A 57,671-nucleotide genomic window follows, 5' to 3' on the forward strand; every position below is an offset into this window, starting at 1 on the left:
ATTGCGGGGCGCTCCAGTTTGTACGTCGCTAAGCGGGCGCTCTGCGCTTTTCTTACTTATAAGTTTTTTATGGATTCTAATTCATTAAAATAATGGTTTGCTTTCCCTTTCAAAAAACTTTCAAAATTTAACGGTTATTATAGATTTTTTTTATGGACAAAATATATATATGTGTGTAATAATGTTCAATGTTGCGTGTTGTCGAAAATTGACTCATTATCTGCTGAAATTGAAAACTTCTTTACAGCGTGAGGCTTTTCAGAAATTTATGAATAAATCGTGAACACCTATTGCAATATTCAAAAATTTATGGTAGTATGAAGTAGCCACCTAAAGAGGTGAAACGGATGGAAAATGTAAATTTATTGCTTAAGGAGTTCATCGAATATTTGCAGCTGGAAAAAAATTACTCACAACTCACGATCGACAGTTATGAACATGAATTGAAAACTTTTTTCATGTTCATGGATGAACAAGCTATTCCAAGCATTAATGAGGTTACCCATCAAGATGCACGTTTATATTTAACCAAATTATTTGAGCAACGATTTGCAAAGAAAACGATTTCTCGAAAAATTTCAAGCATCCGTTCCTTCTTTAAGTTTTTAATGAGAGAATCTAAAGTAGACACGAATCCTTTTGCTCAAGTTTCCTTACCAAAATTGGAAAAAAAGCTTCCTGACTTCTTTTACGAAGAAGAACTTGAAGTTCTTTTTCAATCCGTTGACTGCTCAACACCAGCTGGTCAAAGGGACAAAGCTCTGCTGGAAATCATATATGCTACAGGTATACGCGTAAGTGAATGTGCGGGGATTAAGCTTAGTGATTTAGACCAACATTTATCGATTCTTCTTGTAAAAGGAAAAGGAAATAAAGAGCGCTATGTACCGTATGGAAAATTTGCCAATCAAGCAATTCACGAATATATTGAATATGGTCGTAAAAAACTGATGGGTAAACAAAACCATCCGTATCTTTTTGTGAACCAAAAGGGTACTCCCCTTACAGCAAGAGGTATTCGATATATTTTTGATGAAATGATCAAACAATCAGGAATGAATAAACATATTCATCCACATATGATCAGACATTCTTTTGCAACCCATTTATTGAACCGTGGCGCGGATTTACGAACGGTTCAAGAATTGCTCGGCCATTCTTCCATATCGTCTACTCAGACATATACACATCTTACAAAAGAGCATTTAAAAAAAACTTATCTTGCACATCATCCGCGTGCTTGAGTAAAAGGAGGCATGGGAGTGGAACAATTTCACGCAACAACTATTTTCGCCATTCATCATAATGGCAAGGGTGCAATGGCTGGTGATGGTCAGGTAACTTTAGGGAACTCCGTTGTAATGAAACATACAGCTAGAAAAGTGCGGAGACTTTATGGCGGCAAAGTATTGGCAGGTTTTGCCGGCTCAGTCGCTGATGCATTCACTCTTTTTGAAATGTTTGAAGGAAAATTAGAAGAATTTAACGGGAACTTGCAAAGAGCCGCAGTGGAATTGGCGAAACTTTGGAGGAGTGACCGGGTATTACGAAAGTTGGAAGCAATGCTCATTGTCATGGATAAAAAAGAAATGCTACTTATATCGGGCACAGGTGAAGTGATTGAACCTGATGATGATATTCTAGCAATTGGGTCCGGTGGAAATTATGCATTGGCTGCTGGAAGAGCGCTAAAACAATTTGCCGGTGAAAGTCTGTCAGCTAAAGAAATTGCAAAAGCGTCCTTAGAGATCGCTGCAAACATTTGTGTTTTTACAAATGGAAACATTATTGTTGAAGAGATTTAACGACGGGGTTCATTTAAGGAGTGAAACAAAATGGTTGAAATGAAAAAGTCTATTGAATTAACTCCGCGGCAAATAGTCGAGAGGTTAGATCAATTTATCGTTGGTCAAACGGCGGCAAAAAGAGCTGTAGCCATTGCACTACGTAATCGATACCGAAGAAGTTTATTGCCTGACAAAATTCGTGATGAGATTATTCCAAAAAATATTTTAATGATTGGTCCGACCGGTGTTGGTAAAACGGAAATAGCAAGAAGAATTGCCAAATTGGTAAAAGCGCCGTTCGTAAAGGTTGAAGCGACTAAGTTTACAGAAGTAGGCTATGTTGGACGTGATGTCGAATCCATGGTTCGTGACCTAGTGGAAACGAGCGTACGGTTAGTGAAACAAGAAATGATGCTACAAGTAAAAGAAAAAGCAGAAGAAAATGCAAATAATCGTCTTGTCGACATTCTCGTTCCATCCGGCAAAAAAGAAACGAATTTTAAAAACCCGTTTGAAATGTTGTTTGGTAATAGCAGTCAACCGAATCAAGAGGAACAGTTGAAAAATGATTCAGATGAATTAAACAGAGCTGAAAAGAGAAGATTGATCCGGGAAAAACTTGCGAATGGTGAATTAGAAGAGGAAATTGTTACCATCGAAATCGAAGAACAACAACCTTCCATGTTTGATATGTTTCAGGGGACCGGCATTGAACAGATGGGTATGAATATGCAGGATGCTCTAACTAGCCTGTTACCTAAAAAGAAAAAGAAAAGAAAACTGCCGGTAAAAGACGCACGAAAAATATTAATTAATGAGGAAGCAAACAAACTTATTGATATGGATGAGGTTATCCAAGAAGCAATTTTCCGTGCTGAACAAACCGGTATCATCTTCATTGATGAAATTGATAAAATTACCAGCAAAAGTTCAAATAATTCAGCTGACGTTTCCAGGGAAGGTGTACAGCGGGATATTTTACCAATTGTTGAAGGTTCAACCGTTGTAACGAAATATGGTCCGGTAAAAACGGATCACATATTATTTATTGCAGCAGGTGCGTTCCATACGGCAAAACCATCGGACTTGATCCCTGAGTTACAGGGAAGATTTCCAATCCGTGTTGAGCTCAATAAATTACTAATTGAAGATTTCATTCGGATTCTTGTTGAGCCGAATAATGCCATTATCAAACAATATGTTGCATTATTGGAAACAGAAGGTATAAAAATAGAATTTTCTGACGATGCTATTCATAGAATTGCTGAAGTTGCATTTGAAGTAAATCAACAAACAGATAATATTGGAGCAAGAAGATTACATACAATCATGGAAAAATTACTTGAGGATCTCTCATTTGAGGCTCCTGAGATTTCGCTGGAGAAAATTGTAATAAATGCCCAATATGTTGACGAAAAACTTGAAGTTATCGTAAAAGATAAGGATTTAAGTCGATTTATTCTCTAGCAGTGCTTCAACACCTGCAATTTAGCAATGTCGAAATAATATTCAAAGCAAAATTCAAATTATTAGGAGGAAGAATAATGGAACTATTATCAAGAACAAGAAAGATTAATGCAATGTTACAAAGCGCAGGAGCAAAACCAGTTAACTTTAAGGAAATGTCGGAAACCTTATGTGAAGTTATTGATGCAAATGTGTTTATCGTAAGCAGAAGAGGAAAATTATTAGGATATGCCATTACCGAGCAAATTGAAAACGATCGAATGAAACAAATGTTAGAAGATCGTCAATTCCCGGAAGAATATACAAAGAGTTTATTCAATGTTATTGAAACAACAGCAAACATAGATGTAAACAGTGAATACACTGCATTTCCAGTCGAAAATAAAGAACTATTTAATACAGGTTTAACGACTATTGTACCAATTAACGGCGGTGGCGAGAGATTGGGAACATTGATTCTTTCCCGTTTAGGTCGTGAATTTAATAATGATGATCTGCTTTTAGCTGAATATGGTGCTACTGTTGTCGGTATGGAAATTTTACGTGAAAAATCGGAAGAAATTGAAGAAGAAGCACGTAGTAAAGCAGTTGTGCAAATGGCAATCAGTTCACTTTCTTATAGTGAATTAGAAGCAATTGAACATATTTTTGAAGAATTAAACGGAAAAGAAGGTCTACTTGTCGCATCGAAAATTGCCGACCGAGTAGGAATTACCCGTTCAGTCATCGTCAATGCATTGAGAAAATTAGAAAGTGCCGGTGTCATCGAATCTCGTTCTTTAGGTATGAAAGGTACGTTTATTAAAGTATTGAACGATAAGTTTTTAGAAGAACTTGAAAAAGTTAGATCATAATAAATAAATGAATGTATGAAAGAGTGCGGCCATGCCTAGTTCTTTTTTCACAGGACAATTATGCTCCTAGTGGATGAGAGCAGGAAGATGGTCGCACTTTTTCTTTTTGAAATTTTTGTCACAATAGAAGGAAAATTACTATGATATGTCGAATAATAAAAAACAATGTCATTTTTTTAGTAATAATGGCATGATTTTTTTGTTCACATAGGAAAAATAGGGAGAATTACCTATGAATATATTGGGACCTCTTATAGACATTATCTACATTACGATTTAAAATAGATGAAGAATGCGAAATTTGTCGTATATATGTGTTTTATGTCAATTTGATGACAAGGAGTAGACTGGGATGAAAATATTTTCTGATACAATTTCTATTTTGGGTCAAGCACTGGATTACTCAACAACAAAACAAAAAGTTATTTCGCAAAATATTGCCAATGTTGACACGCCAAATTATAAGGCACAAGAGGCATTACCATTTAAAACAGTATTAAAAAATGAGTTAAAAAATACAAAACACTTATCTGCACAAATAACAAACAATAAACATATACCCTTCTCACCTTCAGAAAATGGAACTGTAACAATTGTAAAAAATAATATCCAATATAATGAAAGCGGCAATAGTGTCGATGTCGATCAAGAAATGACAAAATTGGCGGAAAACCAAATTTATTACAATGCGTTAATCGATAGAATAAGCGGGAAGTTTCAAACGCTCCAATCGGTTATTAAGGGAGGCAAATAAAATTGTTTTCAGGTCTGAACATTACTTCCAGTGCATTGACAGCACAAAGATTACGGATGGATGTAATATCGTCAAATATTGCCAATATTGACTCTACCCGTGCAGAATACGTAAATGGCAATTGGGTTCCTTATCGCCGGAAAATGGTTGTTCTGGAACCAAAGGGTGAACAATTTTCAACTTTATTAAATAAGGCGATGAATAAAGATACGGTAACCTCGGGTGTAAAAGTTTCAAGAATTGTAGAAGACGAAACACCTTATAAACTTGTTTTTAACCCTGAACATCCTGATGCAAATGAAAATGGTTATGTACAGATGCCAAATGTGGATCCTTTAAAGGAAATGGTTGATTTAATTAGTGCAACAAGATCTTACGAAGCGAATGTTACCGTCTTTAATGCTTCAAAATCTATGTTAGTCAAAGCATTGGACATTGGAAAATAGAATATGGTGAATGAATGATAGATACATAGTTTTCGATAGTAAAATCTAATATAGGAGGTGTTACTGTTGGCAATCAACCCGATTTCTTTGAATGTCGGTGCTGTTTCGGAGGCGAATCAATCGGCAGTTACTCCGTATAAAGCACAAAAAACATTCTCGAGTTTTTTAAAGGATGCCATTAATCAAGTAAATGATGCTCAAATACAGTCTGACAACTTAACAAAGAAAATGGCTTTAGGAGAAAACGTAGAATTGCATGATGTTATGATTGCTTCCCAAAAGGCTTCCATTACATTACAAGCAACAATGGAAGTACGTAATAAAGTAGTTGAAGCTTACCAAGAAATTATGAGAATGCAAGTCTAAAAAGCAAAAGATATTTGAGGTACTTTAATTAAAAATCACTGTTCGGAGAGAGATAGATGAAAGAAACGTTGCAAAACACAATAGAGAAAATAAAAAATAATTGGCAGGGGAAAACAAAACGTCATAAGTTCCTTTTGATCGGTTCAATTATTTTATTTATTATAATTGTTTCTGTTCTTGTTTTTTTTACTACGAGAACAACGATGGTTCCTTTATACAGTAATCTCACTCCAGCAGAAACAGGGAGCATAAAAGAGGCGCTAGATGCAAAAGGGATTCGATCTGAAATTACAGATGGCGGTACGACAATAAACGTACCTAAAGAATCTGTTAACACATTACTTGTGGAACTGGCGGCAGAAGGAATTCCTAAAACAGGCAGTATCGATTACTCATTTTTTAGTGAAAACGCCGGGCTTGGCATGACAGATAATGAGTTTGATGTCATGAAATTGGATGCTATGCAAACCGAGCTGGCCAACTTGATTAAAAGCATTGACGGAATTAAAGATGCAAATGTCATGATTACCCTTCCGGAAAATGGCATCTTCGTCAAGGACCAAAATGAAGAAGCTTCCGCATCAATTGTGTTAACAACAGAATCCGGATACGATTTTTCGGAAGGACAAATTAAAGCATTGTATACACTTGTATCAAAATCAGTACCAAACCTTCCTACTGATAATATCGTCATCATGGATCAAAATTTTGAGTACTATGACTTAGAAAATGCAAAAAATTCTTCAAATGGAACAGATTTACAAAATCAATTTGCTGTTAAAAAAGAAATAGAACGTGATATACAACGGCAGGTTCAGAGCATGCTGGGTACGTTGATGGGTCAAAATAAAGTAGCTGTATCGGTGACGGCCGATATCGACTTTACACAAGAGAGCCGTGAAGAAAACCTAGTCGAACCTGTTGATGAAGAAAATATGGAAGGAATTGCTGTCAGCGCTCAACGAATCAGTGAAACATACACAGGTGAAAATGCTGCAAACGGTGGCGTTCCACAAGCAGAAGATACCGGAGATACTTTGACCGGTTATACGGAAGGAACAACAGGTAATGGGGATTACGAAAAAACGGAAGAAACGATCAATTATGAAGTGAATAAAATCCGTAAAGAAATTGTTGAAAGTCCTTTTAAAATTCGCGACTTGGGAATCCAAGTGATTGTTGAACCGCCAAATGCCAAAAATCCCGATTCTGTTTCGACGGAGGTAGAGCAAGCAATTCAGGATATGTTAAGCACAATTGTCCGCACCTCAATTGATAAATCCGATAATAACGGTAATTTGACCGATGCGGATATTGAAAATAAAATTTCTGTCACTTTCCAACCGTTATTAGGAAAAGCGACGAATCCAAGTCAAACAGCAAAAAATAGTTTTCCTGTTTTGGGTTATATCATCATCGGTATTCTGGCACTTGTGATTATTGTTTTACTCATTTTGTTTTTACGTAAACGACGGGAAGAACTAGAGGTTGAAGAAGAAGTTATTGAAACAAAACAAGAACCGCTATATGTTCCGGATTTAAATGAACCGAAAGAAACAGAAGAAATGATTAGAAAGAACCAAATTGAAAAGATGGCAAAAGAAAAACCAGATGAATTTGCCAAACTAATACGTACATGGCTTTCTCAAGAGTAAGGAGGTGATTTTTTGGCTGAAAAAAAAGAATTGACCGGAAAACAAAAAGCCGCTATCCTTCTCATCTCGCTTGGTCCCGACGTATCAGCATCTGTTTATAAATATTTAACAGAGGAAGAAATTGAAAAATTAACATTGGAAATTTCCACGATAAAAAATGTTACAGCTGATAAGAAAGAAGAAGTTATTGAGGAATTCCATAATCTTGCCTTAGCTCAAGATTATATTTCCCAAGGCGGGATCGGCTATGCAAAAATGATACTAGAGAAAGCTTTAGGAAGTGAGCAGGCAACAGCCATACTCAATCGTTTGACTTCAGCATTACAAGTGAGACCGTTTGATTTTGCCAGAAAAGCGGATCCAAATCAAATATTAAATTTTATTCAAAATGAGCACCCGCAAACGATCGCATTAATCCTTTCCTATTTAGACGCTAACCAGGCAGCAACCATTTTATCCAATTTACCTGAGGAAATGCAGGCGGATGTTGCTAGGAGAATAGCTTTAATGGACAGCACATCACCGGAAGTAATTTATGAGGTAGAACAAATATTGGAACAAAAACTTTCCGCAACATTTACGCATGATTATACGCAAACCGGTGGTATAGAGGCGATTGTGGAAGTATTAAACGGTGTCGATCGGGCGACAGAGAGAACAATACTCGAAGGTTTGGAAAAGAAAGATCCTGAGCTGGCAGAAGAAATTAAGAAACGGATGTTTGTCTTTGAAGATATTGTCACTCTTGATAATCGTGCTATTCAAATGATTATTCGAGATTGCGAAAATGAAGACTTACTGCTTGCACTAAAAGTCGCCAGTGATGAAGTGAAAGAAATCATCTTTCGAAATATGTCAACACGGATGCGTGATACATTTAAAGAAGAACTTGAGATTATGGGGCCTGTCCGTTTACGTGATGTTGAGGAGGCGCAAGGAAGGATCGTTTCGATCATTCGTGGACTGGAAGAGGCAGGAGAAATCGTTATTGTTCGTGGGGGAGGAGATGATATCATTGTCTAACGTTATTAAAAGAACCTATACAGATGAAATGGAAGAAAAAATAACGATCCGTTTATTGACAATGAATCGTTCAAGACAACCACATGAAGAAACAGACGGATCCATTCAATCTCTTCAAAATAATGAACAAATCGAAAAGGCTACTAAAGAAGCAAATTTAATTGTTGAACGTGCAAATCAAGAAGCAGATCAAATTCGCCGGCAAATAGAAAAAGAAAAGCGGTTATTTGCCGAGGAAAAAGAGAAAATTTACCAACAAGCGCATCATGAAGGTTATTCAAAAGGAATTCAACTTGGTCAAGAAAAAGGTTATCGTGAAGTGGAAGAACTTATTCAATTTGCTAAGTCCATTGTTGATGAGGCAAAGATTGAATACCAAAATTGTGTCGGTAAATCCGAACAAACAATCTTGACTTTAAGTCTTAAAGTTGCTGAAAAAATTCTTTGCTCAAGTTTACATGAAAATGAAGAAAGGTTTTTACCGTTAGTAAAAAAGGCAATTGATGAAGTGAAAAATTATAAAGAGATTCAAATTTATGTAAATCCGAGCCGTTATGCCTTACTTGTCAACAAAAGAGATGAACTTTTGCCTCATTTTCATGATGGACAACTATATATTTATCCTGACGAAAATTTATCAGAAACGAGCTGTATAATTGAAACGGATGGATTACGGATGGATGTCGGTCTTGATACCCAACTCCGGGAAATAAAAAAGAAATTGTTTGAACTATTCATTGGTGATGAAGAATGAAAGCAATCGATTTAGTACATCATCTTGCAACCATTGATACTTACAAACGATACGGCCGGGTTAAACAAGTTGTGGGAATCATGATTGAATCAAAAGGACCCACTTGTTCGATTGGCGATATTTGTTACATTTATCCGAAAAGCGGCTCAGGGAAGAAAAAAATATTAGGAGAGGTCGTCGGATTTAAAGACGAAAATGTCTATATTATGCCTTTTACAACGGTAAGTGATATTGCTCCGGGCTGGTTGGTAGAAAGTACGGAAAAACCTTTGGATATTAAAGTAGGGGATGCATTGATAGGGAATGTACTTGATTCCATGGGAAAACCGTTGGATGGTTCGCTCCTCCCTGATAATTTACGTAGCTGGCCAACTGAACGAAAACCTCCCAATCCGCTTCATCGGCCGCCAATTACGAAACCGTTAGAAGTTGGTGTTCGTTCCATTGACGGCTTATTAACGATTGGAAAAGGGCAACGAATCGGTATTTTTGCAGGTAGTGGTGTTGGGAAAAGTACATTGCTGGGGATGATTGCCCGAAATACAAAAGCAGACTTAAATGTAATAGCATTAATCGGTGAACGAGGTAGGGAAGTTCGAGAATTTATTGAACATGATCTCGGTCCAGAAGGGTTAAAACGTTCGATTGTAGTGGCAGCGACAAGTGATCAACCTGCCTTGATGAGAATTAAAGGTGCGTATACTGCAACGGCAATAGCAGAATATTATCGCGACAAAGGTTTAGATGTGATGCTGATGATGGATTCCGTCACCCGGATTGCGATGGCACAAAGAGAAGTAGGACTGGCAACCGGTGAACCTCCGGCAACGAAAGGATACACACCCTCTGTCTTTTCCATGTTGCCCATTTTACTGGAACGGACCGGTACTAATGCAAATGGATCCATTACGGCGATTTACACCGTACTCGTTGATGGTGATGATTTTAATGAACCAATTGCGGATACTGTTCGTGGGATATTGGACGGACATATTGTATTAGACAGAAATTTAGCTAATAAAGGGCAATACCCTGCCATCAATATCTTGAAAAGTATCAGTAGATTAATGAACTCTTTAGTTACTAGAGAGCATGTTGATGCCGCCAACCGTTTTAGAGATTTATTAAATACGTATGAACAATCGGAGGATTTAATCAACATAGGTGCTTATAAAAAGGGCTCTTCAAAGGAAATCGATAAAGCCATTGAGTATTATCCAAAAATCATTTCATATTTAAAACAACGAACGGATGAAAAAATTTCAATGGAAGAAAGTATTACTTTATTAAATAAACTTTTCGCAGGTGATTATCAGTGAAATTCACATTTAAACTGGAAAAACTTTTAGACTTGCGTGAAAAAGAAAAAGAAGAGCAGGTATTTATGTATGAAAAAGCCATCCGTAAGTTTGAAGATGTCGCAGAAAAACTTTATCAATTATTGAAGAAAAAGGAAGATATTGAAGAACAGCAATTAAAAAAAATTGAATCCGGGGTCAGTATCCAGGAAATTCGTTTAGGACAACATTATTTATTAAATTTACAAAAAGAAATTGACAGCTACCAACAATTAGTCTTTCATGCCCGCAAACATATGCAGGAAGAGGAACAACGCCTGATTGAAAAAAATATTGAAGTTAAAAAAATGGAAAAGATGAAAAGCAAAGAATACGAAAAATTTCTCCATTTTCTGGATGTGGAAGATCGTAAAGTAATGGACGAAATTTCTATGCAAATCGTGGCGAGGGAGAAGTAATGTCACAATGAGAGAGGAAAATAAAACAATGGAAGAAAACAAATCGGGAATTTTAAAGAAGCTATTTTATTTTGTCATCATCCCTTTTTTGCTCATTCTAACCATTGTTCTCATTATATCCACAGTTTCGGGATTGAATATTTTTCAGGAAGCAGCAAAAATACCTGTCATTGGAAGTTTGTTTTCCAGTAAGGATATGGCAACCACTTCAATAGAAGAATATGATCAGCAAATCAATAAACTTCAGGCCCAATTAAAAAATCAGGAAAAAAAAGTTGAAGATTTGCAGTCGGAATTAGAAAAGAAAGACCAAGAAATAGCAACTTTACAAGAAGAGAAGAAAAATTTTGAAACGAACCAAAATAACCAAGCAGAGCCGGGAAATGAAAATGCAAATGGACAAAATGAAACAGATACGCAATGGAATGAAGTTATCAAAACATATGAAAAGATGAAACCACAAAGTGCCGCAAATATTTTGGCACAAATGGATGAAACAACAGCGCTTAATATTATGACCGATTTAAAAGAGGATACATTGGCACGGATTCTGGAAAAAATGCCGGTAGAAAAGGCCGCCAATTTCACCGCTAAATTAGCTAATCAATAAAACTATGTAAACTTGAAAGGAGGTGAAAACATGATCAGTGTCTCGGGCAATTCGCAAGTTTTATTAACAAATCCGCAACAAAATCATGACCCGCTAGTTAGCCAAGAGGGACAAGTCGGCAGTTTTGAACAGTTACTGGCTTTGTTTGCAAATCATTTACTTGAGGAAAATGCCAACCAAGGAAAGAATGTTAACCAAGGACAGAATATAAACCAAGGAGAACTAGCTTTACTTGAAGGATTAGGCCATCCGGAAGCAAGTAAAGATGATTCGTTAAATTTGGAAAAGCTATTGGAACTTACTGGTATTGACGCAGGTGATTTATTAACTTCCATCCAGAATATTCTCGGTTTTTTACTTAAAGAAACGAAGGATAATGGAACAGAAGACGAACAGATTCAAGAACAAATTCAACAACTTTTGGAAGAGGTAAATAAAGATCAAGGAAATCTTCAAGGTTTCGTTAATCTTTTGCAATTCCTGAACCAATTTGATTTTACTCAAGTGGTTCACTTAGATCAAAGTCAAAGTTTCACAAATGTGGTTAAGACCGCGGCTGTTCTCTATCAACTCATGAATGATAATAAACATCCCGGCAACCTGCTTACACAAGAACAGGAAAAGATAATAAAAACCTTTTATCAAACTTTACAAGCAGATATGAAAAAATCGGCTGTATTGCAAGAAGCTTTTGCTAAGTTGGTTACAGATAAGAAGGTTGAAGATCTTTCGGTGTTTAGAAGTAAACAGCCCTATTTAACGATTCGGAACGTTGATATGAAAAGTTCCGGAGATGCACCATCATCGCATATGGTCAATAACAATGAAGTGATTGATGTCAGTGAACTGCCAAAATTTGGATCAGATGAAACCGGTCAAAATCAACAATTATCAGGAAAGCCAATAGAAGCGGGAACTGTCCAAACTCCTAACACAAGTGGATCGCTTCAATTATTGGAAGGGAACAAGCCGGTCACGATGGAACGTTTTATAAAAGATTTTGAAACACTTTTAGCCAAAAGTAAATTTTACCAAAACGGTCAAGTACAAAAGTTGACTATCCAGTTAAAGCCAGAACATTTAGGCACATTAAAAATTGAACTCATTCAACAGCATAATGAACTTGTTGCAAAGATTATTTCGTCAACGACAAGTGCTAGAGAGTTATTAGAGTCGCAATCTCAAGCATTAAAACAAGCACTCGTGCAGCAAAATATCCCAATTAATCGGATTGATTTTCTTGATGATATTCAGCAGGAAAGATTTAATCATCAACAGCCTAACCAAAATAATGATCAACGTGGATATCAACAACATGAAGAAAAAAAAGATGAACAAAATAATGAAGATTTCATGGAAACTTTTAAGGCAACACTATTAAATTATGAAATTTAGGTGATTTCATGACGAATACTATAGATTCAAGTTATTATTTATCAAATGCCAAACAGAGTTCTACAAATAATAATACATTGGGAAAAGATGCATTTTTAAAGTTATTGGTAACCCAATTGCAAAACCAGGACCCGTTAAATCCAATGCAAGACCGTGAATTTATTGCCCAGATGGCAACCTTTTCCCAGCTCGAACAAATGATAACAATGAATCAGTCGATGGAAGAGTTAATTTCCGTTCAAAAGGAACAGCAAATGCTTTCTTACCAATCTTTACTTGGAATGGAAGTAAAATGGGACAAAATCACTTATCGTAACGATGATAAAGCTGAACCAATTACCGAAAGCGGGACAGGAATCATTACTTCAATCAAATTTACCGGTGATGGTGTGAAATTGTATTTGAAAGACGGTACAGAATTAGCACCTAGTAATATTTCAGGGGTGTCGGTTCAAGAAAAGGGGAATCAACTTGCCAATGCAAGCAATCTCATAGGAAAAAAGGTTTCTTGGGAAGAAAAAGGTGAACTGCAATATGCCATCGTTCAAGCAGTAAGTCAAAAAGACAGGCAAATTTTTTATCAAGTAAATGATCAAACAGGAACGAAATTGACAATCGACCAAATTCTTTCAATCATGGTTGCTTAGGCGATCTTGAAAAATGATTCTCTGGAAATTAATCTGGAGTCAGGGGTTGATGAAATGCAAATAAGAAATACATTTATTCCACCAATTGGTATCCAAAAATTGAATACAGAAAACAAAAGTAGAACGACAAATACGAATTTTGCCGACCATTTGCAAGAGGCGATAAAAAATGATACCAATTTAACCATTAGCAAACATGCGAAAACACGCATCGAACAAAGAAATATAGAAATTAGCTCGGAAGATTGGAAGAAAATTAGTGAAAAAGTAACCGAGGCGAAACAAATGGGTGTCAATGAATCATTAGTTCTTTTAGACCATGCGGCTTTAATTGTCAGTGCAAAAAATCAAACGGTTATTACTGCAATGGACCGTAGTGAGACCAACTCACAAATTTTCACTAATATCAATGGAACCATTATTATATAGACCGGCCGGACCTTCAAAAGGAAAGCCGAGCCTTGCTGATTGACTGAAGCAGGCAATTTGAAAATTGAAGGGAGAATGTATTTATGCTTAGATCAATGTACTCAGGAATATCCGGTATGAAAAACATGCAAATCAAATTGGACGTAATCGGAAATAATATTGCGAATGTAAACACTTTTGGATTCAAAAAAGGTCGGATTACTTTCAAAGATGCAATGTATCAAACAATCGGTTCAGCTTCCGGGGGAACTGCTACCCGAGGGGGAATTAACGCAAAACAAGTTGGTTTAGGTTCCGAAATTGCTTCGATTGATACGATTCATACGGAAAGCAGTATGCAAAACACAAGTCGTCCACTAGATTTGGCGATTACCAATGGAGATGGCTATTTTGTCGTCAATGATGGCGGACAAGATTACTTTACCCGTGCAGGAAACTTTTATATCGATGAAACCGGCTTATTAGTAAATTCGGACGGCTTCAGAGTACAAGGGTTTAATCCTGAGACAAATGCAAGAGGAGATATTACAATCCCAAAACAAATTGATGAAGGAGGTAACTCCGTTGGGCTGCAAAGTATCAGCATTTCCCAAACCGGTGAAATTATTGCCCAGTATGAAAATGGAACAGTAAATACAATTAGTAATATCGCATTAGCAAGATTCAGCAATGCGGAAGGTCTCGACAAAGCCGGAGGAAACTTATATCAAAGTTCACCGAATTCCGGTGATCCTCAATTTGGAATTGGCGGTGGCTCATACGGTACAGTTGTTTCCGGTAAACTGGAAATGTCTAACGTTGATCTTTCCGAGGAGTTTACAGAAATGATTGTTGCCCAACGTGGTTTTCAAGCCAATTCCCGGATCATTACGACTTCAGATGAAATTCTTCAAGAACTGGTTAACTTAAAACGTTAACCAATAATTGAACGAAGCTGATTATATAATCTGGGAGGAATGCCGGGGAAAATCATGGTCTCCGGTCCCCTCCTTGATAACTATAAACAGATTTTATTTTAGAAAAGTTTGGTGATTGTTTTGATAAAGTTAACAAGGTTAAATGGGAATACCTTTTATTTAAATGCTTTCTTAATTGAAACGGTCGAATCGTTTCCTGATACAACGGTCCTTTTGACAAATGGAAAAAGGTATGTTGTAAGAGAAGATGTCGAGACGCTCGTTTCTTTAACAAAACAATTTTATCGGGATATCCGGATGATTACAATAGATCAACGGAAGGAGGAAACCGGTCTTGAAAAAAACAGTTAGACTGCTCCTGATATTTATGTCGGTTGTAATCATTGCTCTTGCTGTTGGTCTTTACTATTTTTTTATGAAAGGAACTGAGGCTGCGGGTGGCAAGCCGACAGCAGATGAAATAGTAGAGAATTCAGTAGAAATCCCTGAAATTACAACAAATTTGTTAAACGGTGATTATATTCGTATCTCTTTTACGATTCAAACGGATGGTAAAAAAGCGAAAGAAGAATTAGAAAAGCGAAACTTTCAAGTGGAAAATGTGATAATAAAAAAATTATCCGGTTTAGAAGCGAAAGATTTGGAAGGGACGGAAGGGAAAGTAAAATTGGAAAAGGACTTAAAAGAAAGTTTGAGTGAATTTATGGAGGAAGGTAAAATCATCCAAGTTTACATTACCTCGACAATCATCCAATGAATCTATTAATATCCTATAGCAAAATTTATAACTTCATTGAAAAATATCTGATGGCTGGAGGTGACAAACTTGCCATCCGGTGAGATACTTTCCCAAAGTGAAATCGATGCGTTACTTTCTGCTTTATCTACTGGTGAAGTAAATGCAGAAGAAATCAAAAAAGAAGAAGAAGAAAAAAAGATTCGTACTTACGATTTCAAACGGGCGCTCCGTTTTTCAAAAGAACAAATTCGCAGTTTAACGAGAATTCATGATAATTTAGCCCGACTTTTAACCACTCATTTCTCGGCAAAACTGCGGACGTATGTTCATGTTGAAGTCGCAAGTGCCGATCAAATTCCATACGAAGAGTTTGTTCGGTCCATTCCGAAAATGACCGTTTTATATTTATATGAAGTTCCTCCACTAGAGGGAAGATTATTGATAGAGATTAATCCAAATATTGCTTATGCCATGCTTGACCGGATTTTAGGCGGAATGGGAACAAGTATAAATAAAATTGACCAATTAACTGATATTGAAACGAAAATTATGACGAATTTATTTGAAAATGCTTTTGAACAATTACAGGAGGCATGGAGTACTGTTACACATATTAATCCTGTCTTACAAAGCTTTGAAGTAAATCCGCAATTTTTACAAATGGTTTCTCCTAATGAGACGGTTGTTGTCATTTCTTTAAATACAGTAATTGGAGAAACGAGCGGGATGATTAATATTTGTATTCCTCATATTGTGTTGGAACCAATTATCTCAAAATTATCGGTTTCTTATTGGATGCAAACAGAAAAAAAACAAGCAGAGCCGGAAAAACTTCTTGTCCTAAAAAGACATTTAAAACATACTCAATTACCGGTTATTGCTGAATTAGGTCAGTCGGAAATAACGATTGAGGAATTTTTAAATTTAACGGAAGGTGACTGTATTGAATTGAATAGAAAAATAGACCAACCGATAATCATAAAGGTGGAAGGAAAGCCGAAATTTTTAGCACAGCCTGGAAAACTAAATAATAAATTGGCTGTCCAAATACTTGAAGAATTGAAGGAGGGAGATGAGAATGATGAATGATGGAATGCTCTCCCAGGAAGAAATCGATGCTTTATTAAATGGAACAAAAGATACAGAAGAAGATACCCAATCACATTCGTCAGATGAAGAGGAAATTTTATCTCCCGTGGAAAAAGATGCCTTAGGGGAGATCGGTAATATATCATTCGGGAGTTCTGCAACAGCCCTTTCAACCTTGTTAAATCAAAAGGTGGAAATCACAACTCCTCATGTTTCCGTAATAAGGAAAAATCAGTTGGTTGAAGAATTTCCAAAACCTTATGTTGCCATTGCCGTCAACTACACAACCGGATTCCTTGGTTCAAATTTGTTGGTGATTAATCAATATGATGCCAGTGTCATCGCAGACTTAATGTTAGGCGGAACCGGACGGGATGTTGATTCGGAAATTGGTGAATTGCAACTGAGTGCCGTTCAAGAAGCGATGAACCAAATGATGGGAAGTGCAGCAACGAGCATGTCGACCATTTTTCATAAACGGGTCGAAATTTCACCGCCAATTGTTGATTTATTAAATATCCCGGAAGGAAAAGGAACAGACAGTTTACCACCGGATGACTACATGGTTAAAGTTTCTTTTCGCTTAATCGTTGGGGATTTAATCAATTCTTCTATTATGCAACTATTACCGCTTCCTTTTGCAAAAAGCTTGGTATCTGATTTAATGCATGTTTCAGCCAAAGAAGCATCAGCAACAGTAATGGTTGATGACGTTACGGATTTAGAGCAAAAAGAAGAAATGTCTCAGCAGGTACCTAATCCGATGTACGGAAATACAGGGGGAGAAACTCCATTGCATTCTTACCAAGAGGAGTCACACTTGCAAAGGGACCCGGTAACATTTGGACATGCCGGACATTTGGAAACGGACGAGCGGAAAAAACATGTACAACCGGCAGTGTTTTCCGATTTTTCGCCAGTTCATACAACCGAAGAAGAAAGCAGAAATTTACAAATGTTGTTTGATATTCCTTTACAAGTGACTGTTGAATTGGGAAGAACAACAAAAGTAGTGAAAGAGATACTGGAATTGTCATCAGGTTCAATAATTGAATTGGATAAATTAGCCGGGGAGCCGGTAGATATATTTGTTAACGGTAAATTAATTGCCAAAGGTGAAGTAGTAGTCATTGAGGAAAATTTTGGTGTTCGGATCACTGATATTATTAGCCAATCCGACAGAATCAAAAACATGAAATAGTATCAGGGGAGGATTCTTATGTCTAAGAGAATACTGATTGTTGATGATGCAGCATTTATGAGAATGATGATTAAAGATATTTTGGTAAAAAACGGTTATGAAGTTGTAGGTGAAGCTAGCGATGGAGCACAAGCCGTTGAGAAATTTAAAGAACTTAATCCGGATCTTGTGACAATGGATATTACGATGCCTGAGGTGGATGGAATTGCTGCATTAAAACAAATTCGCGCAATTGATCCAAATGCAAAAGTCATTATGTGCTCAGCAATGGGGCAACAAGCTATGGTGATTGATGCCATTCAAGCCGGTGCAAAAGATTTCATCGTAAAACCTTTCCAAGCAGACCGTGTCTTGGAAGCTATTAAAAAGACATTATCTTAAATTGGAAAATAAAACCGTTATTCTCGATTCCAATAATGGTTATTTGAATATTTCATTGTTTCATTTTCTGAAAGTAGGTGGCAGCTCGAAAATTATGAATCGGATGAAAAGCGCCCTTTTAATCATTTTAATTATGACTTCATCCCTCTTCAATGTGGATGAAATGACTGTTCATGCAGAAAAAAATGTCGATGGTAGTGTCTATGAATATTTTCAGCAGCAGGATGAAGGAGCAGATCAAGAAAAGACCGAGAATAAATCGCTGCCCCCAAAAAATGAAACAGCTGAAGCTCCTTCGCAAAAAGTTGGTGTAACGGCATGGGATATCGTGAAGACCATTTTTATGTTGGTCATTGTTATTGGCATGTTATTTGGATTGTTGAAATGGCTGCAAAAGAAAAACAATGTATCCCCTTCTGTACAAACAATGAAAAATTTAGGCGGAACCAATTTAGGCGGGAATCGGTCTGTTCAAATGATTAAAGTGGGGAATTCAATTTTGGTGGTTGGTATCGGTGAAAATGTAGAGCTTTTAAAGGAGATTAATGATGAACAAGAAGTAAACATGATTATTGACCAATTTCATAACCGTATGGAGCAAATGGTCAAGCCCCAAGACATGATTTCAAAATTGACAGCTCATTTAAAGACAAAAAAAGAAAATGCCGAGGAAAATCAATCATTTAAAAAAGAATTGGAAAATCAATTGCATGGTATCGCCGAAAAGAGAAGGAAAGCATATGAAGAGAATGTGGAGAAAGGGTTTAAAGATAAATGAATGAGTTTATGTCTTTATTTAATAATAGTGACCCGGAAACAGTATCAACATCAGTAAAGCTGTTACTTCTCTTAACGGTTCTAACAATTGCACCAAGCATTTTAATCATGCTGACTTCTTTTACGAGAATTGTTATTGTACTATCATTTGTCAGAACGGGTCTCGGTACGCAACAAACTCCACCAAACCAAGTGATTATCGGGTTAAGTTTATTTATGACATTTTTTATTATGGCTCCGACGTTCAGTCAAGTAAATGATGAAGCACTAAAGCCTTTATTTAATAATGAAATCAATTTAGAAGAAGCCTATAGTAAAGCGGTAGTACCATTTAAAGAATTTATGAGTAAATATACGAGACAGGAAGATCTTGCGTTATTTTTAGAATATACCGGAGCGGAACCTCCCGAGTCGGTTGAGGACATACCGTTATCGGCATTGGTTCCGGCATTTACCATCAGTGAATTAAAAACTGCATTCCAGATTGGTTTTATGATCTTTATTCCATTTCTCGTCATTGATATGGTGGTTGCAAGTGTCCTTATGTCGATGGGGATGATGATGTTACCGCCGGTTATGATTTCACTGCCTTTTAAAATATTATTATTTGTTTTGGTAGATGGTTGGCATTTGGTTGTTAAATCATTGTTGCAAACTTTTTAAGTAGGTGAACATAGTTGACTAGTGAATCAGTAATTACATTGGCAGAACAAGGAATTTATACAATTTTAATTGTTTCGGGGCCGCTTCTCCTTATTGCATTGGTTGTCGGTTTAATTATTAGTATTTTCCAAGCGACCACGCAAATACAAGAACAAACATTAGCATTTGTTCCTAAAATCTTGGCGGTATTATTGGGAATGATTGTATTTGGACCTTGGATGGTCAGTCACATGGTTCAATATGCGGAAAATATCTTTTCAAATTTAACTAGATTTGTAGGTTGATTCAATGGAAGTGTTGCTTACTTCTATCCCTGTTTTTTTATTAGTCTTTATCCGAGTATTATCATTTTTTCTCGTTATACCGATTTTTTCATATCGAACCATCCCTGCTCGAGTGAAAATTGGTCTGGCTCTTTATCTTGCTTATGTTATCGTCTTTACAATTGATACCGATCCGATTGAGTTCGATATGCTATATATTCTTTTAGTTATAAAGGAAGCAATTGCCGGTATTGCACTGGGACTTATTGGTTACATTATTTTATCAGCTGTCCAAATTGCAGGTGGGTTTATCGACTTTCAAATGGGTTTTGCCATTGCCAATGTGATTGATCCGCAAACCGGGGCTCAAAGTCCGATTTTAGGACAATATCTATATATTTTTGCATTCCTATTCTTATTATCGGTTAACGGTCATCATTTATTAATAGATGGAATATATCAAAGTTATCAATTTATCCCGATTGATCAACCATTTTTACATTTTGGCGATGAAAACACAGTCAAATTGATTGGAAAAGTTTTCTCAGCGATGTTTATCATCGGTTTTCAAATGTCGGTTCCTGTTGTAGCCAGTCTGTTCTTGATTGATGTCGCTTTAGGTATCGTAGCGAGAACTGTTCCGCAAATGAATATTTTTGTCGTTGGCTTTCCTGTAAAAATTTTAGCAGGCATTATCATTCTTTTCATTGTTATGGGGACAATGATTTTTTCAGTCAAAAGTCTATTTGAACTATTGCTTTATTCATTGCGAGACTTGATGTCACTGCTTGGCGGCTAGCAAATAACTAATAGGAAACGGGCACAGTTTTTCACTTGTGTTTGGTCTGCTTGTTTTCATCAAAGGAAGATATCGAATGTTAAAAGTGGATTTGCAATTTTTTGCGGAAGAAAAAACGGAAAAAGCGACCCCGAAAAAGCGTCAAGATGTACGAAAAAAGGGTCAGACCGCGAAAAGTCAAGATGTCAATACAGCTATTATTTTACTGGCAGTCTTTTTTGTTCTTTTATTTACAGGTTCAAATATGCTGGAAGGTTTGAATCGCATTTTTTATCAAACATTTGAAGAATATGTGTTTCAAGAAGTGACAACGAATACGATTGAAACAATAACGCTGGATTTGTTTCAGGAAGTTTTCATGCTGGTGGGACCGGTTATGTTGGCGGGATTTATAGCCGCATTACTGGCCAATTATATTCAAGTCGGGTTTATTAGTACAACAGAACCTTTGAAAATGAAGTTGGAAAAAATCGATCCGATCAAAGGATTTAAAAGAATTTTTTCATTACGGGCTTTGGTTGAATTATTGAAATCAATTTTAAAAGTAGTCGTCATCGGTGCAATTGCTTTTGCTTTTTTATGGACACATTTGAAGGAAATTCTTGGCCTTATTTTTAAATCGGCAGGAGCAAGTTTATCAATTGTCGGTTCCATTACGGTAAAAATGGGTTTGTTTGCAACAGGGGGCCTGTTATTTTTGGCATTGCTAGATTATATGTATCAAAAATATGATTTCGAAAAAAGTATCCGTATGTCAAAACAAGATATTAAAGAAGAGTTTAAGAATACAGAAGGGGATCCGTTAATTAAGTCAAAAAGAAGACAGCGGCAAAGAGAAATTGCCTTTCATCGAATGATGCAGGAAATTCCGACCGCCGATGTCGTCATCACGAATCCTACCCACTATGCTGTTGCACTGAAATATGATGAGAATAAAATGGATGCACCTTTTGTTGTTGCCAAAGGTGTGGACTATTTGGCGCAAAAAATAAAATATGTTGCCAAAGAAAATGGGGTCGTCATGATTGAAAACCGGCCATTAGCCAGAAGTCTTTATCACCAAACTGAAATTGGCCAGGCAATACCGGAAGAATTTTTTAAAGCTGTTGCTGAAGTATTGGCTTATGTATACCGGTTGAAAAAGAAAGTATAACGAAATTGAAAATGATCGTTTTTTACTTATTTAGATAGGGGAGTAAGGAATGAAACTAAAAGATTTATCCGTTGTTTTTGGTGTCATACTTATTGTTGTTATGCTTATTATTCCATTGCCGCCGGGAATGTTGAGCTTTTTAATTATCATAAATATCTCCTTGGCATTGCTTGTTCTTTTGGTGACAATGAACATGCGTGAGGCGCTGGATTTTTCTATTTTTCCTTCTCTCTTATTGATAATGACCTTATTCCGACTTGGTTTAAATGTTTCCACAACACGTTCAATTCTTTCACAAGGTGATGCCGGGGGTGTTGTTGAAACATTTGGAACCTTTGTCGTCGGCGGAAATGTCTTAGTTGGTCTCGTAGTTTTTTTCATCCTCGTAATTATAAATTTTCTCGTCATTACCAAGGGTGCGGAACGGGTGGCAGAAGTAGCGGCTCGGTTTACATTAGATGCGATGCCCGGTAAACAAATGGCCATTGATGCTGATTTAAATGCCGGGATGATTTCCGAACAGGAAGCCCGAAAACGAAGGGAAAAGGTTTCTCGTGAGGCGGATTTTTACGGAGCAATGGATGGAGCAAGTAAGTTTGTCAAAGGTGATGCCATTGCCGGGATTATCATTGTCTTTATTAATCTTATTTTCGGGATTATTATTGGAATGGTTCAAAATGGAATGCCGTTTGGAGAGGCTGCATCCCATTATTCACTTTTGACTGTAGGTGACGGGATTGTCAGCCAGTTGCCGGCGTTATTAATTTCTACAGCAACGGCAATCATTGTAACAAGAGCTGCGTCTGAAGAGAATTTAGGATCCGATGTCATCGCTCAATTATTTGCCTATCCGAAAATGTTGTATGTCGCCGGTGGAACCATTGTTATACTCGGGTTATTTACGCCAATCCAGGATTTTGTCACATTACCAATTGGCGGTATGCTTATTGTCGGCGGATACCGATTGTCCAATGTAGGAAATCGAGAAAAAATGGAATTAGTTGAGTCTGAAGAACAAGTTGCAACAGATGATATGAGGAAACCGGAAAACATCGTCAATTTATTAACGATTGACCCGATAGAGTTTGAATTCGGTTATGGATTAATCCCGCTTGCTGACACGAATCAAGGCGGGGACCTGTTGGACCGGGTCGTCATGATTCGAAGACAATTGGCATTGGAACTTGGTCTTGTTATTCCTGTTGTCCGCATTCGCGATAATATTCAACTTGCTCCGAATGAATACCGAATCAAAATTAAAGGTAATGAAGTCGGAAAAGGTGAAATCTATCTGGAACACTATTTAGCAATTAGTTCCGGAGTTGATGATCCGTCAATTACAGGAATCGATACCGTTGAACCGGCTTTCGGTATCCCGGCAAAATGGATTACAGAAGACATGAAAACAAATGCGGAAATGGCCGGATATACGGTTGTCGATCCACCATCTGTGATTAGTACACATTTAACAGAAGTGTTAAGAAACTATGCTCATGAGCTTTTAGGAAGACAAGAAACAAAACAATTAATCGATCATTTGCAAGAAAATTATCCGATTCTTGTTGAGGAAGTTACACCAAACCCTTTATCTGTGGGTGATGTTCAAAAAGTACTGGCAAAATTGTTAAAAGAGCGTGTGTCCATTCGGAATTTACCGGTCATTTTTGAAACATTGGCTGATTTTAGTAAAGTGACAACAGATCCTGAGATTTTAGCTGAATACGTTCGGCAAGCATTAGCCAAGCAAATAACAAACCAATATATTCAAGAAAATAATCCTCTTAAGGTGATTACATTAAGTGGTCAAGTTGAAAAATTGATTGCTGACCATGTCCAACAAACAGAACATGGTAATTATTTGGCTTTGGATCCGTCAACTTCGCAAGCTATTCTTGAAAATATTCGAAAACAAATTGAACAAATGCAATTGTATAATCAAACGCCGATTATTCTTTGTTCACCGGCTATCCGGATGTACGTTCGAGAATTAACAGAAAGATATTTTCCGCAAGTACCGATTCTATCCTATAATGAATTAGATGCGAATATCGAAATCCAAAGTGTGGGCGTGGTGAATATCAGTTGAAAGTAAAAAAATATATAGCTCCGAACATGCCGGAAGCAATGAAAAAAATCCGTAAAGATCTAGGAAAAGATGCTGTAATATTAAATTCAAAAATTATTTATACAGGTGGCTTTTTCGGGTTATTTCGCAAAAAAAATATCGAAGTCATTGCTGCACTGGATAATGATATGGTCCAACCATCTCAAAAAGAGAAAATCGATTTTCCCCGGATGGAAATGAACACTGAAATGAAGCGAAAAGATCTGCAACCACCGCAACCTGTCCAAAATAAAACAGGGGAAAACAAAGAAATGATTTTAAAGGAAATCCGCGACTTAAAACAATTGATTAAGCAAGTATCAAGTCGGGGGCATCTATCGATTGAACATATCCCGTCTCCGTACAGGGAAATTTACCGAAAATTGTTCAACCAAAACATCAGTGAGACGATTTTACAACAATTAACGGAAGATATATATGGGCATTATTACAGTAAAAAGGAACAGGTGGATGAAAATACCGCATATGATTTTATTGTTCAGTCACTGATGGAGTATATAAAGCCGCTGGAATTTGGAGAGGCGCCTCAAAAAAAGTATATTGCCTTAATTGGTCCTACAGGTGTAGGGAAAACAACAACTTTAGCGAAAATAGCTTCAATAAAAGCGATTGAGCAAAAGAAAAAAGTAGCCTTTATCACAACAGACACTTACCGAATTGCTGCAGTAGAACAATTAAAAACCTATGCGAAAATTTTGAATGTCCCGATTGAAGTTTGCTACAACTTAAATGATTTTAAACAAGCAGTTGAAAAATTTACCGCTTTTGATCATGTTTTCATAGATACAGCGGGGAGAAATTTCCGTAATAAAAAGCATATTGAAGATCTAAAAAAGACCATTGATTTTCATACAGAAATGGAGACATATTTAGTCTTTTCCTTAACTGCGAAAGAGGAAGATTTAGAAACGATCTATCAGCAATTTTCCAACTTACCGATTGATAAATTTATTTTTACAAAGCTGGATGAAACAAGTCGCTGCGGTTCATTGCTTAATCTTTCTTATAAATATCATACACCCATTGCCTATATCACAACGGGTCAAGATGTCCCGGACGATATCATTGTTGCTACGCATGACACTATCATTAATCAAATTGTTGGAGAGACAAACAATGACTGATCAAGCAGAAAAATTGCGTGCTCGGATAAAGCGACAGTTAGATGGTGAACGTGCAAAAACCATTGCCGTCATCAGCGGTAAAGGAGGGGTCGGAAAGTCGAATTTTGCATTAAACTTTTCAATTTCTCTATCAAAACATAGGAAAAAAGTGCTATTATTTGATTTAGATGTAGGTATGGGAAATATTGATCTTCTCTTGGGCAAAACGGCAGAAAAAACCATTGCTCATTTTCTGACAGAAGAATATTCATTAGATGATATTATTCAAAAAAACTATGATATCCATTATATTGCCGGTGGCACGGGTCTAAACCGTGCGATCAAACTTGAAAAGGATCGGGTTGAACACCTGCTTCAGGAATTGAAACATGTTTTATATGATTATGATTACTTGATTTTTGATATTGGCGCGGGGATGAATGATGAACTTGTCCGGCTGCTCTCCGGCATCGAAACGCTTATCGTTGTCGTTACACCGGAACCTACATCGATTTTAGATGCTTATTCCGCAATGAAAATTATTCATTTACAAGTACCGGAAGCAAAATTTTACCTGCTGGGAAATCGAATGAAAAACGAGAAAGAAAACAACACAGTTATGAAACGCTTGCAAGCAGTCATGAATTCATTTCTCCAAAAGGATTGTGAAATTCTTGGATTCTTACCTGAGGATTCTACCATTATTTCGGCTGTAAAGAATCAGATTCCTTTTCTTTTGTTCAAACCGAATTCAAATGCGGCCAAGCAAATGAGGATAGTAACGAAAAACTATTTGATGAAAAATGATAGTTTGGAGCAAACGCAGAAAGAGGATCATTTTATTGAAAGGTTAAAACATTTCTTATTAAGAAAGTAGGTTATTTTATGATGAATCCAATCAAAGTTTTGGTTGTTGATGATTCTGCATTTATGCGTGCGCTTATTAAAGATTTATTGTCGAATGATATGAGAATCCAAGTTGTTGGAACAGCAAGAAACGGATTAGACGCATTGGATAAAATAAAAAGATTGAAACCCGATGTTGTTACACTAGATGTTGAGATGCCTGTAATGGACGGGATTGACGCATTAAAAAACATCATGGATGAATCCCCTTTGCCGGTTATTATGGTTTCAAGTACAACGACAGAAGGAGCAAAAAATACGATACTGGCCATGCAATATGGTGCCTTTGACTTTATTGCAAAACCAAGCGGATCCATCTCTCTTGATTTATATAAAGTGAAAGATGAATTGATTAATAGAATTTTAGAAACAAAGCGTGTGAATTTAAAACAGCTAATCCAGGCAGACCCAATTGAACCAAAACCACTAACGACCATTGATGATAATTGGAAACAATGTTCTGTACTTAAAACAAATTCGTATCGGCAGGGAAAAAAACTTGTTTTAATTGGTACATCAACCGGTGGGCCAAAGGCACTTGAAAAAGTATTAACCTGTTTACCCAGAAATTTACAAGCTCCGATTCTTGTTGTCCAACACATGCCTAAAGGGTTTACAAAGTCCTTGGCTGAACGATTGGATGCGATCAGTGAGATTCATGTCAAGGAAGCGGAAAACGGTGAAATTTTACAAAATGGTGTTGCTTATATCGCCCCCGGGGGACTGCATCTAGTCGTCAGAAAAGTAGGGAAAACGCTTGTCACGGAACTTAGCACGGAACCACCGCTTAAGGGACACCGCCCAAGTGTCGATAAATTGTTTTCATCAGCCAGTCAACTTCGAGATTATCAGAAAGTAGCTGTTATCATGACGGGAATGGGTTCGGACGGAACAGAAGGATTAAAACAATTAAAGCAATCAAAGAACATTTATGCCATTGCCGAATCCGAAAAGACTGCAATCATATTTGGAATGCCAAAATCTGCGATAAACTCCGGGTATATTGATTATGTTATTGATTTGGATAAAATTGCAGACCAAATTACAAAAATTGTTAATGAGGGATGAGTGTTATGGAAATGAGCCAATATTTAGAAGTTTTTATCGAAGAAAGCAGGGAGCATATTCAAAGTTGTAATGAGAACCTTCTGAAGCTAGAAAATGATCCGGATAATTTGGAACTTGTTAATGAAATTTTCCGTTCTGCCCATACGTTGAAAGGGATGTCAGCAACAATGGGCTTTGAAGATATGGCAAATTTGACACATCAAATGGAAAATGTCCTTGATGGGGTCAGAAATGGCAAATATAAATTTTCCTCAGACTTATTGGATATTATCTTTATGGCAATCGATCATCTGGAAAATATGGTAAACTCAATTGCTACTGGCGGTGAAGGCAAAGAAGATGTGTCGGATGCAATCAATAAATTAAAGATGATTGAATCCGGAAAGATAGTAAACCAAACGGACACACCTCAACCTGCTGAAATCGGTGATACAAATATTTCAAAAACCAATTTGAATTATGATCAATTTGAAATAACGGTATTGGAACAGGCGAAAGAGCAAGGTTACAAGGTTTATGAAGTTTCCGTATTTATCCGTCCCGACTGTTTATTGAAAGCTGCGAGAGTTTTCATGGTTTTTGATGTTCTGGAAAAAATCGGGGACATTATTAAATCCGTTCCGAACGTTGAACAGTTAGAAGAAGAGCAATTTGAAAATGAGTTTGTTGTTACAATTGTTACCCATGATTCAATGGAAGATATAGAGAAAAAAATCATGAAAGTATCAGAAATTGAAAAAGTAACTGTCGTACCACTGGAAATTTCTGATTTAAAGAAAATGAACAATGAAGACAGTCCGGATGAAAACATTGAAAAAAATGTTTCTCAACATGTCGTAGAACAAAAGAAAAAAGAGGCTTCTTCTGCTAGGGATACAACCGATAAGAAAATTACTTTATCAAATAAGACAATACGTGTAAATATTGAGCGGTTGGATGCGCTTATGAATCTTTTTGAGGAATTAGTAATTGATCGTGGAAGGCTTGACCAGATTGCGAAAGAACTGAATCATCAAGAATTAAGTGAAACTGTTGAAAAGATGTCGCGTGTGACAAATGATCTTCAATCAGTTGTATTAACAATGCGAATGGTGCCTGTAGAAGCTGTTTTTAATCGCTTTCCGAAAATGGTTCGCAGCCTGTCCCGGGAATTAGGGAAAAAGATTCATTTACAAATTATCGGACAAGAGACTGAATTAGACCGTACCGTTATTGATGAAATTGGTGATCCTTTAGTCCATTTACTAAGAAATTCAGTCGATCATGGGATTGAAATGCCTGAAGAACGGTTACGAAAAGGAAAACCGGAAGAGGGTACTATCCAATTGAAGGCATATCATAGCGGTAACCATGTCTTCATCGAAATTACCGATGACGGTGCAGGAATTAATCGCGAAAAAGTGGCACGAAAAGCGGTTGAAAAGGGAATTATTACGGAAGAACAAATGAATCAATTGACCGACAAAGAAATTTTTAATTTGATTTTAACATCCGGTTTTTCTACAGCCGATAAAATTTCTGATATTTCCGGTCGCGGAGTTGGTCTCGATGTCGTAAAAAACACAATTGAATCATTAGGCGGCACGATATCTGTCCATTCGGAGGAAAATGTCGGGACAACCTTTTTAATTCAATTACCGCTGACATTATCGATCATTTCCGTTATGTTGGTAGAAGTTCAAAAAGAAAAATATGCGATTCCGTTGACATCGATTATTGAAACGGCCATTTTCAAAAAGTCGGAAATTTACTATGCCCATGAGCAACCGGTTATTGATTTCCGAGGGAAGGTAGTACCGATACTATCTTTACAAGAAATTTTTCAAGTTCCTAAAGTTATCGAAGGAAATGATTATATTTCAACTGTGATCATTCGAAAAGGGGACAAGTTGGCGGGTTTGGTTGTTGATTCCTTTATTGGACAAGAGGAAATCGTATTAAAATCGTTGGGAAACTACTTAACAAATGTCTTTGCCATCTCCGGTGCAACCATTTTAGGCGATGGACAAGTCGCATTGATTATTGACTGCAATGCTTTAATTAAATAATTCTTTATCATTGAATTCTTGACTGTCAAAATGTTTCTTTTTCGTTAACTCCAGCAGTTGATCTAATTGGAAAGGAAGAGGATGTCATGCCTGTTCAAACAGAAGCGAAGGAACAAAAAGTTGTCGTTTTTTCCTTAAATCAAAAAGAGTATGCTTTAGATGTTCAACATGTTGTATCAATTGAAAAAATGCAACATTTTACCAGAGTCCCTCATGTACCAAATTATATTAAAGGGGTCATTAATTTGCGTGGGGTGATTATTCCCATTATTGATTTGCGAACCCGTTTTCAAGTAGAGGCGGCTGAATATAATCAAAATACGAGAATCATCATTGTTTCCATGGCAGATAAAGAGGTCGGTCTTATTGTCGATGAAGCAAATGATGTGATGAATATTGATATGGATACCATTGAATCTCAACCTGACGTAATCGGCACGGAAAGGCAAAATTATATCGCCGGTGTTGTAAAAATTCAGGATCGACTGCTCATCTTGTTAAAACTGGAAAAAATATTAAATTTTCAAGAGGATTGAGTGATGCGTGTTGAATAATAATTCCTTAAATTCCTTTCAATTAGATATTTTGAAAGAAATCGGTAATATTGGAGCCGGAAATGCTGCCACCGCTCTTTCCGGCTTACTAAATAAAAAAATCGAAATGAATGTACCCAGTGTTCAGGTTGTATCATTTGAAGAAATGATGGAACTGGTTGGCGGAGCGGATATGGTTGTGGCAGCCGTATTTCTACAAATTGATGGGGACTTAACAGGAAATATGTTCTTTTTATTGCCGATTAAACAAGCGACGATATTTATTCAGCAGTTGACGGGAATGTCGGATTTTTCTTTTGATGAGCCGTCCGTTCCTGAACTCGCTTTATCCGCATTTCAGGAAATGGGGAACATCTTGGCCGGTTCTTATTTATCTGCTCTTTCCGATTTTTTGCAAATGCATATCGTTCCATCGGTTCCTGCAGTAGGAATTGATATGTTTGGCGCCATTATCAGCTATGGACTGATTGAAATATCCCAGGTAAGTGATTTTGCAATTGTCATCGATACTGAAATAAAAGACCCGGACACAATGAATGAATCTGACCTTTATAAAGGCCATTTTTTCTTACTACCTGATCCCGATTCATTTGTAAAACTTTTTACGAAACTTGGGGTTGACATGGAATGATACAAGAATCCATCGTTATAAAAGTCGGAATCGCCGATATGAAAATTGTTACTGCGCCAAATACAATTCGAACATCTGGTCTTGGTTCTTGTGTCGGTGTTGTTTTATATGACTTGCAGAAAAAAATTGCCGGATTGGCCCATATTATGCTTCCTGATTCTTCTTTGGCCAGAGGGGAAACCATTCATAAAGCCAAATATGCGGATACTGCCGTCGAATGTCTTATTCAGCTGTTGGAAAAAGAAGGGGTAAATAAAAAGCAATTGAAAGCAAAAATTGCCGGTGGTGCAGAAATGTTTAAATTTATGACAAAAACTGACATCATGCGGATCGGTCCAAGAAATGTCGATGCAGTAAAACAAGAACTGAAGAGGTTTTCTATTCCACTTGTTGCCGAAGATGTAGGCGGCTCCAGTGGAAGAACGATTGAATTTTCCCCCGAATCAGGGAAATTAATGGTCAGAACGGTAAATCAATCGAGTAAAGAAATATGATCATTTATTATCATGTTTCCTTTCAATTTATGAAGGCTAAAACAATCGATTTCGCAGCGAATGTATTAAAGGAGGGGGTCATTTTGCCTTATACAGTTAATTCTGATCAAAACGACCAAACAGAAGGGAATATGGCAGAAGATTCTCTGTTTTATCAATGGTTGAAGCATCACGATGAGAAAATAGGAAATCAACTTATTGAAAAATATACACCACTGGTTCACCTAATCGTGGAAAAAATATATAAAAATGTTCCCAAATCAGTCATAAAGGATGAATTATTAAGTTTAGGATTTTCCGGTTTGTTTGAAGCAATGCAAAAGTATGACCCCAGCCGGGAATTAAAATTTGAGACGTATGCAACATTTCGGATTCGTGGCGCTATTTTGGATGGACTAAGAAAAGAAGATTGGTTACCGCGAAAAACACGGGAAAAAATGAAAAAGTTGGAAACAACCATTGCCAGATTGGAACAAAAATATTTACGCAATGTTACTCCTGAAGAAATTGCCAAAGAGACGGAATTGTCAGTAGAAGAAGTGCATTCGTTATTAGGTGACAATTTTTTTTCAAACATCCTCTCTATCGATGACCATACGAATCAAAAGGGCGACGAGAAAGAGTCCCAATCCTTTGTTATTCGTGACGAAAAAGTGAAGACACCTGAAGAAAGCTTATTATTTGCAGAAAAAATTAATGAGTTAAAGAAGGCTATCGAAAAATTATCACAGAATGAGCAACTTGTGTTAAACTTATTTTATAAAGAAGAATTAACATTTACTGAAATCGGTCAAATTTTAGAACTTTCTACATCAAGAATCTCACAAATTCATACGAAATCCATTCAAAAGTTAAAAGCATACTTAAATACGTAATATAAACGATGCAAATAAAGGCAGGCGGTTTCTATGAGTTTGAAAGCTGTTGAAATGCAAATTGCCTTACCGAGGACTCAAGATGCGGGAAAATCGCAAAGTGAATGGAATAATCGGGCACTGCTCATGAATTTGCAGGCACATGTAGCAGTTCAAAAAGAAGCTGATAAAAAGCGAAAAACGGTTTCTGAAAATGAAGAAGCATATTTAACAGAGTGGAAAGACGATACGTCCGGTCGGGATCATGACCTTCCACCTACACAATTAAAAGAGATTGATCATCATTCTGAAGAACAAGTTCAACACCCTTTTAAAGGACATCATATCGATTATCTTGGGTAAGGAGTAAGAAATGGTCTACTTAATTGTTCTTACACTCATCATATCATTGTTAGCATTATTCGCTGTAATCATATTATATATCCGTCAAAACCGGCTTTTTCATATTGAAAAGAGATATAAACAATTAAATGATGAGTTGGAAGCAAGTGTTTCTGCATTTATAATTGAAATGAAAGAAGAGAACGAGGCATTTATTAACAAAATAAAACAGCTGCAATCCTCTGATAAAAAGAATGAAACGATTGAGCCTGTAAATTTAAATATCGAACGAAACGATAAAGATACAGTTGAATATGGAACGGATTATCAAGTTCATCCTGTGTCACCGCCACTATTTGCAGGAATCAAAGAATATCAAAAAGCGGTAAAGCAAACAACGGATATACCCGAAAAGGAAACAAATGTTCGCAAGGAAGATCCATTCGAGGCGCAATCAGCAGCTGATTCAGACCTGCACAAAATAAAACAACTATTGAATGCCGGATATTCGATTGATGAAATAGCCAAAACTTTACATAAAGGAAAAACAGAAATTGAACTGTTAATTAAGTTTTCTCCGGATTTTTTTAATTAAAAAGCAATAAAGAAATGAAAGGATTCCAAAGTCGAGTCCTTTTTTTATAATAACTTGATTGTCATTAACGGTTATGTTATATTATTTACTGGTGTGAATACACACGTTCATGGATTTAAGCAGAGGTGCTGTTTGTCAAAGTCTAATGACATGACAGTCCTGTTTAAAGAAGAAGTGAACGGAGGAAAAGAAAACCATTTAGGAGGAAAATTTTTATGTCAGTACTTTCAATGAAGCAATTGCTTGAAGCCGGTGTACATTTTGGACACCAAACGCGCCGTTGGAACCCGAAAATGAAAAAATATATTTTCCAAGAGCGAAACGGTATTTATATCATTGACCTGCAAAAAACGGTGAAAAAAGTTGAAGAAGCATACAACTTTATTAAAGAAGTTGCGGCTGACGGCGGGAAAATTTTGTTTGTCGGGACAAAGAAACAAGCCCAAGAATCGGTAAAAGAAGAAGCCGAACGTGTTGGAATGTACTATGTCAACCATCGCTGGTTAGGTGGTACATTAACGAACTTTGAAACGATCCAAAAACGAATTCAACGTTTGAAAGATCTTGAAAGAATGGCTGAAGACGGTACTTTTGACGTACTGCCGAAAAAAGAAGTAGGCCAATTGAAAAAAGAACAAGAAAAATTGGAAAAGTTCCTTGGTGGAATTAAAGATATGAAAGAATTGCCTGATGCATTATTTGTCATTGATCCACGCAAAGAACGCATTGCAGTTCAAGAAGCACGTAAATTAAACATTCCGATTGTCGGTATTGTTGATACAAACTGCGATCCGGATGAAATTGATTATGTGATTCCGGCAAACGATGATGCGATTCGTGCCGTGAAATTATTAACCGGTAAAATGGCTGATGCAATTATGGAAGCAAGACAAGGTGAAGAAGAAGCAGTTGTAGAAGTTGAACCTGCTGCTGAGTAAAGGGATGAAGGTGATAAGAGGGAAAGCCCTTATCACCTTTTTTTCGAAACAATCATAGAAAATAATAAATCTGATGAATACTATTATTGTACATAACAAATGAAGATATTTAGGAGGAAAGGTACATGGCTATTACAGCACAGATGGTAAAAGAGTTACGTGAAAAAACTGGTGCAGGAATGATGGATTGCAAAAAAGCTTTGACTGAAACGGATGGTGATATGGAAAAAGCCATTGATCTTCTTCGTGAAAAAGGAATTGCAAAAGCTGCGAAAAAAGCCGACCGCATTGCTGCTGAAGGGATTACTTACATTTTGACTGAGGGTAATAATGCCGTTATTTTAGAAGTAAATGCGGAAACGGATTTTGTTGCTAAAAACGAACAATTCTTAACGCTAGTAAAAGAAATTGCTGCACATTTATTAGCCAAAAAACCGCAAACCGTCGAAGAAGCACTTGAACAAAAGATGGAAAACGGTGCAACTTTAAATGAACATATCAATTCCGCCATTGCAAAAATCGGTGAAAAAATTACTTTACGTCGTTTTGCCGTTCTTACAAAAGGTGCAGAAGATGCATTTGGCGCTTACCAACATTTAGGCGGCCGCATTTCTGTGCTTACCGTACTAGAAGGAACGACAGATGAAGCAGTAGCGAAAGATGTGGCAATGCACGCAGCAGCGTTAAATCCAAAATATGTCAGCCGTGAACAAGTACCTACAGATGAAGTTGAACGCGAAAAAGAAGTACTGAAACAACAAGCATTAAATGAAGGGAAACCGGAAAACATCGTTGAAAAAATGGTCATTGGCCGTCTAAATAAATTTTATGAAGAAATTTGCCTGTTAGAGCAACCGTTTGTAAAAAATCCGGATGAAAAAGTTAGTCAATATGTAAAATCCAAAAATGCCACAATAAGAGAATTTATTCGTTACGAAGTCGGTGAAGGATTAGAAAAACGCCAAGAAAACTTTGCAGAAGAAGTTATGAATCAAGTGAAAAAATAATCATGTCATAAGGTTGACCTGTGAGAGGCTTTCAATGCTTATTCTTCTACACAAGTCAACCTTTTTACAGACAAGAAATTATACATATCGGGGGTTTTTTATGGAAAATCCAAAATATAAGCGTATCGTCCTAAAGTTAAGTGGTGAGGCATTAGCCGGTGACACAGGTTTCGGAATCAACCCAAAAGTAATTAAATCAATTGCTACTCAAGTAAAAGAAGTTGCCCAAATGGGTGTAGAAGTAGCAGTTGTTGTCGGGGGCGGTAATATTTGGCGCGGAAAAATTGGCAGTGAAATGGGTATGGATCGTGCAACCGCAGATTATATGGGAATGCTTGCAACAGTCATGAATTCCTTGGCATTACAAGACAGTCTGGAACAACTCGGTATTGAAACGCGGGTACAAACATCAATCGAGATGCGGCAAGTAGCTGAACCATATATTCGTCGCAGAGCGATTCGTCATCTCGAAAAAAAACGGGTAGTTATTTTTGCTGGCGGCACCGGAAATCCATATTTTTCAACCGACACAGCGGCCGCTTTACGGGCAGCTGAAATTGAAGCAGAAGTTATTTTAATGGCTAAAAATAATGTGGATGGTGTGTATTCTGCTGATCCTTTAAAGGATAAAAGTGCAAAAAAATATGCACAGCTTTCTTATTTAGACGTCATTAAGAACGGATTACAAGTTATGGATTCGACAGCCTCATCCCTATGTATGGACAATGATATTCCACTTATTGTATTCTCAATTATGGAAGAAGGTAATATTAGGAAAGTTGTCCTTGGTGAAAATATTGGAACGATAGTAAGGGGGAAATAAACGTGGCAAAACAAGTAATGGCCGATGCTAAAGAACGTATGACAAAAGCCGTACAAGCTTATACCCGGGAACTCGCTTCAATTCGTGCCGGGCGAGCAAGTGCCTCATTGTTGGATAAGATCGCCGTTGAATATTACGGAGTTCCAACGCCAATCAATCAATTGGCATCCATCTCCACACCGGAAGCGAGATTGCTTATGATTCAACCTTATGACAAATCGATTGTCAGTGATGTTGAAAAAGCAATTATGAAATCAGACTTAGGTTTGAATCCAACGAGTGACGGATCCGTTATTCGGATTGCAATCCCTCCTCTGACAGAAGAACGTCGGAAAGAACTGGTGAAACTGGTGAAAAAGGAGTCGGAGGAAGCGAAAGTTGCTATTCGTAATATTCGTCGTGATGCAAATGATGATTTGAAAAAGTTAGAAAAAAATGGTGAATTGACGGAAGATGACCTGAGAGGTTATACCGATGATGTGCAAAAATTAACGGATGAATTTATCGCCAAAATTGATCAGATTACGAAAGAGAAAGAAAAAGAAATTTTAGAAGTATAAGCTTCCTTTCATTTAATATTTAATTTTCAAAAAACCCCTGCTTTCGGGGTTTTTTCTTTATCTCTTTTCCTTTATAATTAATTAAGCATAAAAACAAATCAACTTTTCCAAGATCGGACAAGTTTTGTTCCTTTCATTTTTTAATGATAGAGTCAGGCACTATTGAGCGCTAATAAAGTTTTAGAGGAATTCTTGTATGGATTGAATAGGCCGAGATTCGAACAACAAAATATTGCATTTTGAGCGTAAATTTTCGTTTTTAGAATGTTAACTTGAATGATTAATGATAAAATTTGTGAGCGATTTTTCTTTTGTTTTGGTATGATATAAGAAGTTATAAAATACATATGAGCATAATCAGGAATAATCAACGTAAATAGGACCTTTAGAAAATTTATATATACTAAAAACGTATAACCATAAAAGGAAAATCGCACGCAAGTTTGAATTCTTCTGCTGACGAAAATTGGAGGATGAAATATGTTTTATAAAAAACTTTTTAATAAACAAAGTTCCATACCGGAAAGTATAAAGGAACGGATGGAATTGGTGAAAAGCCAAGCTGTACCCGATCATGTAGCAATTATTATGGATGGAAACGGCAGATGGGCAAAAAGTCGTGCTTTACCCAGAATTGCCGGACACCATGAAGGGATGAAGGTCGTACGAAAAATAGCCATTTTAGCAAATAATATTGGTATTCAAACATTGACCTTATTTGCTTTCTCTACGGAAAATTGGAAAAGGCCGAAATCGGAAGTGGATTATCTGATGAAATTACCTGCCGAGTTTTTGGATATTTATTTACCTGAACTAATCGATAATAATGTGAAAGTTCAAGTGATCGGTGAGAAAGAAAAAATTCCGAGTCATACATTACTGGTCGTAGAAAAAGCGATAGAAAGAACAAAAAACAACAATGGATTATTGTTGAATTTTGCGCTAAATTATGGAAGTCGTTCCGAAATCATTATGGCAATCAAAAATATTGTCAAAGATATTAAATGTGGAAATATCAATGAAAGAGATATAAATGAAGATATTTTTTCGCAATATTTAATGACAAAAGACTTAGCTGACCCGGACTTATTGATTCGGACAAGCGGAGAAATTCGGTTAAGTAATTTTATGTTATGGCAATCAGCTTATACGGAATTATGGTTCACAGATTGTTTATGGCCGGATTTTGATGAGGGACATTTTTTAGATGCTATTGAACAATATCAAAAACGTTCACGTCGTTTTGGCGGAATATAAAGGTGAGGTTTATAAATGACTCAAAGAATTATCACAGCTATCATCGCAGCACTAATCTTTTTACCAATTGTATTTATTGGCGGTATTCCGTTTGTTATATTAATATATATTATGGCTTCAATATGTTTATTTGAAATTCTTCGCATGAAAAAAATCAGCTTGATGACAGTTCCTGGTATTTTGTCGCTGTTCCTTTTATGGATATTTCTTTTACCAATTAATTATTTGAATTTTGTTCAGCAAATAGGTTTGGAAGGAAAAACCGCTCTTTTCTTTTTGGGAGTACTTATCTTTTTATGTTATTCATTCATTAGTAAAAATACGTTTTCATTTGAACATATTGGTTATTGTCTGTTATCCGTTTTATATATAGGAATCGGATTCTATTATATAATAGAAACGAGAGCTGTTGGGGTTTTGTTTATTTTCTTTGCATTGTTTTTAATATGGGCCACCGACTCGGGAGCCTATTTTGTCGGTCGGGCATTAGGAAAAAGAAAATTAGCCCCACACATTAGCCCGAACAAAACGGTAGAAGGATCAATTGGCGGGATCATTACTGCGATCATCGTTGCGCTTCTTTTTTACTTCTTTACGGATATTAACCTGGAATTCCAATTGTTTGAACTGATGATTGTTACAGTAATATTATCTATTTTCGGTCAATGTGGTGACTTGGTGGAATCCGCTTTAAAACGGTACTATCATGTTAAGGACTCTGGAACAATATTACCGGGTCACGGCGGTATGCTCGACAGGGTTGATAGCTGGTTGTTTGTTATGCCACTCCTTATTTTGTTGCGAATGTTATAATGTAGGGTCATTTTTCTTATAATCCCGACCATACGGGTATGTCTTGTAAGCCCGACACGATATGCACAAGTGAGGAAGATAGGTGAGAGTAGGGGCGACCGCTTACGTATTTTTTTATAAAAGGTATGATTTCGAGGTGAATTTGTTTGAAAGGAATTAGTTTATTAGGTGCAACAGGATCAATCGGAACACAAACCATAGATATTATTCGGTCCAATCGAGATCAGTTTGAACTTGTTGCCATTGCAGTTGGTAAAAATTTGGAATTAACCAGGGAAATTATCAATGAATTCCACCCCAAACTTGTTTCCGTTCAAAATCAAGCGGATGCAGCGATATTACAACGGGAATTTGCGGGTATCAGTAAAATTTTATCTGGTGATGAAGGCTTAATTGACGTGGCTGTTCATCCTGATGCAAATGTGTTCGTCAATGCCATTTTGGGCAGTGTTGGATTAGTTCCGACATTGAATGCGATAGAGGCGGGGAAAACCATTGCTCTTGCGAATAAGGAAACATTAGTAACTGCCGGGCATATTGTGATGACGCGGGCACGTGATCGGAAAATTCCTGTTTTACCTGTAGATAGTGAACACTCAGCCATTTTCCAGTGTTTACAAGGAGAACGACAGAAAAATGTTGAAAGATTAATTATTACTGCATCAGGTGGAAGTTTTCGGGACAAAACAAGAGAAGAACTATTGGATGTGACCATTGAAGATGCCTTACATCATCCAAACTGGTCGATGGGTGCAAAAATTACGATCGATTCAGCCACGATGATGAATAAAGGGCTGGAAGTAATTGAAGCTCATTGGTTATTCGATCAACCCTATGATAAAATTGATGTACTTCTCCATCGAGAAAGTACGGTACATTCGATGGTTGAGTTTCATGATGGCAGTATCATTGCCCAACTGGGTACACCTGATATGCGCATCCCGATACAATATGCGTTAACTTATCCGGAACGAACACCGACTAATGCAGCTCGTTTGGATTTGACCGAATTGGGGACACTCCATTTTCAAAAAATGGATTTTAATCGGTATCGTTGTCTTCGTTTCGCATATGAAGCAGGCAGGAGGGGCGGTACCTTACCGGTTGTATTAAACGCAGCGAACGAGGTTTGTGTTCAGGCTTTTCTGAACGGAAAAATAAAGTTTCTTGAAATAGAAGATGTAATTGAATGGGCGCTGGAAAATCATGTTCCGACAGCAAATCCCGATTTAGATACAATTCTTTCCGTTGATCAGGAAACAAGGGAGATCGTTACGAAACATCTGGTCAGTCGTTTTCATTAAAGGCGTTGTTCAAAAAGTCCCGGAAATAGTTTTCTTTTTTCAACCGCTTTAAGGATAGTGTTTTCTCACTGATTGCGATTCTTTCTTTTTGAACACGTACATAAAAAATTTTTCTATAACAAAGGTGGTATGATAAGTGAGTACACTTTCGACCGTGCTAGCTTTTATTTTATTGTTTGGCGCTTTAGTGTTTTTTCATGAGCTAGGTCATTTTATATTTGCAAAGCGTTCGGGAATTTTGTGTCGTGAGTTTGCGATCGGTTTTGGACCAAAAATATTGGCTTTCAATAAGAATGAAACAACCTATACGATCCGGTTACTGCCCTTAGGCGGATATGTCCGAATGGCAGGGGAAGATCCGGAACTTATTGAATTGAAACCGGGTTTGCGGGTTGGTTTAATTTTAGATAAAAATGAGATTGTAAAAAAAATTATTATCAATCGGAAAGAAAAATATCCGGATGCTCGAATTATTGAAATTGAACAAGCTGATATCGAAAAAGATTTATTTATTACCGGTTATGAAGAAGAGGAAGAAGAAACGATTAAATCCTATAAAATTGATGAAAAAGCGGTCTTAGTGGAAAACGGCATCGAATCACAAATCGCTCCAATAGACCGTCAATTTTCTTCTAAATCGTTATTGGCCAGGACATTAACCATTTTTGCCGGTCCGTTGTTTAATTTTATTTTAGCAATCGTCGTGTTTATTTTACTTGGTTTCATTCAAGGTGTGCCATCAAATGAGCCAATGTTGGGGGAAATTACTAAGGATGGTTCTGCAATGAAAGCCGGCCTGAAACAAGGAGATATTGTCCATTCTATTGATGATGCGGAAGTTTCAACTTGGCTAGATATTGTTGAAATTATTCAGGAGAATCCAGGGGATCCGCTCACTTTCCACATCGAGAGAGATGACAAACAGATGGACATCCAAGTAACCCCGCAAAATATAGAGGGGGAAGGGAAAATTGGTGTTTATCAGCCGATGAATAAATCTTTTGGTCAAGCCTTTGTCTACGGTTTTACGGAAACTTGGTTTTGGACGAAACAAATTTTTGTCATTCTTGGCGATTTAGTAACGGGCGGTTTTACCATTGATGCTTTCTCGGGACCGGTCGGGATTTATGCCTCGACTGAAGCTGTCGCCCAATCCGGTATATTTAATTTATTCCGATGGGGTGCGCTATTAAGCATTAACCTCGGTATCATGAACTTATTACCAATACCGGCACTTGACGGAGGAAGATTATTGTTTTTTGGAATTGAAGCATTACGTGGGAAACCGATCGATAAAAACAAAGAAGGTTTCGTGCACTTTATCGGTTTTGCTTTATTAATGTTATTGATGATTGTTGTTACATGGAATGATATACGAAGATTTTTCCTTTAATATAAAAAAGAAATTTGATTATTGGGGTGCAAGAGATGAAGCAAAGTAACACATTTATACCAACTTTAAGAGAACTGCCGGCCGATGCTGAAATAAAAAGTCATCAATTATTGTTACGGGCGGGATTTATTCGTCAAGTAGCCAGTGGTATATACTCGTATTTACCGTTAGGAAAAAAAGTCTTACAAAAAATAGAAAACATTGTACGTGAAGAAATGGAACAAATTGGTGCTGTGGAATTGTTAATGCCTGCTCTTCAACCGGCTGAGTTATGGCAAGAATCCGGCAGATGGTTTTCCTATGGACCGGATTTAATGAGGATGAATGATCGTCATGATCGTCCGTTTGCACTTGGACCGACCCATGAAGAGGTGATAACAAGTCTGATTCGTGATGAAATAAAATCCTATAAACGTTTACCATTAACTTTATTTCAAATTCAGACTAAATTTCGGGATGAAAAACGTCCCCGCTACGGTTTATTACGGGGTCGTGAATTTGTCATGAAAGATGCCTATTCCTTTCATACAAGCAAAGAAAGTCTTGATGAAACGTATGAAAAAATGGTTCAAGCATATACGAATATTTTTACACGATTAGGGCTCAATTTCCGAGCGGTTATTGCTGACTCCGGCTCAATCGGCGGTAAGGATACCCATGAATTTATGGTGCTATCGGAAATTGGCGAGGATACGATTGCCTATTCCGATGCATCAGATTATGCAGCGAATATTGAAATGGCAGAGGTTGTTACGCAATACAAAAAAAGGGATGAGACGCTAAAAGATCTCAAAAAAGTAAATACCGGCGAATATAAAACAATTGAAGAAGTGGTGAACTTTCTGCAAATTTCACCTGAAGATACGATTAAATCGCTCTTATTTAATGTTGATGGAGAAAATGTTCTCGTTCTCGTTCGCGGCGATCATGAAGTCAATGATGTAAAAGTGAAAAACTTGCTCAACGCTTCGATTGTTGAACTTGCCAGCCCGGAACAAACAGAAGAAGTGTTCGGTTGTAAAATTGGCAATATTGGTCCGGTTGGTGTAAATCATGTAAAAATAATTGCCGATCATGCTGTGAAATATGTGGTCAATGGTGTTTGCGGGGCAAATGAGGCAGAGCAACATTACGTGAATGTCAATCCTGACCGTGACTTTACCGTGGAACAATATGCGGATCTACGTTTTATCAAAGAGGGAGACCCTTCACCGGATGGGAAAGGAAAAATTGTTTTTGCAAAAGGGATTGAAGTCGGTCATGTCTTTAAGCTTGGTACCCGTTATAGTGAAGCAATGAATGCTGTATTTTTAGATGAAAACGGCCGCTCACAAACTATGATCATGGGCTGTTATGGTATTGGAATTTCCCGATTAATTACGGCTGTCTCTGAACAAATGGCTGATAAGAAAGGACTTGTTTGGCCAATGTCCATTGCACCTTATCATGTCCATATAATCATTGTCAATACGAAAGATGAAACTCAGTGGAAACAAGGAAATATGATTTACGAAACATTAAAAAAACAAAGATACGAAGTCTTATTAGATGATCGTCATGAACGCGCTGGTGTAAAATTTGCCGATAGTGATTTATTTGGTATTCCGGTCCGAATTGTTGTCGGTAAAAAAATTAATGAAGGAATTGTGGAATTGAAAATAAGGAAGACCGGGGAAACATTGGAAATCCCAGTGGATCAATTGCAGGAAGAGCTGGACAAACTTTTATCCCATCTTAAGGGGGAGTAAGATTCTCACTTCAAGATTCCGAGGTTTACCAAGAAGATAAGAGAGGGAAGAACTGCCCTTAAAGGTCCGATTGATTCACTAACCATCAGTGTTACCAATGATGGAAGTCTCACCTTATAAAATCACATTTCAATCAGTGGGATTATATTCTCCACTGATTCTTTTGTTTAACGGATCGACGTTTTGCTGGAAGAGGACAAAAAACCGGTCTTTTTTCTGGATAGGATGAGATTATCCTTTGTGGTAAAATAGAACATGTTTCCTTTCAAATAATATATGATAGAATAAATGAAAGAGAACAGTTATACTCCTATTTGTAACGGGGGGAATTTTTATGAGTGATTTGATGGCAGGGAAAAAAGAACGATTCCAGCTACTTTTGCAACAAATGGATATGGTAGATGATCGCTTTTTTCCTTACTTGAAAAATGGAGAAATTAAAAGACTAATTATTGAACGAAAAACACGTAAATGGGAGTTTCATTTTTTACTAGATTCGATCTTGCCTTATCAAGTTTTTGATATTTTCTCGGCAAAAATCAGAACCGCCTTTCGTCATATTGCCGATGTTTCTTTTCTTCTTGAGACAAAGAATAATCATTTTACCGAACAATTGGTAGTGGATTATTGGAAATATAGTATCGGACAATTGCAAGGGATGTCGCCTGCCCTTCTTTCTCTATTGAATGAGCAAATCCCGAAAGTCAAAGGAAATAAAATAATTATCACAGCCCGAAATAATACGGAATGTTTAACATTAAAGAAAAAATATTGTGGAACCATTGCGGATGTATACAGTCAAGTTGGTTTTCCACCTTTACAACTGGACGTGGAAGAGCATACCGAAGCGATGGAAGAGACGTACCAACAATTTTTGCTTGAACGGCAAAAGGAAGACGAGGAACGGGCAAAACAAGCAGTCATTGAAATTCAAAAACGGGCAGAACACCACCGGTCAGATGAAGCGGATGACAATGGCCCGCTGATCATCGGCTACCCCATTCAAGGAGAGCAAGATTTTCGTACATTAAATGAAATTACTGAAGAAGAACGCCGCATCGTCATTGAGGGCTATGTCTTTGCCTGTGAAACAAAGCAGCTTCGAAGTGGAAGAACACTATTAGAGTTTAAAATCACCGATTACACGAATTCGATTCTTGTAAAAATGTTCTCAAAGGATAATAAAGATGATGGGGAAAAATTGAATCGATTAAAAAAAGGCATGTGGGTTCGGGTTCGGGGCAATGTCCAAAATGATACATTCGTCCGCGATTTAGTTATGATTGCGAATGATATTAATGAAATTAAAGGGAAAGAACGCTTTGATACTGCTCCGGCTGATGAGAAACGGGTTGAACTTCATTTGCATACACCGATGAGCCAAATGGATGCAGTTTCTTCCGTCAGTTCACTTGTATCCCAGGCAAAAAAATGGGGGCATAAAGCCATTGCCATTACCGATCATGCCGTAGCACAGTCATTTCCGGAAGCATACAGTGCCGCTAAAAAGAACGGAATTAAGGTGATTTACGGAGTGGAAGCGAATATCGTTGATGATGGTGTTCCGATTGCATATAATCCGAGCCATCGTTTGCTTACCGACGATACATATGTTGTTTTTGATATTGAAACAACCGGTCTATCAGCCGTTTACAATACAATCATTGAATTAGCTGCGGTAAAAATTAAAGATGGAGAAATTATCGATCGCTTTGAATCATTTGCTAATCCAAAACATAAACTTTCTGCATTTACAATCGAGTTGACCGGTATCACCGATAATATGGTCGAAAATGCGCCTGATCCGGAAGAAGTTTTAAAACATTTTTATGAATGGTGCGGTGATGCCGTCCTTGTTGCTCACAACGCTTCTTTTGATACAGGGTTTATTAATGTCGGTTATCAGAAAATCGGTTACGGGAAATTTACAAACCCGGTAATCGATACGTTGGAATTGGCCAGATTTCTATATCCGGATATGAAAAACCACCGCTTAAACACATTGGCGAAGAAACTAAATGTGGAATTGACGCAACATCACAGGGCAATTTATGATGCCGAGGCGACCGGACATATTTTAGTAAAATTGCTGAAAAGCGCTGAAGAAAAAGGAATTAAGTATCATGATGAATTAAATGAGTACGGAAAAAATGAAACGAGTTATAAACGAAGCCGGCCGTTCCATGCTGTATTATTGGCACAAAATCATGTCGGTTTGAAAAATTTATTTAAACTAATTTCTTTGTCACATGTTAAATATTTTTATAAAGTGCCAAGAATCCCAAGGTCTGTATTACAAACATATCGAGAAGGCATTTTGGTTGGCTCTGGCTGTGATAAAGGGGAATTATTTGAAGCGGCACAACAAAAAGCAACTGAAGAAGTGGAAGAAATCGCGAAATTTTATGATTATCTGGAAGTTCATCCGAAAGAAATTTATCAACCATTACTCGAGACCGATGTCATTCAAAGTGAAAAACAATTAGAAGATGTAATCAAAAAAATCATATTGGTCGGCGAGAAATTAAATATTCCAGTCGTTGCAACCGGTAATGTTCATTATTTACATCCGGAAGATAAAATTTACCGAAAAATATTAGTTGCTTCTCAAGGTGGTGCCAACCCGCTCAATCGTCACCAACTGCCGGATGTCCATTTCCGAACGACAGATGAAATGTTGAGAGCTTTTCAATTTTTAGGTGAAGAAAAGGCAAAAGAGATCGTTGTTGTTAATCCAAATAAGATTGCCGATATGGTTGAAGAAGTTAAACCAATAAAAGATGAATTATATACACCTAAAATTGAAGGAGCGGAAGAGGAAATCCGGACAAAAAGTTATGAGATGGCTAAAAAAATTTATGGCGATCCCCTTCCTGAAATCATTGAAGCCCGCTTGGAAAAAGAATTGAAAAGTATTATCGGTCACGGATTTGCCGTTATCTATTTAATTGCTCATAAATTGGTTAAAAAATCACTGAATGATGGGTATCTTGTCGGTTCCCGGGGTTCGGTCGGATCTTCGTTTGTTGCGACAATGACGGAAATTACCGAGGTGAATCCATTGCCGCCTCATTATGTATGCCCGAACTGCAAACATTCCGAGTTTTTTGATGACGGTTCTGTTGGCAGCGGCTTTGATTTACCGGATAAAGACTGTCCAAATTGCGGATCGAAATATAAAAAAGACGGGCATGATATCCCGTTTGAAACTTTTCTTGGCTTTAAAGGGGACAAGGTGCCAGATATTGATTTAAACTTTTCCGGCGATTATCAACCAAAAGCACATAATTATACAAAGGTGCTTTTCGGAGAGGACCATGTTTACCGTGCAGGTACGATTGGTACTGTTGCAGACAAAACGGCCTATGGCTTTGTTAAAGGTTATGAGGAAGACAACAATATCCTATTACGTCAGGCGGAACGGGAGCGACTTGCCCTCGGATTGACCGGTGTAAAACGAACAACCGGGCAGCATCCGGGTGGAATTATCGTTATTCCGGACTATATGGATGTATATGACTTTACACCTATTCAATATCCGGCTGATGCCCAGGATGCAGAATGGCGGACAACCCATTTTGATTTCCATTCCATCCATGATAATGTATTAAAACTCGATATACTCGGACACGATGATCCGACTGTGATCCGCATGCTGCAAGATTTAAGCGGAATCGATCCGAAAACAATCCCAACCGATGATCCGGAAGTAATGAAAATTTTCAGCAGTCCAGAATCACTTGGTGTTACTGAAGAACAGATTATGTGTAAAACCGGAACACTGGGAATTCCTGAATTTGGCACCCGTTTTGTCCGGCAGATGCTGGAAGAAACAAAACCAACGACATTTTCCGAGCTGTTGCAAATTTCCGGTCTCTCCCACGGGACGGACGTTTGGTTAGGTAATGCCCAGGAATTAATTCATAATGGTACTTGTTCATTAAGTGAATGTATCGGTTGTCGGGACGATATTATGGTTTATTTGATTTATCGTGGACTTGAACCTTCCACTGCCTTTAAAATTATGGAGTCGGTACGGAAAGGAAAAGGTTTGACAGAGGAAATGGAGAAAGAAATGCGGGAACATGATGTTCCTGAATGGTATATTGATTCATGCAAAAAAATCAAGTATATGTTTCCAAAGGCCCATGCCGCTGCGTATGTACTAATGGCGGTTCGAATTGCCTATTTTAAAGTTCATCATCCGCTCTTATATTATGCAACCTATTTTACCGTTAGAGCAGAAGATTATGATTTAGATGCCATGACAAGTGGTTCCAATGCCATTCGGAAAAGGATCACGGAAATTAACGAAAAAGGTCTTGATGCATCAACCAAGGAGAAAAGTTTATTAACGGTTCTCGAACTTGCCTTGGAAATGTGTGAGCGAGGATTCTCATTCAAAAAAATTGATCTTTATAAATCAAAAGCAGCTGAATTTGTAATTGACGGCAATTCGTTAATTCCGCCGTTTAATGCAATCCCCGGCCTGGGAACAAACGCAGCGATGAACATCGTAAAGGCACGTGGAGAAGCTGAGTTTTTATCAAAAGAAGACCTTCAGCAAAGAGGGAAAGTATCGAAAACAATCATGGAATTTTTAGATAATCATGGTTGTCTGGAAAATCTGCCCGAACAAAACCAGTTATCATTATTTTAAACTTTGAATAATGGCATATTTCTGGTTGACTCTTGTTTGCCGGTATTGATGAAATGGGACAATTGCAAAATGGTTTGGATTATGATATATTTTTATTGGCAATACTAACTTTAATCTCTTGAATCTAAAGAGTGGGGAGTTCCTCACTCTTTCCTGTTTGTAAAAAGGTTTATCAAAAAACAAAATTATAAAAAACATGGAAACGATAATTTAAAACGGTTAGTCAACTTTTTCATTTTCTACGCATAATAAAAATTACCTTTACATTTGTTACATTTAAATTTCCTAAAGAGGAGGGAAAATATGAGCAAAGTAACGGAAACAGTCGAAAAAATTGCATGGCCAATTGTTCAAGAATTAGGCTTGGAAATTGTCGATGTTGAATATGTTAAAGAAGGCAAAAACTGGTATCTGCGACTGTATATTGATAAAGAGAATGGCGTCGATATTGAAGAATGCGGAATGGTTAGTGAAAAATTAAGTGAAAAACTGGATGAAATTGATCCGATTCCTCATAATTACTATTTAGAAGTTTCTTCACCAGGAGCAGAGCGTCCATTGAAGAAACAAGCGGATTTTGAAAAGGCAATCGGGAAAAATGTCCATATCAAAACATATGAACCGATTGACGGTGAAAAAATCTTTGAAGGGATTTTACAAGAATTTGACGGTACGAATGTTACCATTGAAGTGCGGGTCAAAACAAAAAGTAAAGTAATACAAATCCCATATAATAAAATTGCCCAAGCAAGACTGGCTGTTGTATTTTAGAAAGAAAAGCGCGAGTAGCATCGGTGCAGGCAAAAAACAATCCACAGTTTTTCAGGCGATATTGATTTGAAAAAGAAAAATACATAAAAGGGGGATATTGTAATGAGAAGTGAACTTTTAGACGCCTTGGACCGACTGGAAAAAGAAAAAGGAATTTCCCGAGATGTCATTGTCGAGGCAATAGAAGCTGCACTTGTTTCTGCTTATAAAAGAAATTTCAATCAAGCACAAAATGTACGGACAGATTTTAATTTAACCACCGGAACGATGCATGTGTATGCTCGCAAAGAAGTCGTGGATGAAGTATTTGATTCAAGATTAGAAATTGCCATAGAAGAAGCTAGAAAAATCAACCCGAATTACGAAATTGGGGATATAGTTGAAATCGAAGTAACGCCAAAAGAATTTGGCCGGATTGCAGCTCAAACAGCCAAACAAGTCGTCACACAAAGGGTCCGTGAGGCTGAACGGGGAATCATTTACGAAGAATTTGTCGACCGTGAAGATGATATTATGACGGGGATTGTGCAAAGAAAAGATAATCGGTATGTCTATGTAAGTCTAGGAAAAACAGAAGCATTATTACCGGTGCATGAGCAAATGCAAAATGAACAATACAATCATAATGACCGAATGAAAGTTTATATTACGAAAGTGGAAAAAACAACGAAAGGACCACAAATTTTTATTTCCAGATCACATCCGAATTTATTAAAAAGATTGTTTGAACTTGAAGTTCCGGAAATATACGAAGGTATTGTCGAAATAAAATCGGTAGCAAGAGAAGCAGGTGACCGCTCAAAAGTATCCGTCTGGTCAGATAATCCGGATGTCGACCCGGTCGGTTCATGTGTCGGACCAAAAGGTTCCCGTGTACAGGCGGTGGTAGATGAGTTAAACGGGGAAAAAATAGATATTGTGAAATTTTCAAAGGATCCGGTTGAATTTGTCGCCAATGCACTTAGTCCTTCGAAAGTTTTAGATGTCATTGTAAATGAAGAGGAAAAGTCAACCGTTGTCATTGTCCCAGATTACCAGCTTTCATTAGCAATTGGTAAACGCGGTCAAAATGCAAGGCTTGCTGCAAAATTAACCAATTGGAAAATTGATATTAAAAGTGAATCAGATGCGAGAGAACTAGGTATATATCCTCGAGAAGAACCGCTATTTTCTCCAAACTTAACATTCAATGATGAAGATACAGTCATAAGTGAAGAGGACCAAAGAGTTGAGGAGGAACATCCGGTTGCACAAGGGGATGCTCATGACTTTGCCGAACTTGAAGAAAACGGAGAGGTGATGGAACATGAACAAACCGAGAAAGATACCGATGCGTAAATGCGTGGCCACCGGGGAAATGTATCCGAAAAAGGAGTTGCTCCGGATCGTCCGTTCCAAAGAGGGAGAAGTCTCGATTGATCCAACCGGAAAGAAAAACGGGCGTGGTGCATATTTGTCCAAAAATAAAGAAGCTGTCCTTCTGGCTAAGAAAAAAAATATTTTAAAACATCATTTAGAAACAGAAATTGATGAAAATTTTTATGATGAAATCTTGGCGTTTATTGAAAAGGAGAACACTTCGAAATCATGAAGCAAGAAAAATGGCAATCACTGCTCGGGTTGGCAAATCGAGCCGGGAAATTGGTTACGGGTGAAGAACTAGTGATAAAGGAAATTCAAAAAAATCGCGTCAAACTGGTTTTATTGGCACAAGACGCCGGAAAAAATACTAAGAAGTCAATTATCGATAAGTCTGCATTCTATCACGTACCAGTTAAATTGGTTTCTGACCGTTATACATTAGGAAAGTCGATCGGTAAAGAGGCACGGGTTGTCGTCGCCGTGACGGATACCGGATTTTCCGAAAAGTTACAAAGTGAGCTTGATCAAATTCAGTGGGGGTGAAACAATGACGAAAATGCGTGTATATGAATATGCAAAGAAAAACAATGTTACAAGTAAAGCCGTTATTGAAAAATTGAAAGAACTAAATATAGAAGTGTCCAACCATATGACAACAATTGAAACGAGTGCCATAAAACAATTAGATGAAACTTTTGGGAAAGGAAAGTCACAATCAACGAAAGAGCCTATGACAAATAAACAATCAGAAAATAAACAGACTAATAGAAACAATCCACAAACAGGGGAAAATAAACAAAAATCAAAGGGTGGCACCCAATCGAATAAAAATCGTTCACAAAATTCAAATAAAAAAACAACCCAAGCAAAAATAAAACCAACTGCAAAAAAGGTGCCAACTCCAGTAATTGCAGATGAAGAAGTATTGGATGATGTTGCTATTCCTAACAGGGTCAAAGTAAAAACACCTCCTAAAAATAAGGAAGGGAAAAAATACGATCAAGAGTTTCGATCAAAAGAAAACAAAGCTTTTAATCGAAATAAAAACAAGGCGAAATCGGGACAAAAGAAAAAGAGTAGTCCACCGGTCCAAACTCCACCTGTGAGAAAAGAAAAGGAACTTCCTAAGAAAATTTCATACACAGATACACTCACAGTTGCGGAATTGGCAAAAAAATTGCACCGGGAACCATCTGAAATCATAAAAAAACTATTTATGCTTGGAGTCATTGCCACAATTAACCAAGAATTAGATAAAGATGCTATTGAGTTGATTACAAGTGAATATGGTGTGGAAGTCGAGGAAAAAGTCAGCGTCGATATATCCGATTTAGAATCTCTTATTACAGAGGATAGTCCGGAAAATTTAAGCGAACGTCCTCCTGTTGTAACGATTATGGGTCATGTTGACCACGGCAAAACGACTTTACTTGACTCAATCCGCCATACAAAGGTTACCCAAGGTGAAGCCGGTGGCATTACGCAACATATCGGTGCCTATCAAGTAGAAATTAACCAGAAAAAAATTACTTTCCTTGATACGCCCGGGCATGCTGCATTTACAACGATGCGGGCACGTGGGGCTCAAGTGACCGATATCACTATTTTGGTTGTTGCAGCGGATGACGGTGTCATGCCGCAAACGGTCGAAGCCATTAACCATGCCAAAGCTGCGGGTGTTCCGATCATTGTTGCAGTCAACAAAATTGATAAGCCGGATGCCAATCCAGAACGGGTCATGCAAGAATTATCGGAATATGGATTGATTGCCGAAGATTGGGGCGGGGACACGATTTTTGTTCCGATCTCAGCTTTAACCGGTAAGGGAATTGATCAATTGTTGGAAATGATTCTGCTTGTCAGTGAAATGGAAGAATTGAAGGCAAACCCGAATCGGAATGCATACGGAACCGTCATTGAAGCGAAACTTGATAAAGGAAGAGGTTCAGTCGCAACACTGCTTGTTCAAAACGGAACCTTGAAAATCGGCGATCCGATTGTTGTCGGCAATACGTATGGACGTGTTCGGGCTATGGTTAATGACCGCGGTCGACGGGTAAAAGAAGCAGGTCCATCTGCAGCTGTCGAGATTACCGGCTTAAATGAAGTTCCTCAAGCGGGCGATCGATTTGTCGTATTAGAGGATGAAAAAACCGCTCGTCAAGTTGGCGAAGCACGCAGCCAAAAAGCACTGCAGGAAACGAGAAACGAGACAGCTCGGGTAAGCCTTGATAAATTATTTGAACAAATGAAACAAGGTGAATTGAAAGAACTGAACATTATCGTTAAAGCTGATGTTCAAGGATCAGCCGAAGCATTAGTTGCTTCTTTACAAAAAATCGATGTGGAAGGCGCAAAAGTAAACATTATTCATACCGGCGTCGGGGCAATCACCGAATCAGATATTATCTTGGCCACAGCATCGAATGCCATTATTGTCGGCTTCAATGTCAGACCAAATCCAAATGCAAAACGAATGGCAGAAGAAGAAAAGGTCGACATTCGCTTACACCGAATCATCTATAAGGTTATTGATGAAATTGAACAAGCAATGAAAGGTTTATTGGATCCGGAATATCAAGAGAAAGTAATCGGCCAAGCTGAAGTGCGGACAACATTTAAAGTTTCAAAAGTTGGTACAATTGCCGGTTCTTATGTAACAGACGGCAAAGTGACAAGAGATAGCTCTGTTCGGCTAATTCGCAACGGAATTGTCATTTTTGAAGGTGAAATAGACTCGCTGAAACGATTCAAAGATGATGTGAAGGAAGTCAGTCAGGGATATGAATGCGGGATTACTATAAAAAACTTCAATGATATTAAAGAAGGCGATATAATTGAAGCGTATATCATGGAGGAAATTAAAGCGAAATGATACTTTCGGCTTCAGTTGAGTGCATAATCTATGATGCCCAATCTTTAAAAGAAAAACGTTCAGTACTAAAGAAAATCATTGCACGAATTCAAAACCGTTATAATATTGCCATTGCAGAAGTGGATCATCAAAATGTATGGCAAAGGACGAAATTGGTTTTAGTAACTGTTGGATCATCAAGAACCGTTGCTGAACAGGAATTGCAAAAAGGATTAGCACTCATAGATTCATTTCCGGAAATTGAAAGAACCGAAACAGTTTTTGAATGGTTTTAAACTAGAGGTGATAAACTTGAACATACGTGCAAAACAAGTTGGCGAACAGATGAAAAAAGAACTGAGTGAAATAATTAGCCGGAAAATTAAAGATCCGCGAGTCGGATTTGTTACCGTAACGGATGTTGAAGTGACAGGCGACCTTCAACAGGCAAAAGTATTTATCTCTGTTTTGGGCGATGATAAACAGAAAGAAGAGTCATTCATTGGATTAACAAAGGCAAAAGGTTTTATCCGTTCTGAGATTGGTCGACGCATCCGTTTAAGAAAAACACCGGAAATCCTATTCGAATTTGATGAATCAATTGATTATGGAAATCATATCGAAACATTGATCCATCAACTTCATAAAGATGAAGTTCAAGGTGAAGAATAATTTGTTTTAGAGGGCTATCCAAAGTTTCATTTCCGTTATTTTGTATAAAGAGATAATTGGCGAAACGGTATCTTTTCATACGAAAACAGAAACTTTTTGGATTGCCCTTCGTTTTCCTTAGGAGAAAGTCAGGTGAAAAAATGAATGGCGTTATTCCGTTATGGAAACCAAAAGGCATGACCTCACATGATTGTGTAATAAAAATCAGGAAATTATTAAGTACAAAAAAAGTTGGACATAGTGGTACGCTCGATCCAAATGTGACCGGTGTACTGCCAATATGTGTAGGAGAAGCAACAAAAATTGTTCAATATGTAACAAATTTTGGAAAATGTTATCAAGCAGAAATAACGATTGGCATCTCAACAACGACAGAAGACAGTGACGGAGAAATCGTACAAACGAAGCCCGTCAAACAGCCAATTACAAGAGATGAAATTTTGAAAGTTTTAAAACAACTTACCGGGGAGATTACCCAAATACCACCGATGTATTCAGCAGTAAAAGTCAATGGGAAAAGATTATATGAATATGCTCGGGAAGGAATAGAGATAGAAAGACCTGAACGGACTGTTACCATCTATGAATTGGAGCTGCTGGATGATAACGAAATATTTAACGGGGAATTCATCCGCTTTTCCGTCCATGTAAAATGCAGTAAAGGAACGTATATACGCACTTTGGCTGTGATGATCGGGGAATTGTTAGGTTATCCTGCCCATATGTCAAAACTTGTTCGAACATCAGCCGGTGGAATAGAACAGGAGCAATGTTTAACATTTGAACAAATTGAAGAGAAAATTACCAAAGGATTAACGAACGAAATCTTTTTACCGATTGAATCTGTTTTGTTTCAATTGCCGAAATATGAAATTCATGATACATTAGCTAATAGAGTAAAAAATGGTGCACTTATTCCTATACCTGATCATTTACTTTATACCCTTGGTCCTATTGCTGTTTATTACAAGGGGAAAATATTAGCCATTTATAAACACCATCCAACTAAGCAAGGGATCTTGAAGCCTGATCGTGTTTTCGTAGGGAATTGAAACGAAAGGTGAGTTCATCAGTGGAAATCATACGACTACAAATACCAAATAATTTAAAAAAAGAATCATTACCACCACTGTCATTGGCAATCGGTTATTTTGACGGTGTACATATTGGCCACCGAACGGTCATGTTAACGGCAAAATCGACGGCAGAAGAAAAAGGTTTAAAAAGCGGTGTGATGACATTTGACCCTTCACCAAAAGCCGTCCTTGGGGATAATCCTGAAGAAGTCAAATATATTACTTTGCTCAATGATAAAATTCAATTAATTGAACAGCTCGGATTTGATTATTTATTTATTGTCCCTTTTACAAGAACATTAGCTAATTTCTCTCCGGAAGAATTTATTAATAATTATATTATTCAATTGAATGTCCAGCATTTAGTCGCCGGATTTGATTATACATATGGTAAATTCGGAAAAGGGACAATGGATAATATAGAAACATATAGTAAGGGCCGCTTTTCACATCAAACGATTGGTAAGGTAGCAAAAAATGATTTAAAAATCAGTTCCACGCTTATCCGGGATTTAATCCAAAAAGGTCATGTCGATGAAGTGCCTGACTATTTAGGGAGATTTTATTCAGTTTGCGGGTTTGTTATTCACGGGAAAAAACGGGGAAAACAATTAGGTTTTCCAACGGCCAATCTCATGATTCATGAACGATATATACTTCCGGTGAACGGTGTTTATATTGTCCGCTTATTAGTAGATGGAAAATGGGAAGAAGGCGTCGCAAGTATCGGCTACAATCCGACTTTTAATGAACAACAAACAGAGCGTTTTATTGAAGTTCATTTAATCGACTTTGACAGAGATATATATGGAAAGCCGATTATTCTTGAATGGCGTAAACGGTTGAGAGATGAATTAAAGTTTGATGTGATAGATGAACTTGTTGAACAAATCGGTAAAGACAAACAAGATGCGATTGAATACTTTAATAGGTAATTTTTAAACAATATGCATTGCTTTCCACTTCTTTTTTACAAAAATAGTCATTTCGGAATGGAAGAATGGATAGAGTTGCTTGCATTTTTGAATAAAAAGTAGTATTCTATATACCGTATGATACGAACCTTTGCTTGGCATGCCGATAACTCCGACGCTCGCTCAGCAAAGGGGATTAGAAAAATATGGAGGTGAATATAATGGCATTGACACAAGAACGTAAAAATGAAATTATTGCGGAATTCAAAACGCATGAAAATGATACCGGATCACCGGAAGTTCAAATTGCCATTCTTACTGAAAAAATTAACTTGTTGAATGAGCATTTAAAAACGCATAAGAAAGACCATCATTCTCGTCGCGGTTTGATGAAAATGGTAGGAAAACGTCGTAACCTGTTAGCTTACTTGCGAAATAATGATGTACAACGTTACCGTGAGTTGATCAACAAATTAGGTTTGCGCCGATAGAAAAAAGCGGGATAATCCCGCTTTTTTATTAGGATACAAATATCCCAAATATCGTAACTGTTGTTCCAGAAACTGACGATTATGTCAATTGGAGTTTTGTTAACAATACATAACAAGACGTTTCAAAATAAAAATAATGAAAGGAGTTCATTTATGGAAAGTGAGAAACATACATTCTCCTATAATTGGGGGGGCAGACCGCTTACAATTGAAATTGGTCAATTAGCGAAACAAGCGAACGGTGCCTGTCTAGTCCGATATGGAGAAAGTGCAGTTCTTTGCACAGCGACTGCATCGAAAGATCCGAAAACTGTAGACTTTTTCCCTTTAACTGTAAATTATGAAGAGCGACTGTATGCAGTAGGGAAAATACCGGGGGGATTTATAAAAAGGGAAGGGAGACCGAGTGAACATGCGATTCTCTCCAGCCGTCTGATTGACAGACCGATTCGACCGCTCTTCCCCGATGGTTTTCGAAATGAAGTTCAAGTGGTCAGTGTTGTCATGAGTGTTGATCAAGATTGTTCGACTGAAATGGCTGCCATGGTCGGGTCGTCAATTGCACTTTCAATATCCGATATTCCGTTTCAAGGCCCGATAGCAGGTGTTGTAGTCGGCAGAGTCGATGGTGAGTTTATCATTAACCCGACCGTTGAACAAGCTGAAAAAAGCGATATTCATTTAACTGTTGCAGGTACAAAGGATGCCATTAATATGGTTGAAGCAGGTGCTAATGAGGTACCTGAAGAAATTATGTTGGAAGCAATCATGTTTGGTCACGAAGAAATTAAGCGACTAATTGCATTCCAAGAGCAAATCATGGCTGAAGTCGGAAAAGAAAAAATGGATGTTGTTTTATTTGAAATTGATCAGGAAATTGAAACTGCCGTAAAGAGTCTTTGTGAAAAAGAAATGATTCAGGCGATCCAAGTTCCCGAAAAACATGCACGGGAAGATGCTATCGAAGCTGTGAAAAATGAAGTTTTAGCAAAATATGAAAGTGAAGAAGCGGACGAAGAAACATTAAAACAAGTAAAATCCGTTCTTGATAAAATTGTTAAAGAAGAAGTTAGACGGTTGATTACCGTTGAAAAAATTCGTCCGGATGGCCGAAAAATTGATGAAATCCGTCCATTATCATCAGCGGTCGGCTTATTACCAAGAGCCCACGGATCCGGTTTATTTACTCGCGGTCAAACACAAGCATTGAGTGTTTGTACGCTTGGTGCATTAGGGGATGTCCAAGTTTTAGACGGATTAGGGTTAGAAGAATCAAAACGTTTTATGCATCATTATAATTTTCCGCCGTTTTCAGTCGGGGAAACCGGACGAATGGGTGGACCTGGACGCCGAGAAATTGGACATGGTGCTTTAGGCGAACGTGCTTTAGAACCGGTTATTCCATCCGAGAAGGAATTTCCTTACACCATTCGACTTGTTTCTGAAGTATTAGAATCCAATGGTTCTACGTCCCAAGCAAGTATTTGCGGTTCTACTTTAGCATTGATGGATGCAGGGGTTCCAATTAAGGCACCGGTTGCCGGTATTGCGATGGGACTGGTTAAATCGGGCGAACATTATACAATTTTAACTGACATCCAAGGAATGGAAGATCATCTCGGCGATATGGACTTTAAAGTTGCAGGAACTTCCAAAGGTGTAACTGCCTTACAAATGGATATTAAAATTGAAGGTCTTTCCCGTGAAATTTTAGAAGAGGCGCTGCAACAAGCGAAAAAAGGCCGGATGCAAATTTTGGAACATATGTTATCAACAATAAGCGAGCCTCGTAAACAATTATCAAAATTTGCACCGAAAATTCTATCCATAAAGATTAATCCTGAAAAAATTGGTGATGTGATCGGACCAAGCGGGAAACAAGTGAAAAAAATCATCGAAGAAACAGGCGTTAAAATTGATATTGAACAAGACGGTACCGTTTATATTGCCTCCAGTGATCAGGAAATGAATGAAAAAGCCCAAAAAATCATTGAAAATATTGTCCAAGAAGTAGAAGTAGGGAAAATTTATTTGGGTAAAGTTAAAAGGATTGAAAAATTTGGGGCATTTGTTGAAATTTTAAATGGAAAAGATGGACTTGTTCATATTTCTGAACTTGCCGAAGAACGAGTCGGTAAAGTAGAGGATGTTGTCAAAATTGATGATGAAATCCTTGTGAAGGTTACCGAAATTGATAAACATGGAAGAATTAATCTGTCACGAAAAGCTGCCTTACGTGAACAAAAGCAAAAATAATCTTTAATTGATGGAAATGAACCTTAAGTTGATTTAACTTCATTTCCTCTGTTATATTTTAAGACTGGACTTTCTCAAGTGAGTAGGTCCATTTTTCATTTATCAAATATTTTATCCTTCCCAACGT

59 protein-coding genes are annotated in these 57,671 nt (G+C 37.3%); all 59 read left to right on the forward strand.

Annotated features, from left to right (window positions below; all coding sequences use genetic code 11):
- The first annotated feature begins 347 nt into the window (after nt 1-347).
- The 59 genes from xerC (at nt 348) to pnp (ending at nt 57,544) form a co-directional block, all read left to right on the forward strand.
- Nucleotides 348-1,244: a tyrosine recombinase XerC gene (xerC, locus tag LIZ98_RS02960; protein ID WP_034769757.1), complete on the forward strand. Its 897-nt coding sequence runs from the start codon at nt 348-350 to the stop codon at nt 1,242-1,244.
- Between the two features lie 18 nt (nt 1,245-1,262).
- A complete protein-coding gene (gene hslV / locus LIZ98_RS02965; protein ID WP_095141134.1) occupies nt 1,263-1,805 on the forward strand; it encodes an ATP-dependent protease subunit HslV in 543 nt (180 codons plus the stop codon).
- Between the two features lie 39 nt (nt 1,806-1,844).
- Entirely contained in the window at nt 1,845-3,254 is a 1,410-nt protein-coding gene (gene hslU / locus LIZ98_RS02970; protein ID WP_034769865.1) for an ATP-dependent protease ATPase subunit HslU, read from the forward strand.
- 77 nt (nt 3,255-3,331) lie between these two features.
- A complete protein-coding gene (gene codY / locus LIZ98_RS02975; protein WP_034769761.1) occupies nt 3,332-4,108 on the forward strand; it encodes a GTP-sensing pleiotropic transcriptional regulator CodY in 777 nt (258 codons plus the stop codon).
- Nucleotides 4,109-4,460: 352 nt separating this feature from the next.
- Nucleotides 4,461-4,862, forward strand: coding sequence for a flagellar basal body rod protein FlgB (flgB, locus tag LIZ98_RS02980; protein WP_227138984.1), 402 nt, complete (start codon nt 4,461-4,463; stop codon nt 4,860-4,862).
- 2 nt (nt 4,863-4,864) lie between these two features.
- Entirely contained in the window at nt 4,865-5,308 is a 444-nt protein-coding gene (flgC, locus tag LIZ98_RS02985; RefSeq protein WP_255601984.1) for a flagellar basal body rod protein FlgC, read from the forward strand.
- A gap of 72 nt (nt 5,309-5,380) precedes the next feature.
- The gene (fliE, locus tag LIZ98_RS02990) at nt 5,381-5,674 is read left to right on the forward strand and encodes a flagellar hook-basal body complex protein FliE (protein ID WP_227091227.1); all 294 of its coding nucleotides are present in this window, start codon (nt 5,381-5,383) and stop codon (nt 5,672-5,674) included.
- A gap of 56 nt (nt 5,675-5,730) precedes the next feature.
- Nucleotides 5,731-7,329, forward strand: a complete 1,599-nt coding sequence (gene fliF, locus LIZ98_RS02995) for a flagellar basal-body MS-ring/collar protein FliF (RefSeq protein ID WP_227138983.1) — start codon at nt 5,731-5,733, stop codon at nt 7,327-7,329.
- Between the two features lie 12 nt (nt 7,330-7,341).
- Entirely contained in the window at nt 7,342-8,352 is a 1,011-nt protein-coding gene (fliG, locus tag LIZ98_RS03000; RefSeq protein ID WP_108897930.1) for a flagellar motor switch protein FliG, read from the forward strand.
- Nucleotides 8,345-9,106, forward strand: coding sequence for a flagellar assembly protein FliH (gene fliH, locus LIZ98_RS03005; RefSeq protein ID WP_227138982.1), 762 nt, complete (start codon nt 8,345-8,347; stop codon nt 9,104-9,106). Before fliG ends, fliH begins: the two co-directional genes overlap by 8 nt.
- Complete coding sequence (gene fliI, locus LIZ98_RS03010; protein WP_227138981.1) at nt 9,103-10,425, forward strand: flagellar protein export ATPase FliI; 1,323 nt, start codon at nt 9,103-9,105, stop codon at nt 10,423-10,425. The genes fliH and fliI overlap by 4 nt, the downstream gene beginning before the upstream one ends.
- Entirely contained in the window at nt 10,422-10,862 is a 441-nt protein-coding gene (gene fliJ / locus LIZ98_RS03015; protein WP_227138980.1) for a flagellar export protein FliJ, read from the forward strand. Before fliI ends, fliJ begins: the two co-directional genes overlap by 4 nt.
- A 7-nt stretch (nt 10,863-10,869) precedes the next feature.
- Nucleotides 10,870-11,472: a MotE family protein gene (locus LIZ98_RS03020; RefSeq protein WP_227138979.1), complete on the forward strand. Its 603-nt coding sequence runs from the start codon at nt 10,870-10,872 to the stop codon at nt 11,470-11,472.
- A gap of 30 nt (nt 11,473-11,502) precedes the next feature.
- On the forward strand, nt 11,503-12,867 hold the full coding sequence (locus LIZ98_RS03025; protein ID WP_227138978.1) for a flagellar hook-length control protein FliK: 1,365 nt from the start codon (nt 11,503-11,505) through the stop codon (nt 12,865-12,867).
- Between the two features lie 8 nt (nt 12,868-12,875).
- Nucleotides 12,876-13,514 carry a flagellar hook assembly protein FlgD gene (flgD, locus tag LIZ98_RS03030; protein WP_108897933.1) on the forward strand — a complete coding sequence of 213 codons (639 nt, stop codon included), beginning with the start codon at nt 12,876-12,878 and terminating at the stop codon, nt 13,512-13,514.
- 54 nt (nt 13,515-13,568) lie between these two features.
- The gene (locus LIZ98_RS03035; RefSeq protein ID WP_034769779.1) at nt 13,569-13,943 is read left to right on the forward strand and encodes a TIGR02530 family flagellar biosynthesis protein; all 375 of its coding nucleotides are present in this window, start codon (nt 13,569-13,571) and stop codon (nt 13,941-13,943) included.
- Between the two features lie 83 nt (nt 13,944-14,026).
- On the forward strand, nt 14,027-14,860 hold the full coding sequence (gene flgG / locus LIZ98_RS03040) for a flagellar basal body rod protein FlgG (RefSeq protein ID WP_108897934.1): 834 nt from the start codon (nt 14,027-14,029) through the stop codon (nt 14,858-14,860).
- A gap of 120 nt (nt 14,861-14,980) precedes the next feature.
- Nucleotides 14,981-15,211 carry a flagellar FlbD family protein gene (locus tag LIZ98_RS03045; protein WP_041848578.1) on the forward strand — a complete coding sequence of 77 codons (231 nt, stop codon included), beginning with the start codon at nt 14,981-14,983 and terminating at the stop codon, nt 15,209-15,211.
- On the forward strand, nt 15,195-15,617 hold the full coding sequence (gene fliL / locus LIZ98_RS03050) for a flagellar basal body-associated protein FliL (protein ID WP_041848577.1): 423 nt from the start codon (nt 15,195-15,197) through the stop codon (nt 15,615-15,617). The genes LIZ98_RS03045 and fliL overlap by 17 nt, the downstream gene beginning before the upstream one ends.
- Before the next feature lie 69 nt (nt 15,618-15,686).
- Entirely contained in the window at nt 15,687-16,688 is a 1,002-nt protein-coding gene (gene fliM / locus LIZ98_RS03055; protein ID WP_108897935.1) for a flagellar motor switch protein FliM, read from the forward strand.
- Nucleotides 16,678-17,889, forward strand: coding sequence for a flagellar motor switch phosphatase FliY (gene fliY / locus LIZ98_RS03060; RefSeq protein WP_108897936.1), 1,212 nt, complete (start codon nt 16,678-16,680; stop codon nt 17,887-17,889). Before fliM ends, fliY begins: the two co-directional genes overlap by 11 nt.
- 18 nt (nt 17,890-17,907) lie before the next feature.
- The gene (locus LIZ98_RS03065; protein ID WP_108897937.1) at nt 17,908-18,270 is read left to right on the forward strand and encodes a response regulator; all 363 of its coding nucleotides are present in this window, start codon (nt 17,908-17,910) and stop codon (nt 18,268-18,270) included.
- Nucleotides 18,271-18,364: 94 nt separating this feature from the next.
- Nucleotides 18,365-19,048 carry a flagellar biosynthetic protein FliO gene (locus LIZ98_RS03070; protein ID WP_152032344.1) on the forward strand — a complete coding sequence of 228 codons (684 nt, stop codon included), beginning with the start codon at nt 18,365-18,367 and terminating at the stop codon, nt 19,046-19,048.
- A complete protein-coding gene (gene fliP, locus LIZ98_RS03075) occupies nt 19,045-19,710 on the forward strand; it encodes a flagellar type III secretion system pore protein FliP (RefSeq protein ID WP_108897939.1) in 666 nt (221 codons plus the stop codon). The genes LIZ98_RS03070 and fliP overlap by 4 nt, the downstream gene beginning before the upstream one ends.
- Before the next feature lie 14 nt (nt 19,711-19,724).
- Nucleotides 19,725-19,994, forward strand: coding sequence for a flagellar biosynthesis protein FliQ (fliQ, locus tag LIZ98_RS03080; RefSeq protein ID WP_041903233.1), 270 nt, complete (start codon nt 19,725-19,727; stop codon nt 19,992-19,994).
- 4 nt (nt 19,995-19,998) lie between these two features.
- Nucleotides 19,999-20,772: a flagellar biosynthetic protein FliR gene (fliR, locus tag LIZ98_RS03085; protein WP_041846597.1), complete on the forward strand. Its 774-nt coding sequence runs from the start codon at nt 19,999-20,001 to the stop codon at nt 20,770-20,772.
- Nucleotides 20,773-20,848: 76 nt separating this feature from the next.
- Complete coding sequence (flhB, locus tag LIZ98_RS03090) at nt 20,849-21,925, forward strand: flagellar biosynthesis protein FlhB (RefSeq protein WP_227138976.1); 1,077 nt, start codon at nt 20,849-20,851, stop codon at nt 21,923-21,925.
- Between the two features lie 49 nt (nt 21,926-21,974).
- Nucleotides 21,975-24,011: a flagellar biosynthesis protein FlhA gene (flhA, locus tag LIZ98_RS03095; RefSeq protein WP_227138975.1), complete on the forward strand. Its 2,037-nt coding sequence runs from the start codon at nt 21,975-21,977 to the stop codon at nt 24,009-24,011.
- Nucleotides 24,008-25,174 (forward strand): flagellar biosynthesis GTPase FlhF, encoded by a 1,167-nt coding sequence (flhF, locus tag LIZ98_RS03100; protein WP_227138974.1) that lies wholly within the window; start codon nt 24,008-24,010, stop codon nt 25,172-25,174. The genes flhA and flhF overlap by 4 nt, the downstream gene beginning before the upstream one ends.
- Nucleotides 25,167-26,030: a MinD/ParA family protein gene (locus LIZ98_RS03105; protein ID WP_227138973.1), complete on the forward strand. Its 864-nt coding sequence runs from the start codon at nt 25,167-25,169 to the stop codon at nt 26,028-26,030. The genes flhF and LIZ98_RS03105 overlap by 8 nt, the downstream gene beginning before the upstream one ends.
- A gap of 11 nt (nt 26,031-26,041) precedes the next feature.
- Entirely contained in the window at nt 26,042-27,127 is a 1,086-nt protein-coding gene (locus LIZ98_RS03110) for a protein-glutamate methylesterase/protein-glutamine glutaminase (RefSeq protein ID WP_227138985.1), read from the forward strand.
- 5 nt (nt 27,128-27,132) lie between these two features.
- A complete protein-coding gene (locus LIZ98_RS03115; protein WP_227138972.1) occupies nt 27,133-29,175 on the forward strand; it encodes a chemotaxis protein CheA in 2,043 nt (680 codons plus the stop codon).
- 86 nt (nt 29,176-29,261) lie between these two features.
- The gene (locus tag LIZ98_RS03120; RefSeq protein ID WP_034769803.1) at nt 29,262-29,711 is read left to right on the forward strand and encodes a chemotaxis protein CheW; all 450 of its coding nucleotides are present in this window, start codon (nt 29,262-29,264) and stop codon (nt 29,709-29,711) included.
- Between the two features lie 7 nt (nt 29,712-29,718).
- Complete coding sequence (locus LIZ98_RS03125; RefSeq protein WP_227138971.1) at nt 29,719-30,360, forward strand: chemotaxis protein CheC; 642 nt, start codon at nt 29,719-29,721, stop codon at nt 30,358-30,360.
- A complete protein-coding gene (locus tag LIZ98_RS03130; RefSeq protein WP_041848567.1) occupies nt 30,357-30,854 on the forward strand; it encodes a chemotaxis protein CheD in 498 nt (165 codons plus the stop codon). The genes LIZ98_RS03125 and LIZ98_RS03130 overlap by 4 nt, the downstream gene beginning before the upstream one ends.
- Before the next feature lie 83 nt (nt 30,855-30,937).
- A complete protein-coding gene (locus tag LIZ98_RS03135) occupies nt 30,938-31,729 on the forward strand; it encodes a FliA/WhiG family RNA polymerase sigma factor (RefSeq protein WP_274541930.1) in 792 nt (263 codons plus the stop codon).
- Between the two features lie 33 nt (nt 31,730-31,762).
- On the forward strand, nt 31,763-32,071 hold the full coding sequence (locus tag LIZ98_RS03140) for a hypothetical protein (RefSeq protein ID WP_227138970.1): 309 nt from the start codon (nt 31,763-31,765) through the stop codon (nt 32,069-32,071).
- Between the two features lie 10 nt (nt 32,072-32,081).
- Nucleotides 32,082-32,645, forward strand: coding sequence for a hypothetical protein (locus LIZ98_RS03145; protein WP_227138969.1), 564 nt, complete (start codon nt 32,082-32,084; stop codon nt 32,643-32,645).
- Between the two features lie 215 nt (nt 32,646-32,860).
- Nucleotides 32,861-33,583, forward strand: coding sequence for a 30S ribosomal protein S2 (gene rpsB, locus LIZ98_RS03150; RefSeq protein ID WP_034769810.1), 723 nt, complete (start codon nt 32,861-32,863; stop codon nt 33,581-33,583).
- Nucleotides 33,584-33,708: 125 nt separating this feature from the next.
- Nucleotides 33,709-34,590, forward strand: coding sequence for a translation elongation factor Ts (gene tsf, locus LIZ98_RS03155; RefSeq protein WP_041848564.1), 882 nt, complete (start codon nt 33,709-33,711; stop codon nt 34,588-34,590).
- A 100-nt stretch (nt 34,591-34,690) separates the two neighbouring features.
- On the forward strand, nt 34,691-35,413 hold the full coding sequence (pyrH, locus tag LIZ98_RS03160; protein ID WP_227138968.1) for a UMP kinase: 723 nt from the start codon (nt 34,691-34,693) through the stop codon (nt 35,411-35,413).
- Between the two features lie 2 nt (nt 35,414-35,415).
- Complete coding sequence (frr, locus tag LIZ98_RS03165; RefSeq protein WP_034769814.1) at nt 35,416-35,973, forward strand: ribosome recycling factor; 558 nt, start codon at nt 35,416-35,418, stop codon at nt 35,971-35,973.
- Between the two features lie 480 nt (nt 35,974-36,453).
- On the forward strand, nt 36,454-37,230 hold the full coding sequence (locus tag LIZ98_RS03170) for an undecaprenyl pyrophosphate synthase (RefSeq protein WP_034769815.1): 777 nt from the start codon (nt 36,454-36,456) through the stop codon (nt 37,228-37,230).
- Between the two features lie 15 nt (nt 37,231-37,245).
- Nucleotides 37,246-38,043, forward strand: a complete 798-nt coding sequence (locus tag LIZ98_RS03175; protein ID WP_108897949.1) for a phosphatidate cytidylyltransferase — start codon at nt 37,246-37,248, stop codon at nt 38,041-38,043.
- A gap of 146 nt (nt 38,044-38,189) precedes the next feature.
- A complete protein-coding gene (gene dxr / locus LIZ98_RS03180) occupies nt 38,190-39,347 on the forward strand; it encodes a 1-deoxy-D-xylulose-5-phosphate reductoisomerase (RefSeq protein ID WP_108897950.1) in 1,158 nt (385 codons plus the stop codon).
- A 136-nt stretch (nt 39,348-39,483) separates the two neighbouring features.
- Entirely contained in the window at nt 39,484-40,740 is a 1,257-nt protein-coding gene (gene rseP / locus LIZ98_RS03185; protein ID WP_108897951.1) for an RIP metalloprotease RseP, read from the forward strand.
- Between the two features lie 35 nt (nt 40,741-40,775).
- Nucleotides 40,776-42,488 (forward strand): proline--tRNA ligase, encoded by a 1,713-nt coding sequence (locus tag LIZ98_RS03190; RefSeq protein ID WP_227138967.1) that lies wholly within the window; start codon nt 40,776-40,778, stop codon nt 42,486-42,488.
- A 334-nt stretch (nt 42,489-42,822) separates the two neighbouring features.
- Nucleotides 42,823-47,148, forward strand: coding sequence for a PolC-type DNA polymerase III (locus tag LIZ98_RS03195; protein ID WP_227138966.1), 4,326 nt, complete (start codon nt 42,823-42,825; stop codon nt 47,146-47,148).
- Between the two features lie 303 nt (nt 47,149-47,451).
- A complete protein-coding gene (gene rimP / locus LIZ98_RS03200) occupies nt 47,452-47,919 on the forward strand; it encodes a ribosome maturation factor RimP (protein WP_108897955.1) in 468 nt (155 codons plus the stop codon).
- Between the two features lie 102 nt (nt 47,920-48,021).
- The gene (gene nusA, locus LIZ98_RS03205) at nt 48,022-49,257 is read left to right on the forward strand and encodes a transcription termination factor NusA (RefSeq protein ID WP_227138965.1); all 1,236 of its coding nucleotides are present in this window, start codon (nt 48,022-48,024) and stop codon (nt 49,255-49,257) included.
- Entirely contained in the window at nt 49,226-49,510 is a 285-nt protein-coding gene (gene rnpM, locus LIZ98_RS03210) for an RNase P modulator RnpM (RefSeq protein WP_227138964.1), read from the forward strand. Before nusA ends, rnpM begins: the two co-directional genes overlap by 32 nt.
- Nucleotides 49,507-49,824, forward strand: a complete 318-nt coding sequence (locus LIZ98_RS03215) for a YlxQ family RNA-binding protein (RefSeq protein WP_227138963.1) — start codon at nt 49,507-49,509, stop codon at nt 49,822-49,824. The genes rnpM and LIZ98_RS03215 overlap by 4 nt, the downstream gene beginning before the upstream one ends.
- Nucleotides 49,825-49,828: 4 nt before the next feature.
- A complete protein-coding gene (gene infB / locus LIZ98_RS03220) occupies nt 49,829-52,156 on the forward strand; it encodes a translation initiation factor IF-2 (protein ID WP_227138962.1) in 2,328 nt (775 codons plus the stop codon).
- Nucleotides 52,153-52,431, forward strand: a complete 279-nt coding sequence (locus LIZ98_RS03225; protein ID WP_227138961.1) for a DUF503 domain-containing protein — start codon at nt 52,153-52,155, stop codon at nt 52,429-52,431. The genes infB and LIZ98_RS03225 overlap by 4 nt, the downstream gene beginning before the upstream one ends.
- A gap of 16 nt (nt 52,432-52,447) precedes the next feature.
- Nucleotides 52,448-52,807, forward strand: coding sequence for a 30S ribosome-binding factor RbfA (gene rbfA, locus LIZ98_RS03230; protein ID WP_227138960.1), 360 nt, complete (start codon nt 52,448-52,450; stop codon nt 52,805-52,807).
- 140 nt (nt 52,808-52,947) lie between these two features.
- The gene (truB, locus tag LIZ98_RS03235; RefSeq protein WP_227138959.1) at nt 52,948-53,859 is read left to right on the forward strand and encodes a tRNA pseudouridine(55) synthase TruB; all 912 of its coding nucleotides are present in this window, start codon (nt 52,948-52,950) and stop codon (nt 53,857-53,859) included.
- A gap of 20 nt (nt 53,860-53,879) precedes the next feature.
- A complete protein-coding gene (gene ribF, locus LIZ98_RS03240) occupies nt 53,880-54,818 on the forward strand; it encodes a riboflavin biosynthesis protein RibF (RefSeq protein WP_227138958.1) in 939 nt (312 codons plus the stop codon).
- 200 nt (nt 54,819-55,018) lie between these two features.
- On the forward strand, nt 55,019-55,288 hold the full coding sequence (gene rpsO / locus LIZ98_RS03245; protein WP_034769835.1) for a 30S ribosomal protein S15: 270 nt from the start codon (nt 55,019-55,021) through the stop codon (nt 55,286-55,288).
- Nucleotides 55,289-55,441: 153 nt separating this feature from the next.
- Nucleotides 55,442-57,544, forward strand: coding sequence for a polyribonucleotide nucleotidyltransferase (pnp, locus tag LIZ98_RS03250; RefSeq protein WP_034769836.1), 2,103 nt, complete (start codon nt 55,442-55,444; stop codon nt 57,542-57,544).
- The last annotated feature ends 127 nt before the right edge of the window (nt 57,545-57,671 follow it).

It is taken from the genome of Caldibacillus sp. 210928-DFI.2.18, from assembly GCF_020554505.1.
In the GTDB taxonomy this organism is placed as follows: Bacteria; Bacillota; Bacilli; order Bacillales; family Caldibacillaceae; genus Caldifermentibacillus; species Caldifermentibacillus hisashii.

Coding starts and splice junctions, on each gene's coding strand:
- xerC (WP_034769757.1), top strand. CDS start 348: ATGGAAAATGTAAATTTATTGCTTAAGGAGTTCATCGAATATTTGCAG.
- hslU (WP_034769865.1), top strand. CDS start 1,845: ATGAAAAAGTCTATTGAATTAACTCCGCGGCAAATAGTCGAGAGGTTA.
- codY (WP_034769761.1), top strand. CDS start 3,332: ATGGAACTATTATCAAGAACAAGAAAGATTAATGCAATGTTACAAAGC.
- flgB (WP_227138984.1), top strand. CDS start 4,461: ATGAAAATATTTTCTGATACAATTTCTATTTTGGGTCAAGCACTGGAT.
- fliF (WP_227138983.1), top strand. CDS start 5,731: ATGAAAGAAACGTTGCAAAACACAATAGAGAAAATAAAAAATAATTGG.
- fliI (WP_227138981.1), top strand. CDS start 9,103: ATGAAAGCAATCGATTTAGTACATCATCTTGCAACCATTGATACTTAC.
- LIZ98_RS03020 (WP_227138979.1), top strand. CDS start 10,870: ATGAGAGAGGAAAATAAAACAATGGAAGAAAACAAATCGGGAATTTTA.
- LIZ98_RS03025 (WP_227138978.1), top strand. CDS start 11,503: ATGATCAGTGTCTCGGGCAATTCGCAAGTTTTATTAACAAATCCGCAA.
- flgD (WP_108897933.1), top strand. CDS start 12,876: ATGACGAATACTATAGATTCAAGTTATTATTTATCAAATGCCAAACAG.
- LIZ98_RS03035 (WP_034769779.1), top strand. CDS start 13,569: ATGCAAATAAGAAATACATTTATTCCACCAATTGGTATCCAAAAATTG.
- flgG (WP_108897934.1), top strand. CDS start 14,027: ATGCTTAGATCAATGTACTCAGGAATATCCGGTATGAAAAACATGCAA.
- fliY (WP_108897936.1), top strand. CDS start 16,678: ATGATGAATGATGGAATGCTCTCCCAGGAAGAAATCGATGCTTTATTA.
- LIZ98_RS03065 (WP_108897937.1), top strand. CDS start 17,908: ATGTCTAAGAGAATACTGATTGTTGATGATGCAGCATTTATGAGAATG.
- LIZ98_RS03070 (WP_152032344.1), top strand. CDS start 18,365: ATGAATCGGATGAAAAGCGCCCTTTTAATCATTTTAATTATGACTTCA.
- fliP (WP_108897939.1), top strand. CDS start 19,045: ATGAATGAGTTTATGTCTTTATTTAATAATAGTGACCCGGAAACAGTA.
- fliR (WP_041846597.1), top strand. CDS start 19,999: ATGGAAGTGTTGCTTACTTCTATCCCTGTTTTTTTATTAGTCTTTATC.
- flhB (WP_227138976.1), top strand. CDS start 20,849: ATGTTAAAAGTGGATTTGCAATTTTTTGCGGAAGAAAAAACGGAAAAA.
- flhA (WP_227138975.1), top strand. CDS start 21,975: ATGAAACTAAAAGATTTATCCGTTGTTTTTGGTGTCATACTTATTGTT.
- LIZ98_RS03105 (WP_227138973.1), top strand. CDS start 25,167: ATGACTGATCAAGCAGAAAAATTGCGTGCTCGGATAAAGCGACAGTTA.
- LIZ98_RS03110 (WP_227138985.1), top strand. CDS start 26,042: ATGAATCCAATCAAAGTTTTGGTTGTTGATGATTCTGCATTTATGCGT.
- LIZ98_RS03115 (WP_227138972.1), top strand. CDS start 27,133: ATGGAAATGAGCCAATATTTAGAAGTTTTTATCGAAGAAAGCAGGGAG.
- LIZ98_RS03120 (WP_034769803.1), top strand. CDS start 29,262: ATGCCTGTTCAAACAGAAGCGAAGGAACAAAAAGTTGTCGTTTTTTCC.
- LIZ98_RS03130 (WP_041848567.1), top strand. CDS start 30,357: ATGATACAAGAATCCATCGTTATAAAAGTCGGAATCGCCGATATGAAA.
- LIZ98_RS03140 (WP_227138970.1), top strand. CDS start 31,763: ATGAGTTTGAAAGCTGTTGAAATGCAAATTGCCTTACCGAGGACTCAA.
- LIZ98_RS03145 (WP_227138969.1), top strand. CDS start 32,082: ATGGTCTACTTAATTGTTCTTACACTCATCATATCATTGTTAGCATTA.
- rpsB (WP_034769810.1), top strand. CDS start 32,861: ATGTCAGTACTTTCAATGAAGCAATTGCTTGAAGCCGGTGTACATTTT.
- tsf (WP_041848564.1), top strand. CDS start 33,709: ATGGCTATTACAGCACAGATGGTAAAAGAGTTACGTGAAAAAACTGGT.
- pyrH (WP_227138968.1), top strand. CDS start 34,691: ATGGAAAATCCAAAATATAAGCGTATCGTCCTAAAGTTAAGTGGTGAG.
- LIZ98_RS03170 (WP_034769815.1), top strand. CDS start 36,454: ATGTTTTATAAAAAACTTTTTAATAAACAAAGTTCCATACCGGAAAGT.
- LIZ98_RS03175 (WP_108897949.1), top strand. CDS start 37,246: ATGACTCAAAGAATTATCACAGCTATCATCGCAGCACTAATCTTTTTA.
- LIZ98_RS03190 (WP_227138967.1), top strand. CDS start 40,776: ATGAAGCAAAGTAACACATTTATACCAACTTTAAGAGAACTGCCGGCC.
- LIZ98_RS03195 (WP_227138966.1), top strand. CDS start 42,823: ATGAGTGATTTGATGGCAGGGAAAAAAGAACGATTCCAGCTACTTTTG.
- rimP (WP_108897955.1), top strand. CDS start 47,452: ATGAGCAAAGTAACGGAAACAGTCGAAAAAATTGCATGGCCAATTGTT.
- nusA (WP_227138965.1), top strand. CDS start 48,022: ATGAGAAGTGAACTTTTAGACGCCTTGGACCGACTGGAAAAAGAAAAA.
- rnpM (WP_227138964.1), top strand. CDS start 49,226: ATGAACAAACCGAGAAAGATACCGATGCGTAAATGCGTGGCCACCGGG.
- LIZ98_RS03215 (WP_227138963.1), top strand. CDS start 49,507: ATGAAGCAAGAAAAATGGCAATCACTGCTCGGGTTGGCAAATCGAGCC.
- infB (WP_227138962.1), top strand. CDS start 49,829: ATGACGAAAATGCGTGTATATGAATATGCAAAGAAAAACAATGTTACA.
- LIZ98_RS03225 (WP_227138961.1), top strand. CDS start 52,153: ATGATACTTTCGGCTTCAGTTGAGTGCATAATCTATGATGCCCAATCT.
- truB (WP_227138959.1), top strand. CDS start 52,948: ATGAATGGCGTTATTCCGTTATGGAAACCAAAAGGCATGACCTCACAT.
- rpsO (WP_034769835.1), top strand. CDS start 55,019: ATGGCATTGACACAAGAACGTAAAAATGAAATTATTGCGGAATTCAAA.
- pnp (WP_034769836.1), top strand. CDS start 55,442: ATGGAAAGTGAGAAACATACATTCTCCTATAATTGGGGGGGCAGACCG.